The organism is Paenibacillus sp. 01T47, assembly GCF_056398245.1.
Genome location: NZ_JBFTPA010000011.1, coordinates 115,343 through 173,013 on the forward strand (window position 1 = coordinate 115,343; position 57,671 = coordinate 173,013).

Annotated in this window: 45 protein-coding genes (2 of these 45 running past the window's edge); 12 read left to right on the forward strand and 33 right to left on the reverse strand. The window is 43.1% G+C overall.

Features of this window, described 5'->3' with window-relative positions; genetic code table 11:
• From AC1DOV_RS21125 to galU, 6 genes are all read right to left on the reverse strand, one after another.
• On the reverse strand, positions 1-1,319 hold the 5' portion of the coding sequence (locus AC1DOV_RS21125; RefSeq protein WP_477550996.1) for a glycosyltransferase family 2 protein. 277 nt of this gene lie to the left of the window's left edge; only the first 1,319 of its 1,596 coding nucleotides appear in the window; it begins with the start codon at positions 1,317-1,319; the stop codon falls past the left edge of the window.
• A gap of 32 nt (positions 1,320-1,351) precedes the next feature.
• Positions 1,352-3,397 (reverse strand): glycosyltransferase family 4 protein, encoded by a 2,046-nt coding sequence (locus tag AC1DOV_RS21130; protein WP_477550997.1) that lies wholly within the window; start codon positions 3,395-3,397, stop codon positions 1,352-1,354.
• 3 nt (positions 3,398-3,400) lie between these two features.
• Positions 3,401-5,584, reverse strand: coding sequence for a methyltransferase domain-containing protein (locus AC1DOV_RS21135; RefSeq protein WP_477550998.1), 2,184 nt, complete (start codon positions 5,582-5,584; stop codon positions 3,401-3,403).
• A gap of 13 nt (positions 5,585-5,597) precedes the next feature.
• The gene (locus AC1DOV_RS21140) at positions 5,598-6,875 is read right to left on the reverse strand and encodes an ABC transporter ATP-binding protein (RefSeq protein ID WP_477550999.1); all 1,278 of its coding nucleotides are present in this window, start codon (positions 6,873-6,875) and stop codon (positions 5,598-5,600) included.
• Complete coding sequence (locus AC1DOV_RS21145; protein ID WP_441876324.1) at positions 6,865-7,689, reverse strand: ABC transporter permease; 825 nt, start codon at positions 7,687-7,689, stop codon at positions 6,865-6,867. Before AC1DOV_RS21145 ends, AC1DOV_RS21140 begins: the two co-directional genes overlap by 11 nt.
• Before the next feature lie 87 nt (positions 7,690-7,776).
• Complete coding sequence (galU, locus tag AC1DOV_RS21150; RefSeq protein WP_477551000.1) at positions 7,777-8,658, reverse strand: UTP--glucose-1-phosphate uridylyltransferase GalU; 882 nt, start codon at positions 8,656-8,658, stop codon at positions 7,777-7,779.
• Positions 8,659-8,930: 272 nt separating this feature from the next.
• Between galU and AC1DOV_RS21155 the strand changes: the two genes are divergently transcribed.
• The 3 genes from AC1DOV_RS21155 to AC1DOV_RS21165 all read left to right on the forward strand — a co-directional run bounded on the left by AC1DOV_RS21155 (position 8,931) and on the right by AC1DOV_RS21165 (position 12,865).
• Complete coding sequence (locus tag AC1DOV_RS21155; protein ID WP_477551001.1) at positions 8,931-11,192, forward strand: O-antigen ligase family protein; 2,262 nt, start codon at positions 8,931-8,933, stop codon at positions 11,190-11,192.
• Positions 11,193-11,399: 207 nt separating this feature from the next.
• A complete protein-coding gene (locus tag AC1DOV_RS21160; protein ID WP_441876316.1) occupies positions 11,400-12,413 on the forward strand; it encodes a peptidoglycan DD-metalloendopeptidase family protein in 1,014 nt (337 codons plus the stop codon).
• Positions 12,414-12,418: 5 nt separating this feature from the next.
• Positions 12,419-12,865 carry a bactofilin family protein gene (locus AC1DOV_RS21165; RefSeq protein WP_477551002.1) on the forward strand — a complete coding sequence of 149 codons (447 nt, stop codon included), beginning with the start codon at positions 12,419-12,421 and terminating at the stop codon, positions 12,863-12,865.
• An 83-nt stretch (positions 12,866-12,948) separates the two neighbouring features.
• Here the strand turns inward: AC1DOV_RS21165 and AC1DOV_RS21170 are convergent, their stop codons facing one another.
• The 5 genes from AC1DOV_RS21170 to gltB all read right to left on the reverse strand — a co-directional run bounded on the left by AC1DOV_RS21170 (position 12,949) and on the right by gltB (position 22,039).
• On the reverse strand, positions 12,949-13,743 hold the full coding sequence (locus tag AC1DOV_RS21170) for an ABC transporter permease (protein WP_076268918.1): 795 nt from the start codon (positions 13,741-13,743) through the stop codon (positions 12,949-12,951).
• Entirely contained in the window at positions 13,736-14,656 is a 921-nt protein-coding gene (locus AC1DOV_RS21175; RefSeq protein WP_441876309.1) for an ABC transporter ATP-binding protein, read from the reverse strand. Before AC1DOV_RS21175 ends, AC1DOV_RS21170 begins: the two co-directional genes overlap by 8 nt.
• Before the next feature lie 519 nt (positions 14,657-15,175).
• Entirely contained in the window at positions 15,176-16,558 is a 1,383-nt protein-coding gene (locus AC1DOV_RS21180; protein ID WP_477551003.1) for a sugar phosphate nucleotidyltransferase, read from the reverse strand.
• 50 nt (positions 16,559-16,608) lie between these two features.
• Positions 16,609-17,049, reverse strand: coding sequence for a PilZ domain-containing protein (locus AC1DOV_RS21185; protein ID WP_076268921.1), 441 nt, complete (start codon positions 17,047-17,049; stop codon positions 16,609-16,611).
• Positions 17,050-17,434: 385 nt separating this feature from the next.
• Complete coding sequence (gene gltB / locus AC1DOV_RS21190; protein ID WP_477551004.1) at positions 17,435-22,039, reverse strand: glutamate synthase large subunit; 4,605 nt, start codon at positions 22,037-22,039, stop codon at positions 17,435-17,437.
• Between the two features lie 418 nt (positions 22,040-22,457).
• On the opposite strand from gltB, the gene AC1DOV_RS21195 reads away from it, so the two are divergent.
• Positions 22,458-23,807: an SGNH/GDSL hydrolase family protein gene (locus tag AC1DOV_RS21195; RefSeq protein WP_477551005.1), complete on the forward strand. Its 1,350-nt coding sequence runs from the start codon at positions 22,458-22,460 to the stop codon at positions 23,805-23,807.
• A 7-nt stretch (positions 23,808-23,814) separates the two neighbouring features.
• Here the strand turns inward: AC1DOV_RS21195 and kapB are convergent, their stop codons facing one another.
• Positions 23,815-24,210, reverse strand: a complete 396-nt coding sequence (gene kapB / locus AC1DOV_RS21200) for a kinase-associated lipoprotein KapB (protein ID WP_076268924.1) — start codon at positions 24,208-24,210, stop codon at positions 23,815-23,817.
• A gap of 204 nt (positions 24,211-24,414) precedes the next feature.
• Here kapB and AC1DOV_RS21205 point away from each other — a divergent pair, with 204 nt between their 5' ends.
• From AC1DOV_RS21205 to AC1DOV_RS21215, 3 genes are all read left to right on the forward strand, one after another.
• On the forward strand, positions 24,415-25,530 hold the full coding sequence (locus tag AC1DOV_RS21205) for an MGDG synthase family glycosyltransferase (RefSeq protein ID WP_477551006.1): 1,116 nt from the start codon (positions 24,415-24,417) through the stop codon (positions 25,528-25,530).
• Positions 25,531-25,613: 83 nt separating this feature from the next.
• Entirely contained in the window at positions 25,614-27,029 is a 1,416-nt protein-coding gene (locus AC1DOV_RS21210) for an NAD-dependent malic enzyme (protein ID WP_475443667.1), read from the forward strand.
• A 402-nt stretch (positions 27,030-27,431) separates the two neighbouring features.
• On the forward strand, positions 27,432-28,076 hold the full coding sequence (locus AC1DOV_RS21215) for a YqaA family protein (protein ID WP_477512971.1): 645 nt from the start codon (positions 27,432-27,434) through the stop codon (positions 28,074-28,076).
• Positions 28,077-28,137: 61 nt separating this feature from the next.
• On the opposite strand, the gene AC1DOV_RS21220 is transcribed toward AC1DOV_RS21215, so the two are convergent.
• The 3 genes from AC1DOV_RS21220 to AC1DOV_RS21230 form a co-directional block, all read right to left on the reverse strand.
• A complete protein-coding gene (locus AC1DOV_RS21220) occupies positions 28,138-29,166 on the reverse strand; it encodes a C40 family peptidase (RefSeq protein ID WP_477512970.1) in 1,029 nt (342 codons plus the stop codon).
• 337 nt (positions 29,167-29,503) lie between these two features.
• Positions 29,504-30,454 (reverse strand): cation diffusion facilitator family transporter, encoded by a 951-nt coding sequence (locus AC1DOV_RS21225; RefSeq protein ID WP_477527703.1) that lies wholly within the window; start codon positions 30,452-30,454, stop codon positions 29,504-29,506.
• Positions 30,455-30,562: 108 nt separating this feature from the next.
• On the reverse strand, positions 30,563-31,561 hold the full coding sequence (locus tag AC1DOV_RS21230; protein ID WP_477512367.1) for an ABC transporter substrate-binding protein: 999 nt from the start codon (positions 31,559-31,561) through the stop codon (positions 30,563-30,565).
• A gap of 197 nt (positions 31,562-31,758) precedes the next feature.
• Here AC1DOV_RS21230 and AC1DOV_RS21235 point away from each other — a divergent pair, with 197 nt between their 5' ends.
• The 3 genes from AC1DOV_RS21235 to AC1DOV_RS21245 are packed head-to-tail and all read left to right on the forward strand — an operon-like array spanning position 31,759 to position 34,681.
• Positions 31,759-32,766, forward strand: coding sequence for a FecCD family ABC transporter permease (locus tag AC1DOV_RS21235; RefSeq protein ID WP_339204605.1), 1,008 nt, complete (start codon positions 31,759-31,761; stop codon positions 32,764-32,766).
• Position 32,767: 1 nt separating this feature from the next.
• Positions 32,768-33,814, forward strand: a complete 1,047-nt coding sequence (locus AC1DOV_RS21240) for a FecCD family ABC transporter permease (protein WP_477551007.1) — start codon at positions 32,768-32,770, stop codon at positions 33,812-33,814.
• Positions 33,815-33,865: 51 nt separating this feature from the next.
• Entirely contained in the window at positions 33,866-34,681 is an 816-nt protein-coding gene (locus tag AC1DOV_RS21245; protein ID WP_339204607.1) for an ABC transporter ATP-binding protein, read from the forward strand.
• 76 nt (positions 34,682-34,757) lie between these two features.
• Here AC1DOV_RS21245 and AC1DOV_RS21250 read toward each other — a convergent pair whose 3' ends face one another.
• From AC1DOV_RS21250 to AC1DOV_RS21285, 8 genes are all read right to left on the reverse strand, one after another.
• The gene (locus tag AC1DOV_RS21250) at positions 34,758-36,413 is read right to left on the reverse strand and encodes a glycoside hydrolase family 13 protein (protein ID WP_477512395.1); all 1,656 of its coding nucleotides are present in this window, start codon (positions 36,411-36,413) and stop codon (positions 34,758-34,760) included.
• Between the two features lie 89 nt (positions 36,414-36,502).
• Positions 36,503-37,594, reverse strand: a complete 1,092-nt coding sequence (locus AC1DOV_RS21255) for a carbohydrate ABC transporter permease (RefSeq protein ID WP_477551008.1) — start codon at positions 37,592-37,594, stop codon at positions 36,503-36,505.
• A 1-nt stretch (position 37,595) separates the two neighbouring features.
• Entirely contained in the window at positions 37,596-38,678 is a 1,083-nt protein-coding gene (locus tag AC1DOV_RS21260) for a carbohydrate ABC transporter permease (protein WP_076268933.1), read from the reverse strand.
• Positions 38,679-38,920: 242 nt separating this feature from the next.
• Positions 38,921-40,312 carry an ABC transporter substrate-binding protein gene (locus tag AC1DOV_RS21265; protein ID WP_076268934.1) on the reverse strand — a complete coding sequence of 464 codons (1,392 nt, stop codon included), beginning with the start codon at positions 40,310-40,312 and terminating at the stop codon, positions 38,921-38,923.
• Between the two features lie 293 nt (positions 40,313-40,605).
• Positions 40,606-41,616: a LacI family DNA-binding transcriptional regulator gene (locus tag AC1DOV_RS21270; RefSeq protein ID WP_477551009.1), complete on the reverse strand. Its 1,011-nt coding sequence runs from the start codon at positions 41,614-41,616 to the stop codon at positions 40,606-40,608.
• A 393-nt stretch (positions 41,617-42,009) separates the two neighbouring features.
• Positions 42,010-43,629 (reverse strand): ABC-F family ATP-binding cassette domain-containing protein, encoded by a 1,620-nt coding sequence (locus AC1DOV_RS21275; RefSeq protein ID WP_477512371.1) that lies wholly within the window; start codon positions 43,627-43,629, stop codon positions 42,010-42,012.
• Positions 43,630-43,877: 248 nt separating this feature from the next.
• The gene (locus AC1DOV_RS21280; RefSeq protein WP_441908444.1) at positions 43,878-44,945 is read right to left on the reverse strand and encodes a Gfo/Idh/MocA family protein; all 1,068 of its coding nucleotides are present in this window, start codon (positions 44,943-44,945) and stop codon (positions 43,878-43,880) included.
• A gap of 169 nt (positions 44,946-45,114) precedes the next feature.
• On the reverse strand, positions 45,115-46,170 hold the full coding sequence (locus AC1DOV_RS21285; protein WP_445253948.1) for an MBL fold metallo-hydrolase: 1,056 nt from the start codon (positions 46,168-46,170) through the stop codon (positions 45,115-45,117).
• A 339-nt stretch (positions 46,171-46,509) separates the two neighbouring features.
• Between AC1DOV_RS21285 and AC1DOV_RS21290 the strand changes: the two genes are divergently transcribed.
• Entirely contained in the window at positions 46,510-47,664 is a 1,155-nt protein-coding gene (locus tag AC1DOV_RS21290) for a conserved virulence factor C family protein (protein ID WP_477512372.1), read from the forward strand.
• Between the two features lie 90 nt (positions 47,665-47,754).
• Here AC1DOV_RS21290 and AC1DOV_RS21295 read toward each other — a convergent pair whose 3' ends face one another.
• The 5 genes from AC1DOV_RS21295 to AC1DOV_RS21315 all read right to left on the reverse strand — a co-directional run bounded on the left by AC1DOV_RS21295 (position 47,755) and on the right by AC1DOV_RS21315 (position 52,895).
• Positions 47,755-48,939: a transglutaminase domain-containing protein gene (locus AC1DOV_RS21295; RefSeq protein WP_477551010.1), complete on the reverse strand. Its 1,185-nt coding sequence runs from the start codon at positions 48,937-48,939 to the stop codon at positions 47,755-47,757.
• Between the two features lie 180 nt (positions 48,940-49,119).
• On the reverse strand, positions 49,120-50,097 hold the full coding sequence (locus tag AC1DOV_RS21300) for an alpha/beta hydrolase (protein WP_477551011.1): 978 nt from the start codon (positions 50,095-50,097) through the stop codon (positions 49,120-49,122).
• Positions 50,098-50,114: 17 nt separating this feature from the next.
• Positions 50,115-50,747 (reverse strand): bifunctional 4-hydroxy-2-oxoglutarate aldolase/2-dehydro-3-deoxy-phosphogluconate aldolase, encoded by a 633-nt coding sequence (locus AC1DOV_RS21305; protein WP_477551012.1) that lies wholly within the window; start codon positions 50,745-50,747, stop codon positions 50,115-50,117.
• A 28-nt stretch (positions 50,748-50,775) separates the two neighbouring features.
• Positions 50,776-52,017 carry an A/G-specific adenine glycosylase gene (gene mutY, locus AC1DOV_RS21310; RefSeq protein ID WP_477551013.1) on the reverse strand — a complete coding sequence of 414 codons (1,242 nt, stop codon included), beginning with the start codon at positions 52,015-52,017 and terminating at the stop codon, positions 50,776-50,778.
• On the reverse strand, positions 52,017-52,895 hold the full coding sequence (locus AC1DOV_RS21315) for an AraC family transcriptional regulator (protein WP_477551014.1): 879 nt from the start codon (positions 52,893-52,895) through the stop codon (positions 52,017-52,019). The genes mutY and AC1DOV_RS21315 overlap by 1 nt, the downstream gene beginning before the upstream one ends.
• 169 nt (positions 52,896-53,064) lie before the next feature.
• Between AC1DOV_RS21315 and AC1DOV_RS21320 the strand changes: the two genes are divergently transcribed.
• On the forward strand, positions 53,065-53,412 hold the full coding sequence (locus AC1DOV_RS21320; RefSeq protein WP_477551015.1) for a c-type cytochrome: 348 nt from the start codon (positions 53,065-53,067) through the stop codon (positions 53,410-53,412).
• A gap of 77 nt (positions 53,413-53,489) precedes the next feature.
• On the opposite strand, the gene AC1DOV_RS21325 is transcribed toward AC1DOV_RS21320, so the two are convergent.
• The 5 genes from AC1DOV_RS21325 to AC1DOV_RS21345 all read right to left on the reverse strand — a co-directional run.
• Entirely contained in the window at positions 53,490-53,717 is a 228-nt protein-coding gene (locus tag AC1DOV_RS21325; protein ID WP_076268946.1) for a hypothetical protein, read from the reverse strand.
• Between the two features lie 61 nt (positions 53,718-53,778).
• Positions 53,779-54,177: a holo-ACP synthase gene (gene acpS / locus AC1DOV_RS21330; protein WP_477551016.1), complete on the reverse strand. Its 399-nt coding sequence runs from the start codon at positions 54,175-54,177 to the stop codon at positions 53,779-53,781.
• A gap of 95 nt (positions 54,178-54,272) precedes the next feature.
• Complete coding sequence (locus AC1DOV_RS21335) at positions 54,273-56,381, reverse strand: copper resistance CopC/CopD family protein (protein ID WP_477551017.1); 2,109 nt, start codon at positions 56,379-56,381, stop codon at positions 54,273-54,275.
• Positions 56,382-56,390: 9 nt separating this feature from the next.
• The gene (locus AC1DOV_RS21340; protein WP_477551018.1) at positions 56,391-57,452 is read right to left on the reverse strand and encodes a DUF4198 domain-containing protein; all 1,062 of its coding nucleotides are present in this window, start codon (positions 57,450-57,452) and stop codon (positions 56,391-56,393) included.
• Between the two features lie 164 nt (positions 57,453-57,616).
• Positions 57,617-57,671, reverse strand: the end of a protein-coding gene (locus AC1DOV_RS21345; RefSeq protein ID WP_477551019.1) for a hypothetical protein. It continues 1,577 nt past the right edge of the window; the window shows 55 of its 1,632 coding nt (coding positions 1,578-1,632); its start codon lies off the right edge, out of view; it ends in the stop codon at positions 57,617-57,619.

Below are 57,671 nucleotides of genomic sequence, written 5' to 3' on the forward strand. Positions count from 1 at the left end.
ATTTTACGGTTAAATTTCCTAGACATCGACTCACTTCTGATACGATAAAATACAAGCTGTTCGGGAATACTTACTCCCGCGCAACCATTTTCACACATAGATATCCATGATTCGTAATCCTCCATACCTCTATCCATTTCGAGTTTATTCAACCCATATTTCAAAAAGTCTTCTCTTCGAATAACAGCGAATGCACTTAGCATATTAGACATTAATAAGTAAGGAAACTCTGTATTAAATGTCACCCAAACATCATCTTTTAAACCGAAGAATTTAACCCAGGAGTATACAAAAGAAATATTTTCATAATAATTTAAAATTTGAATGCATCTAGTATAATAACTAGGATGAATAATGTCATCTGCATCAAGAAACGCTATATATTTACCAGTAGCAGCCTGTGCACCTATGTTACGTGCATTTGCTAAACCCTGATTTTCAATATCGATTACTTTTACTACACTATTAAAATTTCTAAGATCATTTAATACCTTTAAACTTTCTGAGTCATTGCTTCCATCGTTAACAATAATAATCTCAATCGTTGAATATGTACTCTTTAAAACACATTCAATTGTCTCAGTTAATAAGCATCCAAGGTTATAAAATGGAATAATGACTGTTAAAAGTTCGCATTCGTTGTTATCCATACTAGATATTGTCCTTAAAGGCATGCTGCTACTAACAGGAAACCTAGATGAATGTGCTTGTTTCTCCTTGATGATTTCCATTAATCTTGCTTCCCAATCAAAAATTACAGAATTATTTGGATTAACATAAATAACTTCTTTATATCCATTTTGATTCAATGTATCTAATATTACTTTATCCCACGCTATATTAGCATGTGAATATGAAATACATTGTTTTCCCATTTGCCTATGCCAATATTGTGGAAATCGATATTCTATTTGATTTAATAGTGTCTTATTGTGTAAAGTCACAACGAATACATTATGAAGTTGCTTGTTTAGTGTCCAGATGTGCTGCAAAATAAAGTATGGTAGTACCTCGTCCTGATGAATAAATAAAACAATTGGATCGGACCTAACTAAATCCGTATTTTTCTCACCTAGTACCTTTATAATTAAATTAGACAATGAGAATGATCGAGCAAAGCCTTCTCCTAATTGAATATTTACTGGAACCTGATCTTCTGAAAATCTATATATTGATTTGCTTTTCAACCAATCACCAATATCTGTTACTGATGAATGACAAAAAACCTTGGTCACATGACTATCTAACCATTCAACCAAAGTTTCCGGCATCATATTTTTATCTTCAGAATTTGCTGACTCTACATACCAAACTTCCATTATTTTTCATACCAACTTCCTACACCAGAATGCTATCTTTTAGATCTAAGTTTTTTTACGACAACATAAAATTTTCTTAGAACATTTACAGCTATTCTTCCTTTTAATCCATCCATACCATCAGTTCTATTTTTTAACTTATGATAGAAACTTTTAAAATTATTTTTAATATATATTTCTTTGATCTCACTTTCAGCAACCGATGCTTGTCTTATAAGTGGATAAAGAATATTCGGGTTCCAAGTCTTGTTTTTAGTAGATCTGTGCAGCTTATAGACCGATTGCTCCTTATTTATATTAAGGAATTTTGAACTAATCTCAATGTATGCCCTTGGAATAACATATCCTTTTTTATTTATCAACTCCATCTCACCCAAGTTGCCCATTCGATTGTCAAAGACATCTCTAAGATTAGCCAATGAATCATCAATACTTACAATTGATCTAGTCAATCTTGAATAAGGATAATAATTATGATTTTCATACAAATCAAACTGTGAAATATTAGAATTTCCGCTGTAATAGCATCCTACAAAACGAAGATCAGAAGACTTTGAGTAAATTCTTTTTGCAACAGAAATGAATAATGGATCAATAACATCACCTTCGTAACAGGTTAGAACATATGGCATGAGCGACATTAAATGATCAGTACTTCCATCGAAACGTTTGGCGAATCTAATTTCTCCAAGAAACAAAACGGGAATTCCTGGTGGATCTAATGATAAAATGTAACATTTTTCTTGATCTACATCAGGATGATTTAAAAGTGAAAGATAATTACTAATATCATTTCCTTCATCTTTTAATAAAACAATAGAGCATTTCCAATCATAGTTATTAACTTTATCTGCATTCAAATCATCATTATTTTCCTCAAAAATAGATTCATATGTTCTATTAAATGTGCCATTGTTTATAACAGAATAAGGATAACTAAGTTTACTTCTTAGCTCACTACTTAAAAACAGTGTTTCCATTTTCGAAACAAGATCAAGTGAAGTATTATTGTAGACCAAAGAATTCTTTTCATGATGAAAGTAATCATTAAACGCTGGTATGTTATTAGATATGATAGGTATGCCCAATGAATATAACTCATGAATACTATAACAAAAAGACTCAATACGATTAGGAAAAACCGCAAATCTGACGTTTTGAATAACCTTCTCTAGTTCCTTATGATTCAATTGTCCTGTGAATACAAATCGATTTCTAAGCTCTTCTGGAATTCGTGCTAACAATTGATTACGATAGGGCTGACCTGATAAGTCCATACCGTCATAACCAACTATATAAAATAAAGATTGGTTACTTACATTCTTCAACATAAACATAACCGCAGCATCTACAAGGATGTCAACACCCTTTAATTGAAATACACGTCCATAAAATAAAACATCTTGTTGTTTTTCATTAACACTGTATTCTATATCATTCCAAGGTATTACGGGTGGAGGAGAGACAATTAAATTTTCTAGTCTAACACCGTAACGCTCCATATAAAGGTTGCTCCATGCCTTAGAAGGCACCATTACAAAATCAGCATTTTGTATCGAGCTTTTCTCCATTTGATACATTTCAAGTTTATGTATATTTAATTCATTAGGTATCTGTTCCATATCCATGAGATCAATGGTGCAATGTGCCCTAATAGTTAAAATTATTTGAGCAAATTCACCTTCAAAACGCTTTGCACGTACAGAAAAATAACCAATACCAACATAGTCAAAAAATTCAACATAGTTAATTAAATACAGTGAAGTTAACTTTACCAATCCTCTATAAAAACGATAGCTTTTTTGCAAAAAAACATTATCATATCCTTCACCGCAGCCAGACTCGTCCAATAATAACTGCGAAAGACAAACTATTGTAAGATTGTTAAAGTTGGGTAGATCTTGTTTGTAATTATTTTCATAAAGATCACATTCATGCTTGGGCATATCTAATAATAAGATAATATGATTATTGTTGTTTTTTAATAATTCTTGTATCGCATAATGAATAAACACACCGCAGCCACCTGCATTTATAGGTGCAAGTTCGTAAGAAACAAATACATATGTTTTAATCATTTTTCAACGCTCTCCTCCAAGAAACGTCTCTATACTCTGCTTCGCTAGTCTATTATTTTCCACTTTCCATTCTTGATATAACCGAATTATTTCATCTTTGTTTTGAAGAGCAACCTGGATTTTCTTAGATATTTCTACCGGGTCATCAGGATAACTAACAATTAGATAATCTGCAAGTGGACTTCCTTGAAAGTAATGATGATTTGGACCTGTAAGGCATGGAACCCCCATGTCTAAACTTTCCAAGACAAGCAAAGGAGCACATTCGGAAAATGTTACATACAGATTAATATCATTAGTCATCATTTGGTTTAATAACTCTTCCCTCGGCACAGCATTCTCAATACCCTTAAAATCAATATTTAATTGCTGAGCAAACTCTTTCATCCTTGAAGTGTATGGAATTGCATTTACTTGAACATTATCAATTAGCGCAGCTGCCGCTATTTGAGTAAAAGCATTTTTATTCCACGTATTTCCAGATGCATAAACACCAATCCTAACAATCTTATCTTCAACTTGAATAGATTTACGTAGTATTTTTTTATCTAGATTAACTGTATTTAGTATAAAAAAACTTGGAAATCCTTTCTGTTCATATAAAGTTGCCATACTCTGTTTAGCAAAACCCCATGCGTCAATTATACCCTCATTTACAAGTTGAATTATTTCTTGATACCTATACCAAGAGTAATCCTCATACATATGTGTTGTATTTCCATGCCAAAATATTTTTAATGATAAGTTTGGATTTAATTCCTTCAACATTTTAGCAAGTTGAAAATAACCAATTGCAAAACCACTAAAGGTAATACTAAGGGGTTTTCTATTATTGATTAGTGAAGCAATATATTTAATTTCTTTGCTATCATGCAGTTCTTTGACCGGCACTACGAATGAAAACAGTTCATTTGTAGAATTGGTGACCCCAAGCCACTCTGGCTGATGAATAGAAATGTTTTTTTCATAAGGAACTGCTGACAATAGTCCAATCAATTCTTTATACTTTATTTCATCATTTTTAGATTCTTGGATCATATTCTGAGGTATTATGTCTACAGAAACTACATCATTTTTCTTTAATTTTCTTATAATATGAAGTGTTTTGCGCAAAGGTTTTGTTAAACGATAGATACGATCCATATTTCTAAGTTTATTTATTATTCTCCAAGCAAGAGATGACTCAATCTCGTGTAGCCGGGATTCAAGATAAATGACTCGAGAACGTAATACTAGATTTTCCTCTTTATACTGAGTTTCTTCTGTAATCTTATTTTGCAAAATAACAGTTTTTTCGTTATTCTCATCAATTAAATTATTAATTTTTAATTCTTGCTCTAAAATACGTTTATTGATAGCTTCTTTCTCTTTCGTATTCTGTATGTCTCTTTCTTGAAACTCATTTAATTCAGATGTCATTTGAAACTCTTTTTCAATACGCATCTTTAATTCTTGTGTACGCCAGCCTACTTCACCTTCAAACTTTAAAATATTAGGTCTAATCCTTTGATCCATTAGCTTAAGCCTTGAAAACATAACCTGATTTTCCAGATGACCTTTAGGCCATATATCTGTAAGTTGTGTATAATATAAGTCCTGTTCATCTGCTACTTTAGTCATCAACGTGCATGATTGTCCTATTAATTCATATTCTTTTATAATTGAATGCTGCCAACAGCCGTTATGATCAGGAAATTGCAGAGTAGAGTTTGGTATGAAATTGTTCTCAAAATGGAGAATACCATGCTTTGAGACACGCACCAATTCCGCTAGTATCCCACTTAAATGTTCCGGTTGTATATGAATTAGCACTGAAACTGTATATACAAAATCAAAGTAATTATCAGGAAATGGTAACTTCGACCTCGGTTCGATCAATGTTATCCTGTTAATTAAATCTTGACGGCTTTGAAAACGTTCCTTTAAACTCTCCAGCATAGTTGGGCTTTGATCAACACCATAAAATTCAACATTAGGGATCATATCTAAATATTCTGCATGCCTACCGAAACCCACACCAAACTCCAAAACCTTTGTTTGTTTTGGCATATTTGAAAAAATACTGGTCAAAACAACTTCTTGAATACCATATAATGGTTGCATGGCTCTTCTTTTATCAACTTCATTTGCCCAATCAAACCCATTTTCTTGCCACCATGCTTCATTTTCATATATATTATTAGTCATAAAATACTCACCCTTATAATTTTATTTCAATTGGAATATACACCTTATAATGCACTGGACGATCCAGCTTCCGGATAACCTCAAATGCTGTAATACCATCAATTTGCTCATACAAATAGGTATCAGAATAATCACGATTTGTAACTTCATTAACTGCTACAGATATAGAGTAACTTCCTTGTCGCAAAGATACTGGAAATTTAAACCTAATTTGTTTTTTTTCTTTTGGTATTACTGAAATCAATGTAACATTCTCATCGAACATAGTAGTTCCAAATAAATCAACTCCAGTAATATCTCTAACCAAAAAAGAAACATTTATATTTTCTGCAACAATATCTGAAGTTATTTCACAAACAAGTGTAGCTTGTTCTCCAAACTCGTACACTTTTGTTAACTCATTTTTTTCATTACTCATATAGGCACTTAAAAATCTAATTTCGCCTGTTCCATATTTAAAAGCACTTGTATCACTATCTTTAAGAGCATTTGTTTCTTCAACGAAATGCTCATTATTTATTGGTTTAGTATCCTCGACATTTTCGTTCATTTCTTCTCTAACCATTGCTAAGTATCGATTAGTTATTCTCTCCGCTGTTCCTTGTTCAATCATCTTCCCTTTTTTAAGCAAAATCGCTGAATTGCACATTGATTTAATCGAATCTACTGAATGACTTACAAATAATAGTGTGACTCCCTTTTCTTTTAACTGCCTCATTTTAGAAACACATTTCGCTTGAAATGCAACATCGCCTACTGCTAATATTTCATCTATTATTAATATATCCGGTTCCATATTAATAGCAACAGAAAAAGCAAGTCTTGCGAACATACCACTTGAGTAAGTCTTTACTGGTTGATCAATATGATCTCCAATATCCGCAAATTTTTCAATTTCTGAAAATTTGTTTTGTATTGCCTCTCTACTAATTCCGTAAATGGCTGCATTTAAATAAACATTCTCTCGACCGGAAAACTCAGGATTAAATCCTGAACCTAACTCAAGTAATGCTACAACCTTTCCAACTATCTCAATAGAACCTGAAGTAGGAGTTACAGTGCCAGCAAGTATTTGAAGTAGCGTTGATTTACCGGAACCATTTTTGCCTACAATCCCAACGGTATCGCCACGTTTCACTTCAAATGAAATGCTATCTAATGCATGAAACTCTTCAAATCTGCCTGCTCCTTTTTTATCAAAAAAATCCAACAATCTCGCAGCTGGTGAATCATACATTTTATATGACTTACTTATGTCTTTTATCTTTAGAACTGTTTCATCAGATAACATCAGAAAATCCCTTCCTTAAAAAATTAAAAACTGTTAATCCCACTATTAAAAACGAAATAGCTATTATACATGTTACAAAGTAACTAGTAAGTGAAAATAACTGTCCATTAATAAAGATATCACGATACATTTTGATTATCGGACTTAAAGGATTAATTTCAAGATACACTCTAAATCTTTCTGGAATTAGCGATGTTGAATAAAATATAGGAGACATATAAAAGAGAATATTTATGATAAGTCCGACAATATACACTAAATCTCTCAGATAAATTCCTAATGCTGAAACAATTAAAGATACTCCTAAAGTCAAAATGATTGTAGGAAACAGAACCAATGGAGCAAATATTAATACACCATTAGGTGTATCCAAAAAAACAATCTTGCCAATTACTAAAAGTAATATTGAAAATGAACTATTAATCGCCGTGGATAATACAATGCTTGCTGGTAAAATTTCCAACTTAATTACTACTTTTTTAATGTAGTTAGCACTTTGAGTTAACACACTTACAGAACGGTTAACTGATTCAGAGAAAATCGTAAATGGTATTAAACCAGAAAAAATCATTAAAGTGTATAATAAATCACTTTTCTCTGATATATTTTCCCATCTTGATTTAAATACAACAACAAATATAAAGCTATACACAGCTAGCATTAATAATGGTGAGATCATTGCCCAAATTACGCCTAAAAATGACCCTTTATATCTTTGTTGAAAATCTCTTTTTGTAAATTCATACAAAAGCGTCCTAGCTTGATATAATGATAATAAATAGTTTTGAATTAATTGAAATCTCTTAGCAAACATAAATTACCTCATATACATTTATTGTTATTAAAATTCACTGAAAAACTATTATTTTGATCATTTCATACGCATATTTACATACAATCATCATAAACGAACAAATTTTGAGTGATAAAGATCAATTATATAATCAAGTAACCCTTCTCCAAGATCATCATGTTTTAAGCCCATCTCAATTGTAGTTTTAATAAATCCCAGCTTTTCGCCTACATCATAACGTTTGCCTTCAAAATGATATGCAAATACCTGTTCAATTTTCCCAAGCTTATCTATAGCATCAGTTAATTGGATCTCACCGCCGGCCCCTACTTTTTGACTAGATAAAATTTCAAAAATTGCAGGTGTTAGAATATATCTCCCCATTATTGCTAAGTTAGATGGTGCTTTCTCTATAGATGGCTTTTCCACCATGTTTTTAACGGAATAAAATCTTTCCATAATATATTCAGTTTCAACAATACCATAGCGACTTACTTCATTATATGGTACTGGCTGCACACCAATAATTGAAGATTCATTTTGTTCAAATAGATTTATCATCTGTTTTAGACAAGGAACCTCTGCTTGAACAATATCATCACCAAGTAGAACTGCAAATGGCTCATCTCCAATAAATTTACGAGCACACCAAATAGCATGTCCAAGCCCCTTTGGTTCTTTCTGTCTAATATAATGGATATCTGCCATATTAGAAGACCTTTGTACTTCATCTAGTAATGCAAATTTCCCTTTTTCACGAAGATTATTTTCCAATTCAAAACTGCTATCGAAATGATCCTCAATTGCTCTTTTTCCTTTGCCTGTTACAATAATTATATCTTCAATTCCTGAAGCAACAGCTTCTTCAACTATGTACTGTATGGTTGGTTTATCAACAATTGGAAGCATTTCTTTTGGCATAGCTTTTGTTGCTGGTAGGAATCTGGTTCCTAAACCTGCTGCCGGTATAATAGCTTTTCTTATCTTCATCTCTTTTCAAATCCTCCAATAAAATCTACTCCACCTTCGTTATCTTACCAAAATTCCACCTATAATCATACCTTAATCTGGGCCCCTGACCGAATAAATTGTAGAATTTTTCCGATTCCCTCTCTATTTCGACAAAACCTCATATTCTACAAATTTGTAAACTACATACAAATCGCTTCTCCTAATATAGTAATCTACTCCCCCATTTGTTAAAATACAAATAAAGCTAAATGTTTTATATCTACATAACGATGGATGAGGAGTACATACGAATGAGTGCACGGAACAAATCAAAAAGGAATACGAACACTTTAAATGCTGATTTTGCGCTTTTGAGGTGGATTGGGGCTATTGGAATCGCTCTATTTCTAGTCATCTTCCCCTATGAGAGAGCATTGTTTAACGGCTACGAATTAAGCTTTGAAGGCCCTATTTATGGGGCACTCATCTTCGGTTACGTGATGCTTGCCTTTACTGCATTTTATGTGTATCGCAACTCACAGATGAACAGTTATCGCGGAATTTTGTCGATTGCCGTCATGCTGCTTCCCTTCATTTATTGGTTGTCATCATTACAGGCGGTTTCAACCTATTATGCGAAGTTTATGACTCTCGTATTTTTCCTACTTGCTGCTTTATTCATAGGCGCTCTGTATTTTGCAGAAAATAAGCTAACCCGCAAAACGATTGAATACGCGGTTATGCTCTCTTCTTATTTAATCGTTCTATTTGGTTTACTCAACCTTTTTGGTCAACTCTATTATAAGGATGCGCTATGGCTTGCACATGACGGCTACCGCCTTTCGTCGGTATTCCAATACTCAAACTCATACGCCGGCTTCCTAGTCGCTTTATTTCTAGTTAGTTTGTATTATGCAGTTCACTGCGTGCGTCCATCTGCAAGAATCATTCATGCTGCCATGCTTGTACCGATTTGGATTTCATTCATGCTCACTTATTCACGCGGTGCAATTGTTATTATTCCAGTTATGCTGCTTATTGTGCTGCCTTTCTTACGCTTAACGAAGCAAATTACATACATCGTGTTTATGGGCGTATCTGTAATGGTTTCCATGGCTGTCCTTGGAAAACTAACAACGATTGCTGATAAAATAGCTATACTAGTTCAACCGACTGAAACAAAAGCACCAAGTACAATCTCCTTGTTCAGTTCACTGCCTATGCAGGGTTGGGGATTACTTGTGCTCGGCCTACTCATTGTTACTGGCCTTATCATGCTTTATCATGCCAAAGCTGCTGCTTTCCTAGAAACGAAGCTTACCAAGCTTTCTTCTTACAAATGGTCTTTTGCGGCTGTGCCTGTCATTACAATCGTGCTTACTGCTGTAGCAGCGGTCAGCCTTCTTGGCAGCAGTGCTATTCGCGGCTTGCTTCCTGACAAAATTGCTGCACGCTTTGAAAATATTAACCTCCAACAGCACAGCGTTTTGGAACGTTTAACCTTTTACAAAGACGGTCTTCGTGTAGCTGAGGATTACCCGCTGCTTGGAGGAGGCGGCGGCGCTTGGCAAGCCATGTTTGAGCAATATCAGAATAACCCTTATTGGAGCAGACAAGCACATAGCTTCTTTGTACAAGTTCTTGTGGAGAGCGGTTGGCTTGGTCTATTAGCAGTCGTCGGACTGCTCGCGTTTGTATATTTTTTATACATCCGATCCTTTATTCGTTATCCCGAGCTTAGAGGCAGCCATTTTGTCTTTTTCATTTTTTCTTTGGCGCTGCTAGTCCACAGTGTGATCGATTTTGATATGAGCTATATTTATATTATCTCTCTCGTCTTTATTTCTCTCGGTTGTATGCTTGCTCCATATAGCCACAAGCTAATAATCGAACGCATGAATGGCAAGCTTAATAAATCTTGGCCAAAAATCGCATATCCAGCGGTTATGGCGTTATTGTCTATATTCCTTCTAGTCATTTCCATTCGAGAAACTAACGCAACTAGTAACTATAATAAAGCTATCGATTTGGCAGTTGGGCAGCAAACTTCTTTAGAACAACTTCTGCCTATACTTGATCGTGCCATTAAGTCTTCACCAACACAGCCTTATTATAAGCTAACGAAAGCTGACTGGCTGGAGCAGGCTTATAAGCAAACGAACACCGCTACATTCCTTGACCAAGCTCTTAGTACTGTAAAAGAAGGCAGAAAATATGATCCTTATAATCGAAGCCTTCTAATGTCGGAATATCGTTTTCTGCAAGAAAAAGGGCTTTTTGAAGAGTCGCTAGCAACGATTAATGAAGGCGTCAAAAAATTCCCTTGGGATATCAATCTATATGAAGCTGCGATAACCTCATACGCCAAAGCAAATCAAACTGCACTAACTGACAAGGATGAAGCTAAAGCAAATCAATATGCTCAGCAGGTTGTCGATCTCTCTAACGAAGTTAAAAGAAGAATCGGTCAGCTAGCTTCACTTCCAGCCGAGCAGCAGCAAGGCCGTACATTTGCAATGACACCAGGTATAGAGGAAGCAGTTGCCCAAATCGAGCTTGCTTCGGCACAATAAAGTGTTGTGATGATCTCGTATTACAAAGACTGCCCGCTTGCACAATTCATGTGCGACGGGCAGTCTTTCTCGTTTCATACAAGTTTCACGCAAGTTTCTTGTATGTTTCACACAAGTTTTATGGCATGTTTTACTTCGTTTAAGAATAAATAGCAATAGAACGTTCTGATCGTTTATAGCCAATCTTAAGTAGGAAGGAGAAGTCTATTGAAACGAGTCCAGAAGCCAAAATGGTCTTTTGTCGTGCTGCGCGGCGCTGACAAAACCGTTAAACAGTTTCACGTTTCAAAGCGATCGGTCTTTGCCGCTCCAACGGCGGTAGTAATAGCAGTTACGGGCTGTATTGCGGGGCTTCAAATAAAGTCGGCCTATGAAATGAACCAACTGGAAGAACAGATGTCACAACAAGACGAACTATTTGCACAAACCGTTTCCGATAAAAACGAAGCTATTGTCTCGCTGCAGCAAGAAATAATCGGATTGTCAGAGCAAGCAAATGAAATGAAAGAGAAAATCGATGATCTGCAGCAGCTCGAACTAAAGCTGAAGCAATTTATCGCAAACTATGGCAGTAAACTTGAAACCTCTACCTATCTGACGCCAATAGACAAAAGTGAGACAACTGTAAAAATTCTTTCCGATACTTCCTCAACAGGAAATCGGAGCTTTAACGATTCGAAGCAAAGCAAACAGTTTGTTTTGCTCGCACAGGAAACAGGACTTCATCTCGCCGATTTGCAGCGGATGGTCGAGACGATGGAGGATTCATTAACGTTGACGCTGCAGCTCGCACAAGCGACGCGAGTCTCCGTCGATGCTTATCCTTCCGGCTGGCCGACACGCTCCAAAATGCTGACCTCTGGATTTGGTTATCGAAGAGATCCTTTTACCGGACGAACGGCTTTCCACGCTGGACTAGACATCACTGGCAAGCTAGGAGATCCCATATTTAGCGCAGCAGACGGCACTGTATCGGACACTGGCTTCAATAACTCACTGGGCAAGTATATTATCATTGATCATCTCGGAGGCCTGCAAAGCGCCTATATGCACTTAAAGGAAATCGAAGCGAAAGAAGGCGACACCGTCGTTCGAGGCGAAAAGATCGGTTTGCTCGGATCGAGCGGCAGAAGCACTGGTCCGCATTTGCATTTCCAAATTATGCAGAAAAACGAGCCTGTTAACCCTTTACCATTTTTGTCATTAATAAAGGAGGATTAATGTTTATGTTCAAGGACCATAAGCGGCTGGCAGCCACTGATACATTAATTGGCCAAGGCACGATAAGCGAGGGCCGGCTAATTTGTGAAGCAAGTCTTCGCATTGAAGGGGAGCACCGAGGCGATATCGAATGCAAAGCTGACGTCATCATTGGAGAATGTGGCCTTGCTCGCTCGAATATTACGGCGCGCGATATTACCATTGCAGGAAAGGTGTTCGGAGATATCGTCACCAAGGGGAGGCTAATCATTACTTCCTCCGGCACGTTAACGGGGGCAATTACAACCCAAACACTTATCATTCAAGATGGCGGCAAGCTGAATGGCAACTGCTACATGGAGCAAGCAGCTGACAGCAAAAATCGTGTGCCAGTAGAATCCGATCCACCACAAATCATCGGTAAAGAAGCAGTAATTAAAGAATCCAAAGAGAAATCTCGCCAAGCAGGATAGTACAGCAAAAAAGCCGTTCTACACGTGCATGTCTTCCGAAGAAGCAGCATGTATAGAAACGGCTTTTTTAATTCATCTAAAGTCTAAGCTGCAACATCGCGTTTCTTAAAGGTATACCATGTAATGGCGATGAATAGAGCATAATAAACACCGAGCACCACAAGCGAAAAGCCTAAGGTCATGCCCTCTCTCATCGGATTTCCATCCAAGTATTGCGTTAGATTCAAATGAATAAACAATAGATAATCGATCCAATTGTAATCGAGCATCGCAATTAAACCAATAAAGCTGTTCACGCCTAGAAGAAGAAACAATGCCATACCAATCGCTAAACCGCTGCTGCGGAATACAGTAGAGAGCATGAACGCAAGCGTTACGGTAACAACAAGCGAAATTAACGTTAAGCCATAATACTTAAGCATATACGAAAATGGATTCGTTCCTTCATCTCCAACGAAGGTTGGCTTTATATCTGGCGACGCATTAATGCCGAAGCAAATCCAGTTCACGAATATCGTCGTAGCAAACAGTACAATAGCAAGCAAAAGAGCGAATATCATGATCGAAATATATTTAGACAACAATATTTTCGAGCGTGACCATGGTCTGATAAGCAGAAGCTTGATGGTGCCACTCGTAAATTCCTCAGCAACGCCGCCAGCAGCGATTACTACGGTAAAGATCGTAACGAGCAGAAACAAAATGGAGGATTCCATAAAAGCAACATCCCACATCGAAGCATCTCTACCGCCGAATATTACCCATAAAATAGAAATAGCCAAAACTAACAAAACCAATATACCGGTCATCACCCATGTGCGAGGACGACGGTAAATTTTCATATTCTCATTTTGAATAAGCGGCAAAAAATTACCCAATTCGTTCCCCTCCTGTCACTTCTAAAAATTGGTCTTCAAGTGTCTTAACCTGTACGCGAATGCCATAAACCTTGATTCCAGCATGAACGAGAGAAGCATTAATGGCAGCTGTGTTTTCCTTATCCGTCTCAACCGCTATGGCATCTTTGCCTTCAAGCACCGCGGAAAAGCCAGATGTGAACAACACATCCATCGCAGCCTGCTGACTGTCCACTTCAATAACAACACGGTTATGTACTTTGGCTGCATGCTCGCCCTTAATGGTTCGCACGTCTATGAGCTTGCCATTTTGAATGATCGCGACACGATCACACATAAGCTCCATTTCAGATAATAAGTGGCTCGATACAAATACAGCAATACCTTCTTCTTTGGAAAGCATGCGCAAATAATCACGAAGCTCTCTTATCCCTGCCGGATCCAAGCCATTCGTAGGTTCATCCAATATAAGCAGCTGAGGTTTATGCAAAATAGCCTGTGCTACGCCAAGCCGCTGCCGCATGCCGAGCGAATAGGTTTTCACCTTATCCCGAATTCGCCCTTCAAGACCAACAAGCTTAACAACCTCATGAACACGATGCTCTGTAATGCCTGGAATCATTCGTGCATAATGAATTAAATTATCATAGCCGCTCAAGTATTTGTACATTTCAGGATTCTCAACAATCGCTCCAACATGGCGAATTGCCTTTTCGTATTCCTTTGTAATGCTATGTCCTCCAATAGTGATTTCACCATCTGTGAGCGACATTAAGCCAACCATCATTCGAATCGTAGTGGTTTTACCCGAGCCGTTGGGACCAAGGAAACCAAATACTTCCCCAAGTGGGATATCAAGCGTTAAGCGATCAATAATCGTTCTGCCGCCGATTTTTTTGGTTACATTTTTTAATTTAACAATAGGCTGATCCATATTTGTGCTCCTCCTTCAAAAATCCAAATCCTATTCATTATAAACGATTAAGGAAACAATTGGTAGTTTACAAAAAAATACACCTCCACTCTACAGTTAAACTGTAGGGCAGAGGCTCTCATTATCATTTGTGCGATAGGGCTGTATAACATGTTCGGCAACTTTCGCATCTGCACGAAGGAACATTTTATAGTCATAGTTACTGGTCTTACCCGGCGATCCTACTATAGCATCCAGCCTATCCTGCTCCACGCTGCATGTTAAGCAATAACCCATTGGATGTACCACTCGGAAAAATCCTGTTCGAAACAAAATATCTGCTTCAGGACTTAAAAGCATCTCCCCGCAACTAACACAATAAAAACGGTCCTTTGAACATATCATTCGATAGATCGCTCCCTCTCTCTTTCGTAATGATTGTATCAACCTCAACATTAAAAACGGCATTAAGCGTTAAATGGCAGAAGTTCTATCATAACGTCGATTTGCAATCCATCCCAAACATGCTTTAACAGCATATTATACACTATTTAATTGACTAGTGATTTCATCCCATGTCGTTCCAAGCCGTATAATGTCATCCTCATTAATCTGTTTGCCTGTTTGAACCTCAATTAGCTCAACGTCCGTAATTGCCCGCAGGCTGTGCCTCGTTCTCTCCGGAATCGATACGGTATCGCCTGGCTCAACGTGACGGTACAGATCATCCAGAATAAGCACTCCCTCTCCTGAGATAATGGTCCACGCTTCTCTTCGCTTAAAATGCATTTGATAGCTTATATTTTGGCCAGCTGCAACAAAAACCCGCTTTGTAACACAATGAGTTCCTGATGACAAGACAACGCAATCAACAATTTTGGAATGCCCCCATCGGCGCTCCTCATACTTTGGACGCTCATTCATGAGCTTAAGCTTCGCATCCAGCTCATTACTCGCATTTTTGCTAGTAACCAAAATGCCGTCGGGACTTGCCGCAACAATCACATTCGTAAGCCCAATAATGGAGATAGGAATGTCCAGCTCATTGATGAGCTGGGATTGCTCGCTGTCATCCGATATTTCGCCCATGCCTAGTCGTTCAAAGGCCAGCTCCTCGGATAATGTTTTCCATGTGCCAAGATCTTTCCACTCACCGTCGTAGCAAATAACTGAACGAGAGGTTTCTTTTTGCGATACTTCAATTTCGAAACTTGATTTAGGAATTTTCGTATACTGTTTATATAGTTCATCATAATGGATAGGCAGCCTGCGATTCATGAGCAAAGTAATCATATAATCAAGCTTGAAAGCGTAAATACCGCTATTCCATAACGCTCCGCCTTTTATTAATTGATTAGCTTCAGCCTCATACGGTTTCTCTTTGAATGAATGTACTCTACGTTCATAGCTGTCATCATCATTGCTGTGCCGATTGGCTTCTGGAACGATATATCCATATTGCTCTGAAGGATAACTCGGCTTAGTCCCAACCATTAGCAGCTCAGATTTGCTTTCTCTGATCAGCTTTGGAAGTCCTCTTATACATGAGAAAAAATCACAGCTTACATAAGCATCAACTGGTATGACAATGACCGTTTCATTTAAAGATACGCCCGCGATTGAATACAAATAAGCAGCGGATAACGCTATCGCAGGAAACGTGTCACGCTGCTCAGGCTCAATGATAAGCGGTGCTTTTACACCAACCTGTCTTTGTAAAATCTCCACCTGCTCACGGCAAGTCGAAATGCGAGTATGCTCCTGCAAATCCGACTCTTCCAACTGGCGCCATATACGCTGCAGCATTGATTCCATGCCGCCGTTTGGACTCTCCAGTACAGTTAAATATTGTTTTGCTCGACTACTATTCGACAAAGGCCATAATCTCTTTCCAGATCCGCCTGATAACAAAATAATTTTCAAGGCATGTCCCCCTTCTAAGTTGTTATTGAATTCTACTTCCTATCAGATCGTTAACTACTGTAATACAGCCGTTTTGTATTCAATAATCTGCTGTATAAATAATGAATTTTTTTCTGCTGTGGCTGACTTTCTAATATTTCTTGGTTCATGACACCAATAATAAGAGAGCGAAGTGTATTCGAGCATTCAAATAACACGCCATGAGCGAATTGATTATCTTGTTTCAAATTCCAAACGATCCGACCGCGAATCATAATCTGCACATTCGAAATCGTCATTCGAAATTCAACAAGATAATTGGATTGAATCGGTAATTGCAAGCCGGATAAGAAGCATAAACCATTTTGGCTTAAATTAAGTAGAAGTACTGTAGTCGTAGATGGCGTCAACAATTGTCCATCTTTACTAATTAGCCGCAGCTCTGCCTTAACGCCCTCTGTGAAGCGTAGCCTAATGTGGTTGCGCGAGGCATCATTTGAATTCATCGCCATGCTTAATTCCTCCATCATACCTAATAGCAATAACAATCCTTGTTACAGCTCAAATACTGGACTCCATTTTTATTAATGCCTATTCCTCTAGCAAGAAATCTATTTCAAGTACAGTGACGGCTGCGTCCCAAGCTCCCTCTCCGCTATCCATCTCTACTTTATCTCTTAACCTCTGACCAACTACATATAAATTACTAATAATGATAGATATATTAACATCATTATACCCGAGTCCGCGGATGGAATATGTCGGTTAATGGGCGCGGCTTTCTTCTAATTTGGTGGCATTTTGTCGAAAAACAAAAGGGACTGTCGTCTGAAGTAATGAAGCTACTTCAGGGACAGTCCCTTTACTCGTATATACGATTTATAAAATAAGTCTGAATTACTTGCCGCCTGCGCGTGCAAGCTCTTTCTTGTTCGCTTCGAACGCTGCAAGAAGTGCTGCTTCGCCCACTAAGCCTGTATCTTCAACCTTGCGGATCTGTTCAAGCATACGCTTGTAGTCCTTAGGAATAACTTTAACGAATTTCGAAAGCGACGCTTCCCAATCATTCAATAGACGGGTACCAATCGCACTCTCTGTATACTTAACATGTGATTCAATCAAACCACGAAGTTCAGCAACATCTACAGAGTCCTCTAGGCGCTCCAGCAATACCATCTCCAAATTGCAATGATTGTAGAAATCGCCTTTCTCATCATAGATATAAGCGACTCCGCCAGACATACCTGCCGCAAAGTTACGACCTGTGAGGCCAAGAATAACGACGCGTCCGCCTGTCATATACTCACAGCCATGATCGCCGACACCTTCTACAACTACATTTGCGCCGCTGTTCCGAACAGCGAAGCGTTCGCCAGCTGCACCGCGGATATAGGCTTGACCGCTAGTAGCACCATACAGCGCTGTGTTACCGATAATAACATTGTCCTCTGCCACAAAAGTTGCCTTTGGTGACGGTGCTACAATGATTTTACCGCCGGATAGACCTTTTCCTACATAGTCATTCGAATCGCCTTCGATTGACAACGTGATTCCTTTTGGCACGAATGCACCAAAGCTTTGGCCAGCCGTTCCGACAAAATGGTAAGAAATCGTATCTTCCGGCAAACCTGCTGCACCGTATTTACGCGTAACTTCGCTACCAAGAATCGTACCAACAACACGGTTCGTGTTCAAAATAGGGAATGTTCCGCGCACGCGCTCGCCATTCTCAATCGCAGCCTTTGCAAGTGGAACGAGCTGCTGCATATCAAGCGACAATTCAAGGCCATGGTTTTGCTCTTGAACATTGTAGCGAACTGCATCCTGTGGTAGATCAGCTTCGTACAGCAAGCCAGAGAGATCAATACCTTTTGCTTTGTAATGCTCAAGAAGCTGCTTCGTTTCCAAAATATCGACGCGTCCAACCATTTCTTGAATGGTACGGAAACCGAGCTCTGCCATAATCTCACGCAGCTCTTCAGCAATGAAGCGCAGGTAGTTAACAACATGGCTAGGATCGCCCATAAATTTTTTGCGAAGCTCAGGATTTTGTGTTGCTACGCCTACTGGACAAGTATCCAATTGGCATACACGCATCATGATGCAGCCTAGCACGATAAGCGGAGCCGTCGAGAAGCCATATTCTTCTGCTCCAAGCAGTACAGCAATCGCAACGTCACGGCCATTCATCATTTTGCCATCTGTCTCAAGAACGACACGGTCACGCAATTTATTTAGCATTAGCGTTTGATGTGTTTCTGCAAGACCAAGCTCCCACGGCAAACCTGCGTGACGAATCGAGCCCATTGGAGAAGCTCCAGTTCCGCCATCATAACCGCTGACCATAATAACATCTGCGCGGCCTTTCGCAACGCCAGTCGCAATCGTACCAACGCCAACACCAGATACCAGCTTTACATTGATTCTTGCACGTGGATTAGCATTTTTCAAGTCATGAACAAGCTCTGCCAAATCCTCAATAGAATAAATATCGTGATGCGGCGGCGGCGAGATCAGTCCTACGCCAGGCGTGGAACCACGAACCTCAGCTACCCAAGGATATACTTTAAGGCCAGGCAGTTGACCGCCCTCACCAGGCTTAGCGCCTTGAGCCATTTTAATTTGAATCTCATCTGCATTAACCAAGTAGTTGCTCGTTACGCCAAAACGTCCCGATGCTACTTGTTTAATCGCGCTGCGTCTTGAGTCGCCATTCGCATCTGGTATAAAGCGTGCTGGATCTTCTCCACCCTCGCCCGTATTCGATTTGCCGCCTAGGCGGTTCATCGCGATAGCCAGACTCTCATGGGCTTCTTTACTGATTGAACCAAATGACATCGCACCTGTTTTGAAGCGTTTTACGATGGATTCAAGCGATTCAACTTCCTCAAGCGGAACGGCTTGACGGCCTTCCTTAAACTTGAGCAAAGAACGAAGCGTAAGATGTTTTTTGTCCTCGCCCTGTACAAGCGCAGAGAACTTTTTGTAAAGCTTGTAGTCATTTGCACGAGAAGCCATCTGTAGCGTATGAATCGTTTGCGGTGTAAACAAATGGTCTTCGCCATCTTTACGCCACTGGTAATCACCGCCAGAGTCAAGCTCTTTCTCTCCGCCTTCTTGCTCAGCGAAAGCGCGGTTATGGTGCTTCAACGTCTCTTCAGCAATAACATCTAGACCGATGCCGCCGATGCGGGACGGTGTCCATGTGAAGTACTCGTTGATCACATCTTCTTTCAAGCCGAGCGCTTCAAAGATTTGAGCGCCACGGTAGGATTGAATAGTCGAGATACCCATTTTGGACAATATTTTAATAACGCCTTTAGTGGCTGCTTTAATATAATTTTTCACTGCTTTATCATGCGATACGCCGCGAAGCATGCCTTGCTTAATCATGTCGTCAAGCGATTCAAATGCAAGATAAGGGTTAACTGCGCTTACGCCGTAACCAAGCAGCAATGCATAGTGATGCACTTCACGAGGTTCGCCGGATTCCAGCAAAATAGCAACCTTTGTCCGTGTACCTTGGCGAATAAGATGATGATGCAGTGCCGCTACTGCCAGCAAAGCTGGAATTGCAGCATTTTCCTTGTCGACGCCACGATCGGATAGAATAAGCAGATTATGTCCCTTCGCAATAACACGATCAGCCGCTTCACACATTTGTGTAAGCGCAGCGCGCAAGCCCGTCTCACCCTCATTTGCAGGGAAGAAGATCGGGAGTGTAATGGAACGAAAGCCAGGACGGCGCACATGGCGCAGCTTGGCGAATTGCTCATTAGACAAAATAGGCGTATCCAATTTGATGTGTCGGCAGCTCTCTGGCTCTGGATTAAGCAGATTGCGTTCTGGACCAATCGTTGTACCTGTCGCAGTAATAATCTCCTCACGAATCGCATCAATAGGCGGATTCGTAACTTGTGCAAACAACTGCTTGAAGTAATTGTACAAACGCTGCGGACGCTCTGACAACACCGCCAGCGGTGCATCATAACCCATTGAAGCGATAGGCTCCATGCCGCTGCCAGCCATCGGCTCAAGCACTTTGCGAATGTCCTCAAATGTGTATCCGAACGCTTGCTGTCTCATTTGAACAGTAGCATGGTTTGGTTCTGGCAGCTCAGGAGCTTCCGGCAAATCTTCCAAATCAACAAGATGCTCATTCAGCCATTCGCGATATGGATGCTCGGTCTCGATTTCCGCTTTCACTTCTTCATCAGAAATGATGCGGCCTTGCTCTGTATCTACTAGCAGCATGCGTCCTGGACGCAAGCGGTCTTTGTACAAAATATCCTCTGGCGGAATCTCAACGGTTCCAGCCTCGGAGCCGAGAATAATATGATCGTCCTTCGTTACGTAATAACGAGCTGGACGAAGACCATTGCGGTCAAGCACCGCACCGATTTTTACGCCGTCAGTGAAACCAAGCGCAGCTGGGCCATCCCATGGCTCCATCAATGTGCTGTGGTATTCATAAAATGCTTTGCGCTCGTCGCTCATGCTCTCATGATTGGACCAAGGCTCTGGCACCATCATCATTGCAGCATGTGCCATCGAACGACCGGACAAGAATAGGAACTCCAGCGTGTTGTCGAACATTGCTGTATCCGATCCATCTGGGTTAATAACAGGTTTGATTTTCTCGATATCATCACCGAACAATTCAGAGGCAAACAAGGTTTGACGGGCATGCATCCAGTTCACATTGCCGCGAAGGGTATTAATTTCTCCGTTATGAATCATATAATGGAAAGGATGAGCGCGTTCCCAGCTTGGGAATGTATTCGTACTAAAACGGGAATGTACAAGCGCCATTGCCGAAACAACGGATTCATCGTTCAGCTCGGTATAGAACGAACGCACCTGCTCAGTCGTAAGCATTCCTTTATATACGATTTTTCTAGAGGATAGGCTTGAGAAGTAAAACATATTGCCGCCTTCTTTGCCGGCATAACGAATCGCAAGCTCAGCGCGCTTACGAATAACATATAATTTGCGTTCAAATGCCATATTGTCCTTGAGGCTGTCGTTCATGCCGATAAACAATTGACGAACATAAGGCTTAACAGCTAATGCGGATTCACCCAGTTTCTTATCATCCGTTGGAACCGTACGCCAACCGATAACCGATTGGTTCTCCTCTTGAACGATCGTTTCCACTTCACGCTCAATTGCACGGCGAGCTTCTTCATCCTGCGGCATAAAAATCATACCTACGGCATAGTGTCCTTCGGCGGGAAGTACAATTTCTTGCTTTTTTAATTCAGCCGCAAAAAATGTATGAGGAATTTGAAGTAAAATACCTGCTCCATCTCCCGTATTCGGTTCGCTGCCTTGACCACCGCGATGCTCCATATTCTCGAGCAGCATCAGCGCTTGGCGAATGACCTTGTGTGACTTGATTCCCTTGATGTTGGCCACAAAGCCCATGCCGCATGCGTCTTTCTCAAACTGCGGATCATAGAGCCCCTGCTTCGGCGGCAATCCCAAAATATGTTCTTTCATTGTGAGCAACCTTTCTATGAGAAGATTTTTGGGTAAGCGTGAACGTGTTGAAATTAAGCACCGATGAATACGCATTACGCTTCATTTTTGGCTTGTTTTATCATAGAATGGTAGTCAGCGAGGCACACCGGCCTGCTCCTTGACATTCCTAAGCTAAACGGAAACGTCTCTTATAGAGCGTTAACGTTTAATTGACCACACCCGGCCTTTACCGCGTCATAGCGATTATCCTGTTATTTTATCATTAGGCCAAAGCGGAATCAATTTAATATTTTCATAATAGTTTGCACTATTTTACTACAAATTCAATTATTGAAGATGGTTTTGAAGGCGTTAGCTTCGATTCTCTGCGGAGTATCATCATAGCATACCCTGCAGTTTTTATTTCCTTTTATTTTAACAGAGGAGTGTGTACTTATTGTATAGCAAGTTTAGGAAAGCGGCGTTTCGCGCTGCATCGTCAGTATTGATCGCTATCGTGCTTACAACCGGTATTTTCTCTCCACTAAGTATAAGCACTGCCGGGAATAACGCTCCTACTGCTCATGCTGCCTCTGTAGTTGACAAAAAGAAAGTTGATCACACTTACCGCATCGTCGCGGTTGGTGATTCATTAACTGCCGGCTACGAATATGGCTTTACCGAACAATCCATTCCATATGGCTTCGTAGAGCATGTATACGAACAAGCTTTATTCCATGGACTTCGTGCAGAGTACATCAATTATGGGGTGCTAGGGCTCCAAACATCAGGATTAAAGCGATGGATTGAAGCCGTTGTGAGCGGTGCCAGCGTAAAAAGCTCTGATATTCAGAGTGGACTGCCCGATCCACGCGCAGAGCGAATTTTTGCTGAAACGTCGCTGCTCCGCTCTGCCTTAAGTGAAGCTGATCTAATCGTAATGACAATAGGCGGCAACGACTTGTATGCTGTTCTCGACAAGCTAAATAAGGGTGCCGATCATGCCGAGACGACTGCTGTGTTGGACAAGGCTTTGGACACTTACGAGACGGAGCTTGAGGCAGCTCTAAGATTGCTGCTGTCTCAGCAGCCAAATGCCCAAATCATTATCGCAGATCAATATCTGCCAATACCTCCTCCATTAAAGGTAGGATCGCTCATCTTTCCTCTTTACCCTGAGGCTGACCGGTTGTTTCTGAAGGATAGCATCAAGCAGCTGCGGGAACGCTTAAATCAGATAATCGAACGGCTTGTGAAAGAAGGATTTAATGTTAAAATCGCAAATGTCTCCTCTTCCTTCATAGATAATGAGCTAAGCTATACATCAATTGCAAAAGGGGACATACATCCTAGCAGGGCGGGTTATGCTGCAATGGGGAAATCCTTTTCGAAGGCCATTTGGGGAGATTATCGTATCGTTAAGCCAAGAGCAAAGGATAGTGAGGCTGCGCTTACTATTGTCATTAATGGAAAAGAAATGATTAGCGCAAATAAACCAATGGTTGTTCAAAATCGCACCTTCGTACCGCTTCGGAGCATTGCAGACGCATTAGGCGCTACCACCAAATGGAACGCCGCTGCGCAGACGGCAACTATAAAAGTTGCCGATCGAGCGGTGGATATAACGGTAGGACAATCCTCTTTCCGTGAAAACGGTACAGTTAAAGCACTAAATGCACCGCCTGCTTTTATCCATACCGTTGGCAAAGCAAGCACGTTATATGTTCCGCTTGCCGCATTATCAGAAGGATTGCAATTCCAAGTGATTTATCGCGATACTCTAAAAACCGTCTTCATTAATAAATAATATAAAGCTATTTATATTCCTTTAAGAGCTGCTGCATTTGCTCCAAGCCTTTAGCCGCCCAGCGCTGCAGTCGATCCAATGAAGCAATTTCGGCTTCTGCGGCAGCTCTTAAAGAATCGTTATACTCTGGAATAATGCCTGTATGCCGCTTTACGTCACGCAGCAAAACATTTGTTTTTTCTGTAAAGCTTAGTGCACGACGCTCATGAAACATAGGCACGTCTGGATTATAAGGATTATGCAGGTCTCCTTGCTCAGGATGCTTTAACACAGCTAATACCTTTACGAGAGCACGAGGCCCGTTAATTTCAACAAGCTCACCTAGATAATGACCGGAGCGGATTTCAGCTCTAACGTTATCCCCTATTTTCAAACTATCGTCAACCTGGTTATTTCGTTCCATATCGAACCATCCTCACTTTATTATGTTATATTTGCTTGTAAAATATATGTAAATATAGTTGACTACTTAGTTACATATAATAATAATGTGTACATCTTCATTCTAGGATAATTTATCCACCACATTATTCGCAACCCTAGCGGATAAAACTTGTGTTAGTCGCACTTGCATCGTAATATGGAATTAGAAAAGTAGGTGGAATGAATGCGTAAGAAAAGAGTGCTTCTGCTCTCTGAAGGCTTTGGCTCTGGTCATACCCAAGCTGCCTATGCGCTCGCTGTCGGACTCAAGCAATTAAGTCCGGGGATTCAGACCCGCGTCATCGAGTTAGGAAATTTCCTTAATCCGGTGCTTGGTCCGTGGATTATATCTGCATATCGCAAAACGGTAAGCAAACAACCAAAGATGGTCGGTCTTATGTACCGCAGCAACTATAAGAAGTCGCTTAACCGCTTTACACAGCTTGCGCTTCATCGTGTGTTTTATACCCAAACGTCACAGGTCATATCCCAGCTGAAGCCAGAACTAATCGTATGCACCCATCCTGTACCGAATGCTGTCGTTGCTCGGCTCAAACGTCTAGGACTAGACATACGGTTATATACGCTTATTACAGACTATGATGCACATGGGTCATGGGTAAACCAAGAAGTCAATAAATACCTCGTTTCAAGCGAGCTTGTGAAAGAGCGGCTCATGGAAAAAGGGGTTACAACAGACCGAATTGAAGTAACAGGAATCCCTGTTCACCCCAACTTCTGGCATACATACGAGAAAGAAGAGATTAGAGAGCAATTTGATTTAAAAAACATGCCGACCGTACTCATAATGGGCGGCGGTTGGGGAATTTTATACGAGGACAATGCCCTTGAATATATGACCAAATGGCGGGAAAACACACAACTCATTTACTGCGTTGGCTCAAACGAGAAGATGAAGGAAAAAATGCTTGCCGATCCCCTTTTTCAGCATCCTAACATTCGTATACTTGGCTTCACTCGCGAGGTGAACAAGCTGATGGATGTCTCCGATCTTCTAATTACGAAACCTGGAGGCATGACCTGCACAGAAGGAATGAGCAAAGGAATTCCAATGCTGTTTTATGAGCCGATTCCTGGACAAGAAGAAGAGAACTGCGAATATTTCATCAATAACGGATTTGGAGAAATGCTCGATTCGAACGATACTGTCGATAAGTGGTTCAAGCTTATTCATGAGCCTTACGCTTCAGGCCAGTTTAGAGACAGCCTGCTTACCAAACGCAATCAACAATACGACCCCACGAGTTGTCCGAACGCCGTCCTGCGACTGATGCAGTGACGGTTTTCTTTTTAAAATAAGAATGAAGCATAAATTGTATGCCCTTATCCAAATAGTATAACTGATGAAGGGAGCTGTTTATAATGAGTTCGAAGATGACAGACGGAAAAACGATTATTTTGAGGTTGGAAATTGATACGAATCTTGCGCAGTTTGGCCGAGCAGCTACAGCAATCGAACAAGCCAAAGGCGATATTATCGCCATAGACGTCATACATACAGACAAAAACAAAAGCTTGCGCGATTTAACTGTGAAAATATCGGAGCATGGCGCAGCAGAACGGCTTACGACAGCGCTGAAATCATTAGAAGGCATTCGGCTCGTTCATATATCCGACCGTACCTTCCTGCTTCATCTTGGAGGTAAAATTTCAATTCAGCCCAAAACGCCGATCCAAAACCGCGATGACTTGTCCCGTGTCTATACGCCGGATGTGGCTAGAGTATGCCAAGCAATCGCCGAAGAACCGTCCAAAGCATATACGCTCACCATAAAAAGAAATATGGTTGCCGTCGTTTCCGACGGAAGCGCGGTGCTTGGCCTCGGCAATATCGGTCCGTATGCAGCTATGCCTGTCATGGAAGGCAAAGCAATGCTGTTCAAGCAATTTGCCGATGTCGATGCGTTCCCGATCTGCCTCGACACGCAGGATACCGAAACCATCATTGCAACGATCAAAAATATTGCGCCTGCCTTTGGCGGCATTAATTTAGAGGATATTTCCTCCCCTCGCTGCTTTGAAATTGAACAAAGGTTAAAGCAGGAGCTTGATATTCCTGTCTTTCATGATGATCAGCATGGTACTGCGGTCGTATTATACGCGGGGCTGCTAAATGCGCTGAAGCTGACAAATCGAAGCCTCCAAGAGGCTCGCATCGTTATTTGCGGAATCGGGGCAGCAGGAACCGCTTGTACAAAAATGCTGATCGCCGGAGGAGCAAAACATATTATCGGTGTGGACCGGGCTGGGATATTGTCCGCTGACTGTGTTTATGACAACCCTATGTGGCAGTGGTATGCTAATCATACGAATGAAGAGCGCATCACAGGCGGTTTAGCTGAAGCGCTAAACGGCGCTGATGTTTTTATAGGCGTTTCGGCCGGCGGCATATTGACGCGAGAGCATATTACAACGATGGCAAAAGATCCAATCGTTTTCGCAATGGCGAATCCAGAGCCTGAAATACGCCCTGAACTAGCTGAGGATATCGTCGCTGTTTTTGCTACGGGGAGATCGGATTATCCTAATCAGATTAACAATGTTCTCTGCTTTCCGGGAATTTTCCGTGGAGCGCTCGATAGCCGGGCTGCCACAATTAATGAAGAGATGAAGCTTGCGGCAGCAGAAGCCATTGCCTCCGTTATCAGTGATGAAGAACTGAGCCCTATGTATATAGTTCCTAGCGTCTTCAACACGAGAGTCGTTGAGGAAGTACGGCGACGCGTCATACAGGCTGCTCAGCAAAGCGGTGTCTCTCGCCGTCAAATTCGGGAGTAGCTGCTGCCATTCTATTCTTTGTAGTAATCTCCGCTCGTTTACGGCCCCCGTAACGAGCTTTTTTTTATTTTTAGCAACGTGAATTTTTCTAAATCATCAATAATCATAAGAATTGAAAATGCTGGGAGAGAATATTCTGAAAAAGACGTTGAAACCTGTAAGCAGGTTATCACGTATTCGTTCTTAAGCACTTGGTCTAGAGGAACTAGAGAAGCGGAGATGAAACACATGACAAGTATCATCTTCTTAAGCGAAAAAATTATGCTATAATTAAAATATCAAGCGCTAAAGCGCTTTTTCAACAAGCTGCAGCATATGTTAGCATAAGTGGAATTTACACACGGTATATTTCGTAAAAGCAGGCTTTATGTGCAGGTTAGTTGATGGAAAGGGAGCCTGGTAATGTTTCAAGCCGTAGTCGATTTTTTAAAGGATTTCGGTCCACTCGGATTGTTTATTCATTCGTTTCTAGACGCAGTTATATTTCCCATTCCTGCTTTTTTTCTTCAAGTTTCATTGAGCATACTCAATCCATCTACAGCATTATGGCTGGCCACTGTGGGCTATATCGCCTGCCTCCTAGGTACACCTGTCGGGTATTATTTGGGAAAGATTATGGGCAAATCCGTTCTATATAAATTTCTAAAAAAAGAATGGATCGATGCCGCTACGGATAAGTTTCAGAAAAATGGCGAAGCAGCCATTCTTATCGGCTCTTTCACACCTATTCCATTCAAAGTATTTACAATATTGTCTGGTTGCTTAAATTTCCCTCTTTGGAGATTAATCGGGTACGCAGCAATTGGCCGGGGCTTAAAGTTCTATATTGTTGGATCATTATTTTATTTCTACGGACGCGCTGCGGAAAGCATGGTTAAGGATGTTTCCTTGTATATCTTTTTAGGAGCCGTGCCTATTCTCATTGTTTATCTTTTTCTTCGCAAGAGACGTAACAAGAAGAAAGCGCTCGAGGACAAAGAAGTTGAAGCAGTCCAGAACGAACAAATTAAACATAACGATAATGCGAAAATTCAAATAGATTCATAAGCAATTTCATACAGATGTAAAAAAGCCAGTTAGGAATAAATCCTAACTGGCTTTTTTGAGGTTATAACGCGCTTCCACCGAACAGTATACGATACTCCCAATGGGTACCTTCAATACTGCTGACGGTAACACCGCCCCCCTCTTTCGAATACGTATGCAATACTTTGCCGTCTCCCAAATAAATCCCGTCATGAGTAATCGTAGCTTTAGATTTATCAATTCCATTATAGGCTGATGCCTTCGTTCCTTTATAGGACATAAAGAATACGATATCACCGCGTTTCAACTGCTTCCAGTTGGTCGTAATAGAACCTTTATCCTTTACGTACTGACCTTGCTGACGAGAGTCAGCCGGGAGCTTCAGAGAGACGCCATCAAGAAAGGCTTGTCTCACGAAATCGGAGCAATCAAAAGTTGTCGTCGTGTTGCGATCAGAACTGTATTCATAAGGGGTGCCTAAATACTTCATCCCTGCAGCTATGATTTTCTCAACCTGCTTATCTTTTGATACATCAGGATTCGTAACTGTTCCACCGCCATTGCCGCCCGTGTTCCCCCCAGTATTCCCACCAGGAATAGTCCCAGTTACTTTCAAGTAGGAAGAATCTGTGCTTACATAGCCGCGAATACCGTTGCCATCCTTCACTTCATACCAATAGCTGTTTGTCTTTTCTACGATAGTTACCTGCTCACCTTTCTTCAAATATCGAATGCGTTCACCCGATGTCGATGCCGCCTTTCGGAAAGAAACAGAAGATAGAGCGACTGCATTGCCGTCTTGTGCAGGAACCGAGGTTTGAAGCTCAATATACTGTGATGAGGTCGATATGTAACCTTGTTTACCCGAAGAATCTGCTACTTTATACCAATATGAATTAACCTTATTCATCACCGTAATTTGTTCGCCTTTCTTTAAACTGCGAATAATGGATGCTGATGTCGAAGGTGATGTGCGCATATTTACGCTCGATTGTACCTCTGCTGCTTGTGTTGTCTGAGCCGCCAGCGCTGCTGGAACTGAAAGTGAACTAAACAATAATGCTGCCGTTAACGTTGCTGTTGCCATCCTTTTTTTCATGCTGTGTTGCAATCCTTACGCCTCCTTGGTGTGTAAACAGTTTAAGTTTCACGGTTCTGCTTCATTGTAAATTCGATTAGATTAGACAAGTATCGACCAAAAAGCCTATTTAACCCCTCTTCGTAATAGGTTTTAAGAACCATAAAATCGTCGTATGTACACAAAAAAAAGACATCCCAATTAAGAGGATGCCTTAGTACCTATATGCACTTGAAATTTACTCCATCACTGCAACTAAATTGTATGATTTTCATGTGAAGAGTAGGTCTTTTGGCAGAATCAGCCTTTCATGCCATTTGAACCATAAATTTTGATTTTGAACTCATTTGGCAACAATTACCGATTGGATTTAATGATTTTCCGGCTTACTTGCCCCTGTATTCTCGATTAGCTCATCGGGCTCAACGTGAACATGTATGCTCATTATGTTATGCTTCCTACTCATTCGACGCTCGATTTCGTCACTTATTTGATGGCTTTCGATCAATGTAAGCTCGGGATCAACCTGAACGATTACATCGACAAGTACATGACTGCCATGTACTCTAGCTTTAATATCCTTAATCGATTTAACACCTTTCGTTTTGGCAATTGTTGAACTTAGAGAGGACAGCTCATTCTCATCAAAGCCGTCCGTAAGCGCATGCGTAGAGCTATAAAAAATTTCCCAAGCCGTTTTACATATTATAATACCTACAGCTATTGCCGCTACAGGATCAAGCCATGGCAAGCCAAATTGTGATCCTATAATACCGATAGCTGCCCCTATGCTCACAAGAGCATCTGACAAGTTATCCTTAGCTGCCGCTAATAAAGCTTGATTGTTAATTCGGAGGGCCAGCCTTCGATTATATATATAAACCCCGCCCATACATGCCGCAGCAAATAAAGCAATCCATGCTGTCATTAGATTAGGTATATGATGATTAGCAGCAAACAATGATTTTACCGCACTGATCAATACTTGGATGCCCACCGTCGCCATAATGAACGAAGCGATAAGTGCTGCAATGGTCTCCGCTCGAAAATGTCCGTATGGATGATCCTTATCCGGCGGCTTCTGTGAAATTCGCAATCCAATCAGTACGGCTACTGACGCAACAATATCCGTAAGGTTGTTATAGCCGTCTGCAACGAGTGCTCCAGATACGAACCAGTAGCCTGCTCCGAGTTTGATGGCGGATAATCCCAAATAAGCGCCTATACTGACCCAAGCACCCTTCTCGCCTTGTTTAATCTCATCATACTGATTCAGCTTAAATACCCCCCAAGCAATAAAAGTATGTATTTTTGCACCCATGCAACAATCCAGTGTATCGATTCGAACGATCATATCCTAATTAACTTACCCGTTATTATAAGAAAAAAACAGCCGGTATAAGAACCGACTGCTTTAAAAAGCGACTATTTAGTTAATTTCATAAATCTTATAAATTTCATCAAGCATTAGATTAGCTGCAATGACGCCGCCGGCTGTATTCCAGATCGCATCGCTCACTCTAATCGCTTTATTATTTTTTACAACTTGAAGGCTTTGCCACAAAGGATCCTTCAACATTTCTTCTTCCATCTTCGTTCCTTTGCCATCACCCGTTTCATAAGTGAAGTAGAACAACATGTCAGCATCTACTTCCGGCAAACGTTCTTTCGTAATTTCCTCAACGAATGTATCTTTATATTTTTGATTGTCTGGACGTGTAATTCCAAGCTTCGAGAATGCAATCCCTGTAAAAGTATCCTCTAAGTAAATGCGCGTTTTGCCCGCCATAAACCGAACGACTGATACCTTCTGGTTGAGCTTGTCGCCAGCTTTACTTTTAAAGTCTGCTGCACGGTTGTCATAGTCGGCAATGATTTTTTCGCCATCAGCTTTCTTGCCGATCGCATCAGCATATAGCATGAAATTAGACTGCCAAGCACCACGAAGCGTTTCAGAAAACACAGTAGGTGCAATAACCTTAAGCTGATCATAAACTTTCTCTTGGCGCAATTTATTACCAATAATAAGATCAGGTTTTAGGCTTGCAATCAGCTCGATGTTAGGCTGACTCTCTTCACCTACAACGGTAACACCTTCCATATCCGCTTTTATGTGGTCATACCATGGGTCGCCTGTCCAAGATTTCACCGCGCCTACCGGTTTAATGCCAAGTGCCAGCAACGCTTCTGTTCCTTCGTTAGATAATACGACGATACGAGTTGGATTGCCTTCTATTTTGGTCTCGCCCATTGCATGCGTAATTACTCTCGTGTCTTCTGTCTTTGACGCGTTTGTTCCTTCTGTCGCCGATGAATTGCCTTCGTTATTTTTTGAACCGGATTGGCCGCATCCCGAAACAATTACGGCTAGTGCAAGCAATAGGGCGGATGCTGTCCAAGTAAATTTCTTCTTTAATACATAAGACATTTTTTTCTCCCCTTCATGTTGAAAATCATTCTCAGTTTTATTACAAACGAAACTATACCAGCCATATAAAACAAAGTCAATAACTGTTGATAATGATTTTCAACTTCATTGACACTATGTACATGATCCCCTAAAATGTTTTAGTAGTCCTAAATCATGAATACCCTTCACAATTGACATCAAGGAAAGAGGAAATTATGAGTACATTATTACATACACGAGCCCAGAAAATAATAGGGCTGATAACCGGCTTGCTCCTCTTTGCTGCTGGTATCGTTTGCAGCATAGCATTTGGAGTAACGAATATTAGCTGGCGCACGATTTTAGCTTCATTTACCGCATTTGATGGCTCTCAGGAGCAGCTCATCATTCAAACGGCAAGAGTGCCGCGCGCGTTTATCGCAGCCGCAGTCGGAGCGAGTCTAGCTGTAGCAGGCTCACTCATGCAGGGAATTACCCGCAATCAGCTTGCTTCTCCGAGCATATTCGGCGTGAATTCAGGAGCCGCTTTCTTCATCGTCATCGGCTCTGCCTTTTTCGGAGCTAGCGGCATGACGACTTTTGCAACTCTGGCGTTTGTAGGAGCAGCCTTTACAGTGACTCTCGTTTACTCGCTTGGCTCGATCGGCAACGATGGTTTGACTCCGCTGAAGGTTACGCTTGCTGGCGCTGCTATGACTGCTTTCTTCTCTTCGCTCACGCTGGGCGTATTGCTTACAAGCGGCCAGACATTTGATCAGGTGCTTTATTGGTTTGTCGGCTCCGTCTCAGGACGCGACATGAACATCTTTACAGCCGCTGCTCCATATATGGGTATTGCCTTGATAGCGGCCATCGTGCTTGCAAGACATATGAACGTGCTGGCGCTTGGAGAAGACGTTGCTGTAGGATTAGGTCAAAAAACCGTCTATATCAAATTAGCAGCTGGAATTATTATCGTTCTGCTCGCAGGCGGCTCGGTCTCTATGGCTGGCCCTATTGCTTTCGTTGGCATTATTATTCCTCATCTAATGCGTTATTTAGTTGGCATTGACTACCGTTGGGTTATTCCATACTGCGCGGTGTTTGGCGGCATATTGCTGCTTGCTGCTGATATCGGATCAAGATATATTTCATTTCCGAAGGAAGTTCCCGTGGGAATCATGACAGCGATTATTGGTGTTCCTTTCTTCGTGTTTATCGCTAGAAGAGGAGGCCAATCCTAATATGAATAAATGGATCACACTCAGGGGCCGCAAACACTCCTTTCAACTTGACCGCCGAACATTAATGGTGATTGTTATGTTGCTAATTGCCAATTTAGCAGCAGTCGTCATTTGTGTTGGGCTTGGCAGCAAAACCATTAATCCTATCGATGTTTTACTTACTTTTGTGGGACAAGGTGATTCGTCAGATGCGATGATTATTTTTTCACTTCGTCTGCCACGCGTGTTGATTGCTGTAATGGTAGGCTCAGCACTCGCTGTTTCAGGGGCGCTGCTGCAAGGTATTGTGCGCAATCCTTTGACATCTCCCGATATTATCGGCATTACGGGCGGAGCCTCACTTGGCACCGTTATATTCATTTTGTATTTTTCGCATATAAGCATCCGGTTCATGCCGATCAGTGCTGTTATTGGAGCTTTTGCCGTCGCGTTCCTCATTTATTTATTTGCTTACCGAAAAGGAATCACGCCGCTCAGGCTCGTCCTAATTGGTATCGGAATGGCTACCGCATTAACTGCGGTTACCTACATGCTTATCCTTACGTCATCCTTCACGCCTACTGCGGTAGCCGTCAAAGCCTTTACTTTTATGACTGGCAGCATCTACGGCGTATCATGGGACAGAGACTTTTGGACTTTGCTTCCATGGCTTGTCGTTTTGTTTCCAATTGCGCTTATCTATGCTCGGCATCTTAATGTCCAGGAGCTTGGCGATGAGGTTGCTACAAGCGTTGGCAGCTCCGTCCAAATCAAAAGAACGATACTGCTCATCATCAGCGTTGCGCTCGCAGGTGTTGCGGTTGCTATAGGTGGTGCCATTAATTTCATCGGGCTTATGGCGCCACATATTGCCCGGAAGCTTGTTGGCCCGTCTTATGGAGGCGTAATACCTGTGTCCGCTTTAATAGGGTCGCTTGTATTGCTGCTCTCTGACCTTATCGCAAGAACTGCGTTCCTTCCGCTAGATATTCCAGCAGGTGTCTTCACTGCAGCGATAGGCGCACCGTTCTTTATCTATTTATTGTATCGCCATCGCAACCGATCATAACGCACTGCGCGTTTATAATTAAACAATAATAAGCAAAGGGGAGAGATTATCGTGTCCTCCATTCAAGCGAAAAATCTTACGTTATCCTACGGACAAAAAGCGATTTTCAATAATCTTGATTTGCTGATCCCTCCCGGCAAGATCACAGTATTCATTGGCAGCAACGGCTGCGGCAAGTCAACGCTGCTCCGTTCCCTTGCCCGCCTTTTAAAGCCGCAAGAAGGCTCTATTCTTATTGATGGCCATGAGATTGCCAAACTCTCTAGCAAGGAAATCGCAAGGCGCCTAGCGATCTTGCCTCAAGGTCCAATTGCACCGGAAGGCTTAACCGTCCATCAGCTCGTCAAGCAAGGCCGTTATCCTTATCAAAGCTGGCTGCAGCAATGGTCGCATGAAGACGAGAAGATGGTCAAAAAAGCACTTGAAGTGACGCATATGGACGAACTGTCCTCGCGCTCACTGGACTCGCTATCCGGCGGTCAACGTCAACGTGCTTGGATAGCAATGACGCTAGCCCAAAACACACCGACTATTTTGCTTGATGAGCCGACAACTTATTTGGATATGGCCCATCAGATCGAAATTCTTGATTTGCTTTTTGATTTAAACGAGCAGGAGAATCGTACGATTGTGATGGTGCTGCACGACATTAACCTAGCTTGCCGATATGCTGATCACATTGTAGCTGTGAAAGACGGCCAAATACATGCGCAGGGCAAACCGGAAGCCATTATGAACGAACAGCTTATACGCACCGTGTTTGATATGGAATGCCAAATCACAGCAGATCCCATATTTGGCACTCCCCTTTGCATCCCTTACGGGAAAGGCCGCAAGCTGCCATTAAAGCAAGAAAGCGTGCGTTAAGCACATAATAAAAAAAATGGTGGGGCAGGGTTTATTCTGCTCCACCATTTCTTTATAATCGCACGCTCACGCGGAATTAGGTGATTACTTCATAGATTCGCGCTTCAAATGGCCTCAGCTCGATGCTTCGCCCTTCGTCATTCCAAGTGCTTAATGTATTCTCATACGTACCAAGCACCAGCTTCAGCTTCAAAGCTTCCTCTCCAAAAAACGAATCCGAGAACGTAAAAGTTTGGGCCTCTTCTCCGTGATTCAAAAGCACAACCCATTCGGTTCCTTCCAGCTCTCGTACATAAACATATAGATTAGGATCATCTTCACTTATATCGGTAAAGTCGCCATAAACCATGACTGGATTGCTCTTTCTAAGCGCAATGAGCTTCCGATAAAAAGCTAATACTGAATTTGGATCTTTTTCCGCTTGTTCTACATTAATTTCTTCATAATTTGGATTAACCTTAATCCATGGCTCGGCGCTGCCAAAACCTGCATTAAGCTCCGTATTCCATTGCATTGGCGTTCTGGAGTTATCACGGCTAAGCGCCTGCAATGAACGAAACACTGCGGCAGGATCTTGGCCTTTGCCGACTTCCTCCACATATCTGTTAATCATCGCAATATCTTTATAATCGCCGATCGTTTCATACCTTACGCCTGTCATACCGATTTCTTCGCCTTGATAAATGTATGGAATGCCTGGAAGCGTATGGACCATCGTAGCAAGCAGCTTAGCTGATTCTTCGCGGAATTCCTTGTCATTCCCATAACGGGATACTTGCCGCGTATGATCATGGTTATTTAGAAACTGCGAGCCAAACCCTCGGCCAGCCAAAGCCTCCGCCCACTGCTTCTGGATCCGCTTGTAACGAACCATATCCCATTCCGGCATTTCATCCGCAACTTCAAAATGGAACAGCGTATTCAGCTCCATACGCTCCTCTTCAACGAACAAAGGACCTGTCTCCGGTGTTGCGAACGCGATTTCGCCAACGGTCATCATATCATAATGCCGGAAAACCTCACGGTTCATTTCCTGCAAATAATCATGCAGTCCCGGATTATGTGTTAAATACCTGATGTCATGTGGATCTTCTACATCGCTGAAGCTGTTTGGCTTAGCCAGCAATGCCAGAGCGTCGAGCCGAAGCCCATCTACTCCTTTATCCAGCCAGAAACGCAGCATGTTGTAGATTTCCATTCTCATTTCTTTGTTTGCCCAGTTTAAATCCGGCTGCTCGATCGCAAAGGAATGCATATAATATTGCTTTGTCGTCTCATCAAATTCCCAGCTTGAAGGGTTAAAATAAGAACGCCAGTTGGTAGGCGGCTCGCCCTCTCTACCATCCTGCCAAATATACCAATCTCGCTTCGGATTATTGATCGAGGAACGAGATTCGATGAACCAAGGATGATGATTCGATGTATGATTAACGACGACGTCCATCATCAGCTTCATGCCTCTTGCATGCGTCTCCGCAACGAGCTGATCAAAGTCTTCCATCGTACCTGCCTTTTTCATTACCGTATAATAGTCGGACACATCGTAACCATTGTCCTTGTCTGGGGATTCATTAAATGGATTAATCCAGACCATTGTCACACCTAACGATTGAATATAATCCAGCTTTTCAATAACACCTCGAAGATCACCAATACCATCCCCGTTTGTATCTTTAAAGCTGCGCCAATAAACCTGATAAACAACTGATTCCTTCCACCAAGCCGGTTTTATCTGCACTCTAATCTCTCCTTCTCTCTATACAAACAAATGGCGCACGAGGGGACACCGTGTCCAGACGCTGCGCCATTCTTTTGCTGCTGTTAACCTTTGATGGAGCCGCCAAGCATCCCGCGAACAAAGTATTTTTGAAGTGCAAAAAATACGGTGAGCGGCATGAGCATCGAAACAAATGCTGCTGCTGTAAGCAAATGCCAGTCATTTCCTCTGGAGCCTACCATGTTTGCAATATTCATTGACAATACTTGCACTTCAGGCTGGCTTCCGAGAAATATAAGGGATATCAAATAATCATTCCATACCCATAAAAATTGGAATATGCTGATCGATGCTAGCGCAGGGACGGATAGCGGCAGGATGAGCCTGCTGAAAATTGTAAAATTCGTTGCCCCGTCCATAAATGCCGATTCGAACAAATCCTTGGGCAGCTGACTAATTGATGTGTACATAAAATATGTGATCAATGGCAAACCAAACGCCGTATGTGCAAGCCAGATCCCAAAGTATGTGCCGTTCAGTCCAAGCGATGTATAATCGCGCAAAATCGGAATGAGCGCTACCTGTAAAGGCACGACAAGCAAAGCGATAACAATGACAAACAATGTCTTTCTTCCTGGGAACTTTAGCCAAGCAAAAGCATAAGCTGCAAAGGATGCGATGAAAATCGGAATTACGGTAGCTGGTACTGTAACCGCAATCGTATTCCAGAAGGAACGCGACATACCGCTGCCCTTCTCTGTCTTGGTCGTACCATCTGGCATCGTGATGGAATATGTTTTTCCACCCAGCACCGTCTCATAGTTCTGAGTCGTAAAATTAGATATGATCGTCCACTGCTTATCCTGTACGTTCAGAAGTCTAGCTCTCCGGTTTTCCCAGATCAATCGTTCGCCGTTAAGCTCCACACCCGCACGCAGCTGATCATCGGTAAACGTTGTTCCATTCACCTTAATTGGCTCACGAAGATCGGTGTCCTTGGGCAGCTGAATTTGCTCTGTTGTGCTCCAATCTCGATGAGGCAGTATATTCCACCAGCCAGTAGATAATATATCTGCTGCAGGCCGGAAAGAGGAAACGAGCAGACCGAGCGTCGGGATAGTCCAAATGAGACATATGACAGCTAGCAATGTATTCACGAGCCACTTGGACTTACGGGATTTTTTGTTCCTGCTCATATTAGAACCCTCCTTCTCTACGGAACTGCCGCAGATTGATTATGATGACTGGAATGACAGCAACGAGAAGCACAATGGCTAAGGTTGAACCATAACCTGCATTTTGGTACATAAACAGCTGGCGATAGAACTGTGTTGCCACAACGTCCGTCTCATATTGTCCGCCTGTCATGATCATAACAACGTCGAAGATTTTGAGTGTAAACACAATAATCGTTGTTGTAACGGATAACAAAGTTCCCGCAATGTAAGGAATCATGATTTTGAAAAAAATGCGAACCTCGCCTGCGCCATCCATACGAGCGGCCTCCAGCATATCCTCTGGGATGCTCTTAATCGCAGCTGAGAATATAACCATCGCAAAACCTGTTTGCATCCAAATGAGAATAACGATAAGAAACAGGTTATTCCACGGCTGAATCATACTGAGCCATGCCTGCGGTTCCCCGCCAAATTTCACGACGATCGCATTCAGCAGTCCAATTTGCTCCTGGCCTGGCTGATAGTAATAAATAAATTTCCAGATAACACCTGCCGCTACGAACGAGATCGCCATCGGCATAAATATGAGACCCTTAGCCAGCTTCTCGAAGCTGCTTCGATCAGCAAGTATCGCAATTAAAAGACCTAAGCCAACACAAGCCAGTGTGCCAAAGAACACCCAAAGCAAGTTGTTGCGCAGCGCCATGATGAGCAGGCGGTCCGTAAATACAGCTACATAGTTGGCGAAACCGACAAAATTGACCGAGCCGGCATCAAAAAAGCTTAAGTATAGCGTCCGCAATGTCGGAAAGACAAGCAGCCAACCAAGCAGCAGCACCGCTGGGCCAACAAATACAAAAGGCAATATTCTCCGCTTCCATTGATCCGGATACTTTTCAACTACCCAGTTAAACGAATAGTAAATCGAATAAATACCAACTGCTCCCCATATGACTGCAAACACCGCATTGAGGATAGGCGGAAGGTTGGAGTCGCGAAAAAGTATAAATATGCCCCCGTGAATGACAATATTGATAACTGGCACGAGTATGGATAACAACAGTAGCCGCAGAGCATTGCCTTTCCTAGCCTGTAATTCCATATGAATCCTCCTCCAAGGTTTGCGAAGCAAACCTTTCTTCGTAAGCGTAAACTTAGGTTTGCGTAGCAAACCTATCTTCGTAAGCATAAACTTAGGTTTGCGAAGCAAACCTTTCTTCGTAAGCGTAAACTTAGGTTTGCGTAGCAAACCTTTCTTCATAAAAGCCACAATTATCTGAGCTGATTATAGAGGGGCTTTCCCCTTGCGGCGAGAAGCCCCCGAATCACTCAAGCAGCAGTCAATTATTTTTTCCAGCCAGCTTGAATTTCTTTTAGTGCTGTATCCAAATCTACTGTTCCACTTACCCAGTCTGTCATACCTTTCCAGAATGTACCTGCGCCAACTGCGCCTGGCATAAGGTCAGAACCGTCAAAACGAATCGTTTCTGCTGTTTTCACGAATTCTGCCATTCTGCGTTCTTGATCGTTCGGGTACCATGATGGATCAGCATCATTCATAGGAGCTGTTACGCCGCCTGTTTGAATCCAAGCTTTGAGCGACTCGCCCGTTGTGAAGAATTCCATTACAGCGCGAACCTCTGGACGATCATTAAACATAGCATAAATATCTCCTGAGATTAGAGCTGGTTGACCATATTTCTCATCAATGGCTGGAAGTGGGAACCAATCGTAATCATCAGCTGTCAAGCCTTCTGGGAAGAAGCTTGTAATAAAGCCGGCTTGACGGTGTAGCCATGCTTTTGGCGGATTATCGAATAGCGGCTTAACTGCATCACCAAACGATGTTGTAGCGATCGATTTTTTTCCTCCGTACACATAGTCCTCGTTGAACCAGATTTCAGCCATTTTTTCTGCTGCATTTTTGACTACAGGGTCTGTGAATGGAAGCTCACCCGATACCCATTTGTCATAATTTTCAGGCGTAGTCGTGCGGAGCATAATATCCTCCATCCAGTCTGTAGCCGGCCAGCCAGTCGCTGTACCGCTCTCGATGCCGATGCTCCAAGCTGGATCGCCGTCTTTCGCGATTTGATCAGTCAGCGCCATAAGCTCTGTCCATGTTTTTGGAACGGTATAACCTGCTTCTGCAAATGCTTTTTTGTTGTACCACACTAAGCTTTTTACGCTGCTGCGTGCCCAGATGCCGGACATTACGTCTCCGCCAGTACCTTTCATCGTAGCCATGTCGAGCCAGCTTTGGTTGTATTGTTTCTTCAAATACTCATCGCTAAGGAATGATTTTACATCAATTACCTTACCAGAGTTCACAAAGCCCTTCAGCAAACCCGGCTGCGGGAAATCCGCAATATCAGGAGCGTTTCCGCCGTTTACACGTACCGAAATCGTTGCTTCGAACTCTTTAGAGCCTTCATACGCGATGTCGATTCCAGTCTTATCTTCGAACGCTTTAATGCTTTCGTTAAATTTCACTTCATCCGCATCCGTAAACGGACCGAACATCGTAACCTTTTTACCTTTAAAATCGCCGTTTAATGCTTTAGCCAGCGCGCTGTCGCCCGCCCCTGCTCCTGCATTCGTTCCGCCCTCTGCTGGCTTCTCTGTCGGCTGGTTCGTTGTATTATTATTTTTCCCTCCGCAAGCCGTAATCGTCATCACAAGCGCTAGCGTTAGAATAAAGACAGTCGATGCTTTTTTTGTTTTTCTCGTGTACATAGACCTCATCCTTTCATGTTTAAGTAATCAGTAATTAAATTACACTTACTCGGCCCTTTTGAAACGTTAAATTAACGTCAGATAACAAGTTGTTGCCTCACCTCCTTTAAAGTGCCAATGTAGGTTGTTTTTATGCTCAACAGGTATCGAAAACAAAATCTTTTAAATAGATAACGCTTCCATTGCTCTGAAAAGCTTTTCAGAGAGGTGTTAAAGCGAAAGACCAAAGCCAAAATTTAGAGGCAAAGCCGTTTCGCTATTAATATTCGAATCTAAGTATTATCGTTTCACGCCTATGATGAATAGGACTTGGTTGACTCCCGTACAATTAAATGATGTGGAAGCTTTTCTCTGAGCACTTCAACTTTCCCCGTTGTAATCAGCTCATGCAGCTTCTCAACGGATCGATACCCAATATCATAGGTTGGCTGGTCTATCGTTGTTAGCTTAGGTATAAACATATGAGCCATTCGGATATTGTCAAAACCTACGACAGACATTTGCTCAGGTACGGATTTGCCATTGTCGCGCAAATATGAAATCGCACCCATCGCGAATTCATCCGAAGCTGCAAAAACGGCCGTTAATTCGGGACAACGAGTGAACAGTCGTTCAGCTGCATCATAAGCATGCTCAAATCGATGTATAGCAAATTCAATGCAATTCTCGTTTTCTGAGAGGTTATATTCCTGAAGCGCCTTCTTAAAGCCCGTATATCGCGGCTCACCGGAGATTGTGATTCCTAAAGGAAAACCAATCATACCTATGCGGCGATGTCCTGCTTCAATTAAATGTTTGACCGCATCATACGCACCCTGCTCATCATCAATATCAACAGACGGAATATCATACTCCGGAGCATTGGTAGAAGCTAGAACGAATGGCAGACGATAGCGCTGCATCTCTTCGTAATATTCTTCATGCAATGAATCACTCGTAAATATGATGCCATCTACCTGCTTCTCAAAAAAGCTTTGCACATAAGCGATCGTCCGCTGCTTGTCGCGGTCTGTATTACAGATCATCAGACTATGGTTCAGCATAACAGCCGCATCCTGCATTCCGCGTATTAAGCCGGCATAATACGGATTTTCTATATCCGGAATCATAACGCCAAGCGTGTCTGATTTTTTGTAAATCAGCCCTCTGGCAAATCCATTCGGCTGGTATTGAAGCGCCTCAATAGCTTCCAGCACCTTGATACGTTTCTCTTCCACTACGGTTTCCGGCGCATTCATGACCCGGGATACGGTGCTTATGGACACGTTAGCGTATTTTGCTACATCGCGTATAGTCGATTTCATAATGGCACGCCTTTCTTGATGAGTAAGAATGATGTAACATGCGCTAGTTTGAATTTTATTATAATGAGTCAAGTTTCACATTTATGAAAGTGCTTACTGAAAAGCTTTTCTGAAAACCTTTTCAAACGTAGTATAACTCCCTTTTGCGCATAAATCAACCTAAAATTTTGCATGTTTGTCCATTTTATTTATGCCAATTGTTGCATAACTTTAGATAAGACGGCTGCTTTCGAGCTTAAACGGTATCTTTTACAATAGACAATAATGTGAAGCTTCATGCTGGTTATCTTAAGCAAGTGGCTAGACATTTAAACTAAATTTCATAACCTTATCTAGACAAAAAAAAAGCGTCAATCAGCGAGACTATCCTCACTGATTGACGTTCTATAGTAATTAAACAGCGTACATACGTTCACGAAGCGCTTTAACCTCAGCACTTTCAAGGTACTCGTCATAAGTCATCATCCGGTCGATTACACCGTTCGGCGTAATTTCAACGATGCGGTTAGCGATCGTTTGTACGAACTGATGGTCATGCGAAGTGAACAAAACCGTACAATCCGTATCTGTCAAACCATTATTCAGAGCCGTAATGGATTCAAGATCCAAGTGATTCGTTGGCTCATCCAAAATAAATACGTTCGCGCCCTCAAGCATCATCTTGGAGAGCATGCAGCGAACTTTCTCGCCTCCGGACAACACGCTTGCTTTCTTCATTGCATCATCGCCCGAGAAGAGCATACGGCCAAGGAATCCGCGAATAAAAGTTTCATCCGGATCTTTCGAATATTGACGAAGCCATTCCACAAGGTTCAAATCAACACCATCAAAATATGGTGAGTTGTCTTTCGGGAAATAAGCCTGCGATGTTGTTACACCCCATGAGTAGCTGCCAGCATCCGCTTCAACTTCACCAACAAGCAATTGGAAAAGCAAAGTCTTAGGCAAGCTGTTCGGTCCAACAAATGCAACTTTATCGCCTTTATTAAGAGCGATCGTCAGATTGTCGATCACTTTCTCGCCGTCGATCGTTTTGGTCAAGCCATCAACAAGCAGGAGCTGCTTGCCCGCTTCACGCTCACCTTTGAAGAGGATAAACGGATATTTACGGTTAGATGGACGAATATCATCAAGCGAAATTTTCTCAAGAAGCTTCTGTCTCGAAGTTGCTTGTTTCGCTTTCGATTTGTTCGCACTAAAGCGTTGAATAAACGCCTGCAATTCCTTGATCTTGTCTTCCTTCTTCTTGTTCTCACCGCGCATCAACTGCAAAGCAAGTTGGCTGGATTCGTACCAGAAGTCATAGTTGCCGACATACATTTGGATTTTGCCAAAGTCGATATCCGCAATATGTGTACATACCGTATTCAGGAAGTGCCTATCATGGCTGACTACGACAACAGTTCCTTGGTAATCGGCAAGAAAATCTTCCAACCAGCGAATGGACTCAATGTCCAAGTGGTTGGTAGGCTCATCGAGCAATAGAATGTTCGGTGTGCCAAACAATGCTTGAGCCAGCAATACACGGACTTTCTCATTGCCGCTTAGCTCAGCCATTTTCTTATCATGCAGGTCAGGAGTAATACCAAGTCCATTTAGCATCTCTGCTGCTTCAGACTCAGCTTCCCAGCCGTTCATGTCTGCGAAGTCAGCTTCAAGCTCACCTGCACGCATACCGTCTTCATCAGTGAAGTCTGCTTTTGCATACAAAGCGTCCTTCTCCTTCATTACTTCATAAAGACGCTTGTGACCCATCATTACCGTCTCAAGTACAACGGACTCGTCGTATTCATAATGGTTCTGCTTTAGAACGGCTAGCCGTTCACCCGGCGTTATATGCACTTCTCCGTGCGATTGCTCAACTTCACCGGATAATATTTTCAAAAAGGTCGATTTGCCCGCGCCGTTAGCGCCGATCAAGCCATAACAGTTGCCTGGCGTGAACTTAATGCTAACATCTTCAAAAAGCGCCCGCTTCCCGTAACGGAGCGTTATGCCACTTGTACTAATCATTCGTTTAATCCCGTCCTTCACTACAAAATCACTTTATCTTGATCTATTATACCACAGTATGCAAGGAAACCGAACCTTCTTTTGCCTTTGCCTTAGCATTTGGATAGACAATCCAGCAACGAGGATTACTTTTAATTCATAGATCTCACGATAAAAAAACCTTCCTCCATGCGACTTTGATACAGTTGTCGCATTAGGGAAGGTTTTTAGCAATACACTCTGAAGCAGTGATGTCTTTTTTTAAAAGATTAATCCCACTTCAGCTTAACTTCATTGCCCGTGCGGGATGACTCATATATTGCGTCAAGAATACGGTTATTTGTGTAGCCCGAAAGTGCAGACGTAATCGGCTGCCTGCCTTCGCGAATGCAATCGACAAAATGACGGCTCATTAGAATCCGATCCTCTTCGCCCTCTAGCGGAGTGATGTCGCTTTCAACGACTTCATTGTTCTCATGCGTAACATACTTCCCATTATTGCCAATGATCGCTACGCCGCCCTCTGTTCCCATCAAATGAATAAATGGATCTTCCGGCAGGAAGGCTGAATGTGCTGCCCAGCTTACCTCAAGCGACAAGGTTGCTCCATTATCAAGTTTAATAAGCGCCGAGGCAAGGTCCTCAACGTCATAGTACCCGTCCCAATTTGGCGTACCCCATGTTCCTGTACCAAGACGGTTAGGACCAAATTCTGCATAAGTCGAGCCGTATACGGAAACAGGCTTCGGATTGCCCATGAGATAAAGCGAAAGATCGAGCATATGAACTCCGATGTCAATCAGCGGGCCGCCGCCTGCTTGGTCTTTGCGAGTGAACCATGAGCCCCAGCCGGGAATGCCCTTTTTGCGGAACCAGCCTGCCTTTGCGTTATAGATGTGGCCTACATCGCCGTTATCAATTCGCTGCTTAAGTGCGCGGCTTAGTCCAGTCCAGCGCATTTGATGCGACATCATTAGTATTTTACCTGATTTCTCAGCTTCCTCTACGATTAGCCGCGCTGCTTCGGAATCAATGGCCATCGGTTTCTCCAGTAGAACATGCTTGCCTTGCTTCAGTGCTTCAATAGCAAGCTCGGCATGAAATTGGTTAGGCACACCAATAACAACTGCATCGATCGATGAGTCTTCAAGCAGCGATTGCGGGCTTGGATGTACCGTTTCAATACCGTACTCAGCAGCACGCTGCTCAGCAAGCGGAAGGTAAGCGTCCGTTACAGCAACAACATCGATACCTTCGACTTTATTGAATGTCTGCATATGTATACTACCGATTGCACCTGCACCGATAACGCCTAGACGAATGTTTGCATGAATCATTCCTTGCTCCTCCTTATAGGTACCTTGCTTCGTAAGATAAGCTTAGATTTGCGCATGCAAACCTAAGCCCCCTAAAATTATTCCACTATGCATACTTATACTTAGCAAGTATAACGGTTTCTCTTACCGTCGTCATTGCTCGAATTTGGCAAACCTTTGTCCTCGTTTGTTATTTCCCGGACATACGCCAAGTCTCGCCATGCGGCAGAACTAGAATTCGCTCGTCAGAAATACATCGTTTTCTGCGTTCAGCCTCCAAGCGATCAAGCGCTTCACGAGGCGTATCATCCGCAAGCTTAAACGCACCATAGTGCATAGGAATAAACCACTTGGCATCCAAATCATCGAAGGCTTGGAGCGCTTGCTCCGGCGTAATATGCTGCGGCGCCATGAACCATTCCGGCTCATAAGCTCCAATCGGCAATAACGCTACATCAACCGGGAAGCGGCGGCCGATCTCCTTGAAGCCTTGAAAATAACCGCTGTCCCCCGCGAAATAAATAGTCGGAAAATCAGATATGACTGGCCGCTCGACGGAAGCTGTACCACTAAAAAACGGACAACTCCGAGCAGCTGCCGGCTCGGACGCGCTTGCGATTTGCGCTCGCGACTCTGCAGCTGATTCCATTCCGTCACCGGCCTCAAAAGTATCACGAACATGACTTACAAGCTTCTCGCTGCGTGATGCTGGACGCTCAATGACAAAGCCTCCCCAATGCGAACTATTCGTATCCCATGGATTGCGGCGAGTCGAATGCTGTGAAGGCACAAAAGTGAATTTTACGCCGTTATACATAACGGATTCCCACCAGTGGAGCTCCTTAATTCTAAGAAAGCCCTTCTTGCGAAGCTTGGCACCTAGTCCTGCAGGCACAAGCAATTGTCTAGCGCCAACCAGTCTGCGCAGCGAATTTATATTTAAATGATCATAATGAGAATGCGATATTAGCACGATATCAATAGGCGGAACGTCCTCTACCTTGATACCCGGCGCTGAAAGTCTTTTTTGAAATGCCATTTGAGTCGACCACACAGGGTCTGTAATAATGTTCAATCCGCCGAACTGAATAAAAAAAGTGGAATGCCCTACCCAAGTAATAGAAGGCCATTTTCGGTTATTCTCCAAGTATGCGATGTCAGGTTCAACATTCGGAACGGTGAATGAATAATCTTTCATTCTCAGCTTGCGAATGCGTTCCTGACGCCATCTTTTGAATTGCTTCATTGAAGTGTGCTGCTCGATAGGATCTATATTAGCAAATCGTTTTAACTTCAACCGTCCATCCCTCCTTCGCATTCATTTCTTGTTTTATTAAGATACCAAGCCAGCGGTACTCAATGCAAATATGTTATTTATGCGAAATCATCCACGCACTCGTATGACAGTCTATCCAGAAATGTGAATTAGAGACAATCTCTCGTTTCATCGTTCGCATCCTAACATAAAATCAGTTACACTTGGTTATAAAGCATTTACACATAAGATTACGCTTTCGACGCAGCATTTGTTACATAAATGAAGCAGATGAGCGTCTAAATATCAATTAGCCCAGGAGGTTTCCTTATGAAACTAATTTCAATAGAACCAACGCCGAGTCCCAATTCCATGAAGCTGAACGTCGATGAGATGCTCCCTCGCGGACGCAGACTCACCTACAAAGCGAATGAAGCAAGCGACGCTCCTGAGCTGCTTCAGCAGCTTTTGCAAATAAACGGAGTGAAAAGCTTATTCCGTACAGCTGACTTTATTGCGCTTGACCGCAAGCCTGGAGCAGATTGGGCAGCTATACTCGCTGAAGCAGGACAATTGCTGCAGAAGGTTGCTGATGGCGACAACGGCGAGAACAGCGGGAAAGGACCTTCAACAAGCTTTGGCGAAGCACAGGTGCTCGTTCAAATGTATCGCGGCATTCCGATGCAGGTGCGCGTAAGAATGGGAGACATTGAGGCACGTTCAGCGCTCCCGCCACAGTTTGGCGAGGCGGTTAACCTTGCCGCTGGCTCTGGCATGATTCGCGAGCGCAAGCTGGAGGAGTTTGGCGTTCGCTACGGAGAGCCCGAGGAAATTGCAGCTGAAATTGTACGCGAGCTGGAAGCTTCCTATTCGAGTGAGAGATTGGACACTCTTGTGCAAGCAGCTATTGAGCAAGGGAATGCTGGTGCTGAAGGAGAAGCTCCAGCTGTCGTAAGGCCAGCTCCGCTAACTTTTGAACAAGCGCAAGAGCAGTTCGCCTCACCGGATTGGCAGGTTCGTTACGCAGCATTGGAGCGATACGTTTCCGCTATAGAAGGTTTGCCTCTGCTTGCACAAGCGATAAAGGATGAGAACACATCCATTCGTCGTCTTGCCGTTATCTATCTTGGCGATCTGCGAGCGCCTGAAGCGCTGCCGTATTTGTTTATGGCGCTGCGTGATTCCTCAACTTCCGTTAGAAGGACGGCTGGCGACACGCTGTCTGATCTTGGTGATCCCGCTGCGGTTGGACCGATGATTGAATCGCTCCGTGACAAAAACAAGCTTGTCCGCTGGCGCGCGGCACGCTTCCTCTATGAAGCAGGAGATGAATCTGCGATCGATGCGCTGCGTGAAGCTGCTAACGATAATGAATTTGAAATTCAGCTTCAAGCCAAAATGGCGCTTGAACGGATTGAACGCGGTGAAGAAGCCGCCGGCTCTGTATGGCAGCAAATGACCGCGGCGAGAAAAAATGAGCAATAATTGATTTACTCCAATAGGAAAGGGGGTGCAGAAATGCACCCCCTTTCCTATTTGAACAAAATGAGGTGCAGCCCTCTGCACCTCATCCTATTATTTCGTATATTCCAGCTGAAGATTAACAAGAAGTGATTGATCTCCAGCATAAGGCTCATAGCTTGCCCGATAGCCAACTGCTACGTTTATACGTTTGAAGGCAGCCTTTAAAGCTGCTGGGAATTGATCACCTTGCTCATATCTGAATGACAGGCTCCCTGCCTTGGAATCAAGCGCCGATTGTATAACTTGATTCAGCTGCGCTGAGCTTGATACCGTATATTCCGGTTCAAGCCAGTGCAAGCCAAGTGCGATCTTCAGCCTGCTGAAGCGGCTGCGCTCCGCCTTTCCCCCTTGCTTCTCCAACTCACGAATCGTATCCGCATAGGAGACGTTTGCAGCAGGATAAGTTCTAGTCCACTGGTGATCAACGCGCAGTTCCTCATCCGTTCTCAAATAATAGTTATAACGAATCGTACTCTCGCTTGGCGAAACTTTTTGTGCCGTGATTTGGCTTCCTGCTGATGCTGCTGCGACCGGATCATCCCAGGTTAGATCCAAATGGTACCAAACACCGTCTACCTGCACCATATTCCATGCATGCTCGCCCGTATTCACAGTACCCTCTGCGATTAAAACCGTCAGTCCCGCTTGCTTCAGCATTTTATAGCCTAGCAATGAGTATCCTTGACACACGGTTTCTCCGAGTGTCACCGCATCGTAAGCAGTGTAATGCTTCAATGTTTTATCATACTCCACATGGCTAACGACCCAATCGTGAATGGCTTTTATTTTCTCATGCTCATTCATTCCCGGCTCTATTATAGATTGGAGCGCCTTTGCAACGGTGCGATCTACAACTGCCGTTTGTTCCAGTGTCTCGCGGTATCTGGCTTCCAGAGCAATCGTCGATTTATTTCCCCAGCTGCGAATGGTGTAGATGTAGGATTCAAGAATGTAGGCTGAATAATCATCATGCTTTAAAGCAGCACGAATGATCTCTGTCATTTTCTTCGATAGTTCCTGCTTGTCCCCCGTGTATGTCACTGAAAACCGCTCGGACCTGGCTTTGAAATGTTTAGCAAGCTCGAGCTCCAAGCGCTCCATCTTATTCGTTTCATCCAAGGCGGCCACCTCCTCCGACTCTGCTGCCGCCGGAAATAAATCCAGCTTGAGGTCAAGACAAAATGCAGCTACTACGATAACGACAACCACCAACAATTTAGAAGCTACTCTACGCATTCGAACCTCCTTAACAATAAGTGAAAGAAAGCAACCATTTATCGGAAACTTCTTCACATTTATATTTTCAACTAGAAGGGATGCCCGCTTATAAGCTAGCAGCCTTGTAATCAAACTGTAATATTTCTCTCATCTTGGTTTCATCTTATGCTTATATAATAAATTCATGACCCCCCTTTATTATATATTCTCTCTTGAAGCCTGCAGCCTCGTGCCGCGGGCTTCCTTTTTGATAGAAGCATACTCCATGGATTCCAGCAAAAAAGGGATAACCTTCTCCCAAAAGCTAGAATCTTGCTCGGAAGTGCTATGTCCTTTGGTCGATACGAACAGTGTTTGAATCAGATGATCTGGCAATTGCTCTTTCAGCTGCTTCAGATCCTCCGCACTAATAAACTCATCACCATTCGAATGAACCATCATAATCGGTGTACGGCCAATGTCGGAGCTGCCGGCATGTTTAGCTATTACAGCAGGAATGCTGGCCTCTTTAAACTGCGACCACGATATGCGTGAACGAATAAGCCATATCATCGGAATCAGATAGGCTAGCGGGAAAAGCGGCAGTTTTTTGCGTCGCAATTCCGATTTCATCATCGTACCGAAATGGACGGGCATTGAATCCGTTACGACCGCTCTCACCTTCATACCTTGATCAAGGGCAAGCAGCGCTCCAAATCCGCCAAGGGAATGACCTAGTATAGCAATTCGGTCTGGATCCATACCTGGCAAACTTTTGGCTGTATCAAGAGCAGCGAGCACATCATCCCGAAACATGAGCGCGGAAGGCGCAGAAATCGAATCGCTGTTGCCGTGGCTGCGTGCATCATACATCAATATAGCGAACCCTGCTTCATAAATCGGACGCGTATACCTAAGCACTCTCGTCCGATTCGATCCCCAGCCATGCGCAATAATAATTAGAGGTGCAAGTCCGTTCTTTAACAATTCGTTGGAAGCAGGCTGAAGCAGCCAGCCTTCCAGCTTAGAGCCATGATTAGTGAACGTTAAGGATTGCCACTGCGTGTCGACAAGAGGAGTCTCCGCATTCATAATCTTTCGTGGCTTCTGGCTGCGCGCGCCCATTTGCCAGATTAGCGCTGCAAGCAGCAAAACAATAATAAAGAAGATGATAACGATCCATAAGACAACGTCCATGAGATAACCTCCTTGCTCTATAACTTGCTTACGATATCTACGAATTGCCGTGCTCGTTCCGTTACTTGAGCGAATTTCCCTTCGCGAACCCATTCCAAATTAAAGAGCTTGCTGCCCATTCCAACAGCATTTGCTCCTGCCTTAAAGTAATCTGCAATATTATGTAAATCCACTCCGCCAGTAGCAATCATCGGAATATCGTTTAAAGGTCCGCGAATTTCCTGCAAGTAACCTATGCCGAGCGTGCCCATTGGAAAAATTTTTACAGCATCCGCTCCTGCCTTCCAAGCTTTCACAATTTCAGTCGGTGTCATAACACCGGGCCATACAGAGAGGCCGTGCTCGCGGCCATATGCAATAACTTCCTCATCTAGGTTAGGCGATATGAGATATTGGGCACCTGCCGCCACAGCCTCCTTAGCAAGGTCTACATCCGTTACTGTGCCGGCACCTACTGCAGCTTTTCCATCAAACTTCGAACGCCAACGCTCTATCATAGCCGCTGCTCCGCCCGTGTTCATTGTAATTTCCATCATATGAATGCCGCCGTCTATTAAAGCCTGCGCTGTATCATCTGCATGCCGATCTTCAATTCCTCGTAAAATGGCTACGATTTTGTGCTGCAAGAGCAGCTCCAGCATATTGCTCATTTGCTTCTCCTCCGACTCTTATAATCATTTATTCCCAAAATTGCTTTAAAATGCGCAAAAATAAATTCGGAAACGGCAGCGTGTCCATATCTTCCTTTGAAATCCATCGGTAAGTGCCCGACTGCTCATTATGTTCCTCAGTAGAAACATCTATAGCTGCCGCCTTTTGATTCCCTTCATAAGAGGACGCTGCCTCCGCAGCAATAGCTGCGTTGTCCGATGCAGCTGCGATGTCTGCGTCTAAAGCTGAATAAGACGTTTCACCCAAATCGGCTAAATAAAAACGCATTTTCCAATGAATATGACTAAAAATATGATCAGCATCTGTAAACCAGCTGCGCGGACGAATAAGAAGTCCTGTGTCCTCATCAAGCATGCGGCTGATCATCTCGGCGAGCTCGCCCTGCTCCTTCGGCGCTGTTTCATCCAGCCAGTTCACCTTATCCGGCGGCAGCAGCAAATGAGGAAGCTCCCACATTTGGGCGAGAAGGCCTGTAGCTGGACGCTGCCTTACAAGCACTTTGCCGGCATTTTCTCCGCTGCCAACAACGATCACTGCCGCCCTAAACTCTGGACGAGGAGGCTTCGCCTTCGTCTTGATCGGCAATTCCATTTCTCTGCCTGCTAGTCTCGCCTCACAATGCTCCATTACAGGGCAAGGTAAACAGCTTGGCGATTTCGGCGTACACACGAGAGCACCCAGCTCCATCAGCGCTTGATTGAAGTCGCCAGCGGCGCCTTCTGGAATCAGCGAAGCAGCCAGCTTCTCAATGCCTACTCGCGTAGAAGCTTTTGCGATATCATCCTCCAAACAAAAATATCGCGAGAGCACACGCATCACATTACCATCAACTGCCGGCTCTGGACGATTAAATGCGATGCTCATAATAGCTCCGCTAGTATAAGGGCCAACGCCCTTCAATCCAGCAACGGACGCTTTATCATCTGGGACGATTCCCCCATAACGCTGAGCGACCTCTTTGGCACCTGCTTGCAAATTGCGGGCACGCGAGTAGTAGCCGAGTCCTTCCCAGCTTTTGAGCACTTCCTCCTCAGGAGCTTCAGCAAGCGCTCGTACTGTGGGGAATTTACTCATAAATTGGTTGTAATAGGGAATGACAGTGTCTACCCTCGTCTGCTGCAGCATAATTTCAGATACCCATACCCGGTAAGGATCTTTATTAATCCTCCATGGCAAATCGCGTTTGATAAGCCGATACCAATTTAGCAGCTCTGTACTAAAATACGTCTTTACATCTATTTCTCCCATTAGCTTTTCTCCTCGTTCATTCTTGTTGTAAGCGTCTTTCGATTGTTTCCGGTATTTTTTCCAATCCGTCTATACTGAACCGGCGTGATGCCTGTATATCTTTTGAACAGCCGAGATAAATAATGATTTTGCATGCCAACCTGCTTCGCAACAACGGCTACAGGAAGCTCCGTTTCCATAAGCAGCTGCTTAGCGATCGCGATGCGGCGATTCGTCACATATTGGATCGGCGAACAGCCCATGATGTTTTTGAAGGATGTAATGAAATAGTTTGGATGAAGAAAAGCAAACTTTGCTAGCTCCTCAATTTGTATATTCTGATGCAAATTTGCTTCAATATAGGCGAGCACTTCATTCCATTTTACCTCAAAATCCGATTGCTGGAATGTTGTTCTCTGCACATGGCTTTCTTCTAAATAATAGGCAAGCAGCTCCAGCAGCACCGACTTTAACCGCAGCTCTCGTGTAATCGATTTACGATGCTGATATTCGTTCATTTTTATAAAAAGGTTTTTCATCATTTCTTTGTCTTTCACATAAACAAATGGCGGAAGCTGCAGCGCATTTATAACTTGAAAATCGCTAAGCTCCAAACGGAAATGGCACCAATATAGCCCCAGCTTCTCATTTCCCTCTGTTCCAAAAGATTGTTTTGTACCCGCCGGCAAAAAATAAAGAGTACCCGGCTGTACGAAATAAGTGTCATTTTGTATGTTAAGCCGGGCTTCTCCCTTGACTGTATAACCGAAACGGAAAAAATCCGGCTCGGTTTTTTGCTCGAACCAGCCCGGTTCAAATTCGTTATAGGCAGTCATAATAACCTCGGCTTGAATGTTGTTCAACTGATTTTGCAAAATACTTTCTATTGTTGGTTTCATGAATTCTCCTATAAGTAAAACTGAGATATAATAGTTATATCTTCTCTCTAGTGGTTAACATCTTCTCTATTATACGAACTAACGATTCAAATTCATATGGAAGTCTTATGAAGACCCTGAACAAGACCGAATCTTCTATAATAAACAATTAATGAAAGGATTGCTATATATGAATCGGAACCGAGGTTTTTCTATTGCAACAACATTCTTTATAGCCGTGTTAATGCTGGCAGGCTGTGGAAGCAAAGAGAACAGCTCTCCTGAGAAAACCAACGCGCTGATTGGGCCGGAGGAAGTTATTTCGGTTTATAAGGCCAATTGCGTCAGCTGTCATGGAACCGGGCTTCAAGGCAGAGTAGGCCCTGCAACAAATCTGCAAAAAGTTGGGGAGCGCATGAGTGCTGCTGATATTACGAAACAGATTGAAGAGGGCGAAGGCTCGATGCCTGCTTTTAAAGAGCGTCTGACAGCTGATGAAATTGCAGGGCTCTCTAATTGGTTGGCAAGCAAAAAATAACAAAGGCTTAGCGAAAAAAAAGGATGCTTGAGCAGATTATTCTGCTCAAGCATCCTTTTTTTCTTGTTCATGTTCGCTTAATAGCCGATATGATGGCCGTTTATTTTTGGAGAGCTCATGAAATGAAGTGCCGCTTGGCCGGCGTAGGTCCAATGCGTTTCACCCATTTGGGGATGCATCGGAAATAAATCACCCTGTACAAGCACTAGATCTCCGCCCCAATCGTCTGAATACAACCCGTCGAATTCAACCCATTGTCCGGTTTTAAAACGACGCTTCGTTTTTTGCAGCCGCTGCTCCTTCATTGTCGACATCCCCTCTCGACTAGCTAACTTGGTATATTACATTCCAAGTATAGTCAAAAGGTTACTCCGATATCCGTTCCGCAACAGCAAAAGCTGAAGCAAGCTTTCGCTCATGCGTAATCGTAACATGAATTCGAACAGCCACTCTGTTAAAGCCTAGGCGATTCCAAGCTGCCACCGTTAAGTTGCACTCGGGTTTGCCGCAGCTTCCTCGCAATATTTCAATGTCTGTGAATCCTAATATATTTCCTATTCCACAGCCAAAAGCTTTCACAACCGCTTCCTTCGCAGCGAAACGTCCAGCCGTAAACTGATAAAGCCGTTCGCCTGTATACTCCGAAGCCAGCTCTCGCTCGCCCGCAGACAGCACCCGCTCCAAAAACCTTCTGCCTGTGCGGCCATCCACTATTTTTGCGATTCTTGTAATATCTGATAAATCATGTCCGATGCCGATGATCATGCTAACACCCGCCTTTTCCCTGATGGTGAGATTAGCAGAAGCATGAAGCGAAGTCAAGCATGGACGTGACTTTCACACTTATTTTGACGTAACAACTATTCCGTCAGAGAGTCGCCTATCGCTCGCTCATAATGGAAGTTGTTTCCTTTCTCGTCTTTTACATCAACCGTAATTAAGCCTTTATTCTGATCATCGATAAACTCACCTGATGAACGATACGTATATTTCGTAAAGCCTGGAAATTCAAACATCTCTTCCCCCATCGGCTGCAATTCCAGCGGAATCGCAATTTTGTTTCCTTGCTCGGTTTCCTTTTCCGCTTCCGCTAGATTCGAGTCTATCTTAACAGCTACTTCCGCGGATAAAGGCGTTCCCTGATCTTCAGGAAGCCACAAATCAAGGCGTACAGCCTGATCCCCAGTCTGATCATTCTCCGAAATACGCAAACTCATATGCGCCTGCTCACCCATCACATGCCAATAAATCGGTTCAGCCAGCTTTGACTCCACGCGTGCTTCCGGCGGAGAAGTTGTCGACAACCAGCCTGCCAGCACGAATAGAGCAACAGCAAGCAGCATCTCAATTCGGATGCCATACAGCAACCCTCTTGCGGCGCTCGCTTTCGCGATTTGCGGCATGAATACGAGCTTATGAAGTGCTGCAATGACGACGACAAGCAGCATGAGAATGGTTTTGGCGAGGATTAGCTTGCCATACGCTGTAGTGAACAATTGTCCCCATTCTGAGAGCCTAGCAGCCGAAAGCCATATTCCGCTAATCAAAATAACGATCATGCTTGGCAGCGCCCACTTTGCGAAATGCACAGCCGCTTGGTTCAAGCGCTCCACGGCATTTCTATGGAAAGTTAATGACAGCAAACCCGCAAGGCCACCAAACCATATTGCGGCAGCAGACATATGGACCGAATGGGTCACTATTCCAAATACGACATCGCTTAAAGCAGCATTCGCATGGCCTGTGAGCGGGAAGCTCACTATCAATGCCGCTGCGGCTATCCATTTAATCATATTCGCCCATCGTCTCTCCCGAATAGGCGCAAATGCGAGAAGAAGTGCGATTAAAGCAAGCCCAACTCTTAACGTCGCTATCTTTCCAATCATTGTTCCATTAGCTAGTGCATAGATGGATACACCGCCGAATTGGTCTGCAAGCATCGACAAGCGAAGCAAGCCGGAAACCAGCCAAATAAGCGCTGCGGCTCCCATCACTAGTCTCTCGGCTCGGACGGAGAAACCAAAGGGTGCCTTTGATTCTTCATCTCTCCAGATGACATATCGGAAAAACAATATTCCAGCGAGAATAACAGCCGTCAAAATATCCAGTATGCGCATCAGCACCATGAAGCCTTGGCCACCTGCATGATCGTGCTCGGCCTCTCCAGCGCCACTGTCGCCGCTGTGATTGCTATGGCTGCTGTGATCATCAGCCATATCCTGTTCGATCTGCGGTGCAGCATTATCGTCTTCCACAGCATCCGCATCAACATCTTTTGTATTTGTATTTGTATTTGTATTTGTATTTGTATTTGTATTTGTATTTGTATCCGGCTCTGCTGCCTCCACCTCTTCACTGCTTGAAATCGTGGGAGACGGGGTAACGACCGTCCCTTCACTGACTTCCATAGACTCAGCAGTCGGAGTGGGCGATGTAGATGGCGTAGGCATTATATCCGGCTTCTTTGTAGGCTTAGGTTTAATTGTGGGCTCTGGACTCTTTGTAACTACTGGCTTGTCAGTCGCTTTTGCTTCATTTCCAGAGCTGTTCCCTGTATTACCAGCAGAAGCACCGTCCAGTGAAACCGTATCATCCGGTTTCACAGCCTCAAGCTTCACGCCTACCGCAAATTTAAAGGAACCGTCTGTTATATGAGAATCAAGCGACAACACCTGCCAGCTTGCTTCATAAATGCCCTTATCCAGCTTAGGAATGGTATAAACAAGCGTAAGATCATCATCACTGCTTAACTTGCCAGTTATGTCAGTGCCGCTACTGCTTTTTAGTGAAATATTACTTAGCTTCGTATCGATTTTCTCTGTAAATTTTATTCGAATGGCAGGCGGAGCTTCCGCCAGCTCCGCATCCCCATAAGGTGTCGATTGCGCAATATAGGCATGCGCCGAGACGAAGCTCGGCAGGCATGCCCATATTATTACTATTGCAAATATCAATCTTATTTTTTTCATCTGCAATCCTTATTTCGTATAAATGGCGACAGCTGCTTGATTACCGCCTACGGCAGGGAAGTATTCAACAGAAGCACCAGCTGCCTCAGCTGCGGAACGAAGGGTTACTGCACCTGTGCCTTTATATGCTGCGTCTACGTATTGCTTAATGAACGCTGCATCTACTTTTGTCGTACCATTTGTAACGGTCAAACTGCTTACAGCTACTACGTTTCCGTTTACGTAAATATGTGGTTTAGCAGACACGGTGCTGCCTGGGAGCTTCACTGATTTATTTTGAACCGTGAAAGTCATTGTAGCTTCGTAATTTGTTGCGCTGTATTCGCCTTCCTTAGCTTCCGTAGTGCTTGGCTTCGCACGTACTAAGTAATAATCGGCAGCACCCGTCGTAAATGAAACCACGCCCTTATCATCGGTCTTCAGCTCCACTGGTTCAGAATTGCTGCGACGAATAATATCAACGGCTGTATTAGTAAGCGGTTTGCCCTTTAGAAGCAGCTCAATCGACACTTTTTCACCCGATGTAACTGCAGCAGGATTGAACAAAGGGATGAGCTCCGCTCTATCCGGGCTTACTTCCTTAGAGAAACCTGTAAGTGCTTTAACCCGATCAATAACAGGAATATCGCTAATCGCTACGAATGATTTGGCACTGCGCAGCGTACGAGTAGCAGCGTCTGCACCTTTGTACACGCTGTCTGCTTCGGTTGATATAATATACGCGCCTGGAACATTTGATTTAAATGACGCAACAAAGTAATTATTTAGTGCTGGCGTTGTTTCCGTAGCCGGCTCTCCAGTGTAGAAACGAGTGCCTGTAATATCTGACTTCTGCCCTGCCGGCGTAGTCACATATACTTTTGAAGTGCTGCCCCACTGCCCTTCCAACCGATAGCTCTTGTGCTCGTTGGAGTGGTTTCCGTACATAAGCTCAACATAGGAAACTTGACCAGGCGCTACGATTGGTGCACTCGTCTGAGACCAACCGTCATGCGCGAATACTGGAGCCGCCGCTCCTAGTGTCAACATAGCTGCCAGTGCGACACCCGCGATTTTTTTCTTAAGCTTCATAAAAATACCCCCATCGATTTGGATTCACTGTCCAAATTGTATCAATGGGGGAGCTGCATCACATGACTCGTTAGAGCTATATAGTGGTGAACGATATGTGAATCATGACTATGCAATTATGGAAAGTGAAGCTTTCCTTCCGTCTGGAACGATACGCAACTCGTTTAAGTTCTATATTCACTAAAATCAACTGAAAGGCCATTGATCAATTTCTCACTG

Excerpts from the sequence above, each read along its gene's own strand:
- AC1DOV_RS21305 (WP_477551012.1), bottom strand. The coding sequence starts at position 50,747 with ATGAGCAATATGCTGGAGCTGCTCTTGCAGCACAAAATCGTAGCCATT.
- AC1DOV_RS21205 (WP_477551006.1), top strand. The coding sequence starts at position 24,415 with ATGCGTAAGAAAAGAGTGCTTCTGCTCTCTGAAGGCTTTGGCTCTGGT.
- AC1DOV_RS21270 (WP_477551009.1), bottom strand. The coding sequence starts at position 41,616 with ATGAAATCGACTATACGCGATGTAGCAAAATACGCTAACGTGTCCATA.
- acpS (WP_477551016.1), bottom strand. The coding sequence starts at position 54,177 with ATGATCATCGGCATCGGACATGATTTATCAGATATTACAAGAATCGCA.
- AC1DOV_RS21165 (WP_477551002.1), top strand. The coding sequence starts at position 12,419 with ATGTTCAAGGACCATAAGCGGCTGGCAGCCACTGATACATTAATTGGC.
- AC1DOV_RS21340 (WP_477551018.1), bottom strand. The coding sequence starts at position 57,452 with ATGAAGCTTAAGAAAAAAATCGCGGGTGTCGCACTGGCAGCTATGTTG.
- AC1DOV_RS21185 (WP_076268921.1), bottom strand. The coding sequence starts at position 17,049 with ATGGCGATGAATTCAAATGATGCCTCGCGCAACCACATTAGGCTACGC.
- galU (WP_477551000.1), bottom strand. The coding sequence starts at position 8,658 with ATGAAGATAAGAAAAGCTATTATACCGGCAGCAGGTTTAGGAACCAGA.
- gltB (WP_477551004.1), bottom strand. The coding sequence starts at position 22,039 with ATGAAAGAACATATTTTGGGATTGCCGCCGAAGCAGGGGCTCTATGAT.
- AC1DOV_RS21175 (WP_441876309.1), bottom strand. The coding sequence starts at position 14,656 with ATGGATCAGCCTATTGTTAAATTAAAAAATGTAACCAAAAAAATCGGC.
- AC1DOV_RS21320 (WP_477551015.1), top strand. The coding sequence starts at position 53,065 with ATGAATCGGAACCGAGGTTTTTCTATTGCAACAACATTCTTTATAGCC.
- AC1DOV_RS21155 (WP_477551001.1), top strand. The coding sequence starts at position 8,931 with ATGAGTGCACGGAACAAATCAAAAAGGAATACGAACACTTTAAATGCT.
- AC1DOV_RS21280 (WP_441908444.1), bottom strand. The coding sequence starts at position 44,945 with ATGATTCATGCAAACATTCGTCTAGGCGTTATCGGTGCAGGTGCAATC.
- AC1DOV_RS21285 (WP_445253948.1), bottom strand. The coding sequence starts at position 46,170 with ATGAAGCAATTCAAAAGATGGCGTCAGGAACGCATTCGCAAGCTGAGA.
- AC1DOV_RS21145 (WP_441876324.1), bottom strand. The coding sequence starts at position 7,689 with ATGTTTGCTAAGAGATTTCAATTAATTCAAAACTATTTATTATCATTA.
- AC1DOV_RS21130 (WP_477550997.1), bottom strand. The coding sequence starts at position 3,397 with ATGATTAAAACATATGTATTTGTTTCTTACGAACTTGCACCTATAAAT.
- AC1DOV_RS21275 (WP_477512371.1), bottom strand. The coding sequence starts at position 43,629 with ATGATTAGTACAAGTGGCATAACGCTCCGTTACGGGAAGCGGGCGCTT.
- kapB (WP_076268924.1), bottom strand. The coding sequence starts at position 24,210 with ATGGAACGAAATAACCAGGTTGACGATAGTTTGAAAATAGGGGATAAC.
- AC1DOV_RS21265 (WP_076268934.1), bottom strand. The coding sequence starts at position 40,312 with ATGTACACGAGAAAAACAAAAAAAGCATCGACTGTCTTTATTCTAACG.
- AC1DOV_RS21300 (WP_477551011.1), bottom strand. The coding sequence starts at position 50,097 with ATGGACGTTGTCTTATGGATCGTTATCATCTTCTTTATTATTGTTTTG.
- AC1DOV_RS21240 (WP_477551007.1), top strand. The coding sequence starts at position 32,768 with ATGAATAAATGGATCACACTCAGGGGCCGCAAACACTCCTTTCAACTT.
- AC1DOV_RS21260 (WP_076268933.1), bottom strand. The coding sequence starts at position 38,678 with ATGGAATTACAGGCTAGGAAAGGCAATGCTCTGCGGCTACTGTTGTTA.
- AC1DOV_RS21135 (WP_477550998.1), bottom strand. The coding sequence starts at position 5,584 with ATGACTAATAATATATATGAAAATGAAGCATGGTGGCAAGAAAATGGG.
- AC1DOV_RS21210 (WP_475443667.1), top strand. The coding sequence starts at position 25,614 with ATGAGTTCGAAGATGACAGACGGAAAAACGATTATTTTGAGGTTGGAA.
- mutY (WP_477551013.1), bottom strand. The coding sequence starts at position 52,017 with ATGGGAGAAATAGATGTAAAGACGTATTTTAGTACAGAGCTGCTAAAT.
- AC1DOV_RS21290 (WP_477512372.1), top strand. The coding sequence starts at position 46,510 with ATGAAACTAATTTCAATAGAACCAACGCCGAGTCCCAATTCCATGAAG.
- AC1DOV_RS21225 (WP_477527703.1), bottom strand. The coding sequence starts at position 30,454 with ATGGGTGCAAAAATACATACTTTTATTGCTTGGGGGGTATTTAAGCTG.
- AC1DOV_RS21255 (WP_477551008.1), bottom strand. The coding sequence starts at position 37,594 with ATGAGCAGGAACAAAAAATCCCGTAAGTCCAAGTGGCTCGTGAATACA.
- AC1DOV_RS21325 (WP_076268946.1), bottom strand. The coding sequence starts at position 53,717 with ATGAAGGAGCAGCGGCTGCAAAAAACGAAGCGTCGTTTTAAAACCGGA.
- AC1DOV_RS21230 (WP_477512367.1), bottom strand. The coding sequence starts at position 31,561 with ATGTCTTATGTATTAAAGAAGAAATTTACTTGGACAGCATCCGCCCTA.
- AC1DOV_RS21295 (WP_477551010.1), bottom strand. The coding sequence starts at position 48,939 with ATGCGTAGAGTAGCTTCTAAATTGTTGGTGGTTGTCGTTATCGTAGTA.
- AC1DOV_RS21315 (WP_477551014.1), bottom strand. The coding sequence starts at position 52,895 with ATGAAACCAACAATAGAAAGTATTTTGCAAAATCAGTTGAACAACATT.
- AC1DOV_RS21335 (WP_477551017.1), bottom strand. The coding sequence starts at position 56,381 with ATGAAAAAAATAAGATTGATATTTGCAATAGTAATAATATGGGCATGC.
- AC1DOV_RS21215 (WP_477512971.1), top strand. The coding sequence starts at position 27,432 with ATGTTTCAAGCCGTAGTCGATTTTTTAAAGGATTTCGGTCCACTCGGA.
- AC1DOV_RS21140 (WP_477550999.1), bottom strand. The coding sequence starts at position 6,875 with ATGTTATCTGATGAAACAGTTCTAAAGATAAAAGACATAAGTAAGTCA.
- AC1DOV_RS21235 (WP_339204605.1), top strand. The coding sequence starts at position 31,759 with ATGAGTACATTATTACATACACGAGCCCAGAAAATAATAGGGCTGATA.